Origin of the sequence: Rhizobium sp. RU36D (assembly GCF_900176345.1) — a bacterium.
Taxonomy (GTDB): domain Bacteria; phylum Pseudomonadota; class Alphaproteobacteria; order Rhizobiales; family Rhizobiaceae; genus Allorhizobium.
Genome location: NZ_FWXU01000029.1, coordinates 1 through 51,636, shown reverse-complemented (window position 1 = coordinate 51,636; position 51,636 = coordinate 1). Strand labels below are relative to the sequence as shown.

At 58.6% G+C, this 51,636-nt stretch carries 77 protein-coding genes (1 of these 77 only partly in view); 14 read left to right on the top strand and 63 right to left on the bottom strand.

All coding sequences use genetic code 11. The annotated features are described in order from the left end of the window. From B9A97_RS25275 to B9A97_RS25100, 37 genes are all read right to left on the bottom strand, one after another. Positions 1-234: the 5' portion of a helix-turn-helix domain-containing protein gene (locus B9A97_RS25275; protein ID WP_143530710.1), read on the bottom strand. It extends 114 nt beyond the left edge of the window; 234 of the gene's 348 nt are visible here — the first part of the coding sequence; the start codon lies at positions 232-234; its stop codon lies beyond the left edge, outside the window. A gap of 78 nt (positions 235-312) precedes the next feature. Next, positions 313-1,251, bottom strand: coding sequence for a hypothetical protein (locus B9A97_RS25270; protein ID WP_143530709.1), 939 nt, complete (start codon positions 1,249-1,251; stop codon positions 313-315). A gap of 221 nt (positions 1,252-1,472) precedes the next feature. Further along, complete coding sequence (locus B9A97_RS25265) at positions 1,473-3,950, bottom strand: DEAD/DEAH box helicase family protein (RefSeq protein WP_179145397.1); 2,478 nt, start codon at positions 3,948-3,950, stop codon at positions 1,473-1,475. A gap of 404 nt (positions 3,951-4,354) precedes the next feature. Continuing rightward, on the bottom strand, positions 4,355-5,251 hold the full coding sequence (locus B9A97_RS25260; RefSeq protein ID WP_084368599.1) for a recombinase family protein: 897 nt from the start codon (positions 5,249-5,251) through the stop codon (positions 4,355-4,357). Between the two features lie 67 nt (positions 5,252-5,318). Further along, entirely contained in the window at positions 5,319-5,864 is a 546-nt protein-coding gene (locus tag B9A97_RS25255) for a recombinase family protein (RefSeq protein WP_084368598.1), read from the bottom strand. A 129-nt stretch (positions 5,865-5,993) separates the two neighbouring features. Next, a complete protein-coding gene (locus tag B9A97_RS25250) occupies positions 5,994-6,968 on the bottom strand; it encodes a hypothetical protein (RefSeq protein ID WP_084368597.1) in 975 nt (324 codons plus the stop codon). Positions 6,969-7,044: 76 nt separating this feature from the next. Then, the gene (locus B9A97_RS25245) at positions 7,045-7,254 is read right to left on the bottom strand and encodes a hypothetical protein (RefSeq protein WP_084368596.1); all 210 of its coding nucleotides are present in this window, start codon (positions 7,252-7,254) and stop codon (positions 7,045-7,047) included. A gap of 277 nt (positions 7,255-7,531) precedes the next feature. Continuing rightward, entirely contained in the window at positions 7,532-7,909 is a 378-nt protein-coding gene (locus B9A97_RS25240; RefSeq protein WP_084368595.1) for a hypothetical protein, read from the bottom strand. Beyond that, positions 7,906-8,355: a hypothetical protein gene (locus B9A97_RS25235; protein ID WP_084368594.1), complete on the bottom strand. Its 450-nt coding sequence runs from the start codon at positions 8,353-8,355 to the stop codon at positions 7,906-7,908. Before B9A97_RS25235 ends, B9A97_RS25240 begins: the two co-directional genes overlap by 4 nt. Before the next feature lie 11 nt (positions 8,356-8,366). Further along, a complete protein-coding gene (locus B9A97_RS25230; RefSeq protein WP_084368593.1) occupies positions 8,367-9,092 on the bottom strand; it encodes a hypothetical protein in 726 nt (241 codons plus the stop codon). 60 nt (positions 9,093-9,152) lie between these two features. Then, complete coding sequence (locus tag B9A97_RS25225; RefSeq protein ID WP_084368592.1) at positions 9,153-9,419, bottom strand: hypothetical protein; 267 nt, start codon at positions 9,417-9,419, stop codon at positions 9,153-9,155. A gap of 222 nt (positions 9,420-9,641) precedes the next feature. Then, on the bottom strand, positions 9,642-9,782 hold the full coding sequence (locus tag B9A97_RS29945) for a hypothetical protein (RefSeq protein ID WP_179145396.1): 141 nt from the start codon (positions 9,780-9,782) through the stop codon (positions 9,642-9,644). Beyond that, positions 9,779-10,027, bottom strand: a complete 249-nt coding sequence (locus B9A97_RS25220) for a hypothetical protein (protein WP_084368591.1) — start codon at positions 10,025-10,027, stop codon at positions 9,779-9,781. The genes B9A97_RS29945 and B9A97_RS25220 overlap by 4 nt, the downstream gene beginning before the upstream one ends. Beyond that, entirely contained in the window at positions 10,014-10,421 is a 408-nt protein-coding gene (locus B9A97_RS25215) for a hypothetical protein (RefSeq protein WP_084368590.1), read from the bottom strand. Before B9A97_RS25215 ends, B9A97_RS25220 begins: the two co-directional genes overlap by 14 nt. 11 nt (positions 10,422-10,432) lie before the next feature. Continuing rightward, positions 10,433-11,401: a hypothetical protein gene (locus B9A97_RS25210; protein ID WP_084368589.1), complete on the bottom strand. Its 969-nt coding sequence runs from the start codon at positions 11,399-11,401 to the stop codon at positions 10,433-10,435. A 239-nt stretch (positions 11,402-11,640) separates the two neighbouring features. Continuing rightward, positions 11,641-12,165, bottom strand: coding sequence for a hypothetical protein (locus tag B9A97_RS25205; RefSeq protein WP_084368588.1), 525 nt, complete (start codon positions 12,163-12,165; stop codon positions 11,641-11,643). Positions 12,166-12,195: 30 nt separating this feature from the next. Next, on the bottom strand, positions 12,196-12,618 hold the full coding sequence (locus B9A97_RS25200; protein ID WP_084368587.1) for a hypothetical protein: 423 nt from the start codon (positions 12,616-12,618) through the stop codon (positions 12,196-12,198). 117 nt (positions 12,619-12,735) lie between these two features. Next, a complete protein-coding gene (locus B9A97_RS25195; protein WP_084368586.1) occupies positions 12,736-13,197 on the bottom strand; it encodes a hypothetical protein in 462 nt (153 codons plus the stop codon). Next, a complete protein-coding gene (locus B9A97_RS25190) occupies positions 13,194-13,445 on the bottom strand; it encodes a hypothetical protein (protein ID WP_084368585.1) in 252 nt (83 codons plus the stop codon). Before B9A97_RS25190 ends, B9A97_RS25195 begins: the two co-directional genes overlap by 4 nt. 12 nt (positions 13,446-13,457) lie before the next feature. After that, positions 13,458-13,907, bottom strand: coding sequence for a hypothetical protein (locus B9A97_RS25185; RefSeq protein ID WP_084368584.1), 450 nt, complete (start codon positions 13,905-13,907; stop codon positions 13,458-13,460). Between the two features lies 1 nt (position 13,908). Continuing rightward, on the bottom strand, positions 13,909-14,310 hold the full coding sequence (locus B9A97_RS25180; RefSeq protein ID WP_084368583.1) for a hypothetical protein: 402 nt from the start codon (positions 14,308-14,310) through the stop codon (positions 13,909-13,911). Positions 14,311-14,363: 53 nt separating this feature from the next. Continuing rightward, positions 14,364-14,774: a hypothetical protein gene (locus tag B9A97_RS25175; RefSeq protein WP_084368582.1), complete on the bottom strand. Its 411-nt coding sequence runs from the start codon at positions 14,772-14,774 to the stop codon at positions 14,364-14,366. A gap of 256 nt (positions 14,775-15,030) precedes the next feature. Continuing rightward, the gene (locus B9A97_RS25170; RefSeq protein WP_084368581.1) at positions 15,031-15,948 is read right to left on the bottom strand and encodes a hypothetical protein; all 918 of its coding nucleotides are present in this window, start codon (positions 15,946-15,948) and stop codon (positions 15,031-15,033) included. A 133-nt stretch (positions 15,949-16,081) separates the two neighbouring features. Continuing rightward, positions 16,082-16,516, bottom strand: a complete 435-nt coding sequence (locus tag B9A97_RS25165; RefSeq protein ID WP_084368580.1) for a hypothetical protein — start codon at positions 16,514-16,516, stop codon at positions 16,082-16,084. Between the two features lie 78 nt (positions 16,517-16,594). After that, positions 16,595-17,032: a hypothetical protein gene (locus B9A97_RS25160; RefSeq protein ID WP_084368579.1), complete on the bottom strand. Its 438-nt coding sequence runs from the start codon at positions 17,030-17,032 to the stop codon at positions 16,595-16,597. A gap of 265 nt (positions 17,033-17,297) precedes the next feature. After that, a complete protein-coding gene (locus B9A97_RS25155; RefSeq protein WP_084368578.1) occupies positions 17,298-17,585 on the bottom strand; it encodes a hypothetical protein in 288 nt (95 codons plus the stop codon). 111 nt (positions 17,586-17,696) lie between these two features. After that, complete coding sequence (locus B9A97_RS25150; protein WP_084368577.1) at positions 17,697-17,951, bottom strand: hypothetical protein; 255 nt, start codon at positions 17,949-17,951, stop codon at positions 17,697-17,699. A gap of 55 nt (positions 17,952-18,006) precedes the next feature. After that, positions 18,007-18,330 (bottom strand): hypothetical protein, encoded by a 324-nt coding sequence (locus B9A97_RS25145; RefSeq protein WP_084368576.1) that lies wholly within the window; start codon positions 18,328-18,330, stop codon positions 18,007-18,009. A 64-nt stretch (positions 18,331-18,394) separates the two neighbouring features. Next, complete coding sequence (locus B9A97_RS25140; protein ID WP_084368575.1) at positions 18,395-18,811, bottom strand: hypothetical protein; 417 nt, start codon at positions 18,809-18,811, stop codon at positions 18,395-18,397. A 234-nt stretch (positions 18,812-19,045) separates the two neighbouring features. After that, positions 19,046-19,378: a hypothetical protein gene (locus tag B9A97_RS25135; protein ID WP_143530708.1), complete on the bottom strand. Its 333-nt coding sequence runs from the start codon at positions 19,376-19,378 to the stop codon at positions 19,046-19,048. 160 nt (positions 19,379-19,538) lie between these two features. Further along, positions 19,539-19,826, bottom strand: a complete 288-nt coding sequence (locus B9A97_RS25130; RefSeq protein ID WP_084368573.1) for a hypothetical protein — start codon at positions 19,824-19,826, stop codon at positions 19,539-19,541. Between the two features lie 70 nt (positions 19,827-19,896). Beyond that, complete coding sequence (locus tag B9A97_RS25125; protein ID WP_084368572.1) at positions 19,897-20,292, bottom strand: hypothetical protein; 396 nt, start codon at positions 20,290-20,292, stop codon at positions 19,897-19,899. A gap of 276 nt (positions 20,293-20,568) precedes the next feature. Continuing rightward, positions 20,569-20,937, bottom strand: coding sequence for a hypothetical protein (locus B9A97_RS25120; RefSeq protein WP_084368571.1), 369 nt, complete (start codon positions 20,935-20,937; stop codon positions 20,569-20,571). A gap of 66 nt (positions 20,938-21,003) precedes the next feature. Further along, a complete protein-coding gene (locus B9A97_RS25115) occupies positions 21,004-21,582 on the bottom strand; it encodes a hypothetical protein (protein WP_084368570.1) in 579 nt (192 codons plus the stop codon). 315 nt (positions 21,583-21,897) lie between these two features. Further along, positions 21,898-22,383: a hypothetical protein gene (locus B9A97_RS25110; RefSeq protein WP_084368569.1), complete on the bottom strand. Its 486-nt coding sequence runs from the start codon at positions 22,381-22,383 to the stop codon at positions 21,898-21,900. Positions 22,384-22,445: 62 nt separating this feature from the next. After that, positions 22,446-22,814, bottom strand: a complete 369-nt coding sequence (locus B9A97_RS25105) for a hypothetical protein (RefSeq protein ID WP_084368568.1) — start codon at positions 22,812-22,814, stop codon at positions 22,446-22,448. Positions 22,815-23,420: 606 nt separating this feature from the next. Beyond that, positions 23,421-24,044, bottom strand: a complete 624-nt coding sequence (locus tag B9A97_RS25100; RefSeq protein ID WP_084368567.1) for a hypothetical protein — start codon at positions 24,042-24,044, stop codon at positions 23,421-23,423. 121 nt (positions 24,045-24,165) lie between these two features. Between B9A97_RS25100 and B9A97_RS25095 the strand changes: the two genes are divergently transcribed. The 3 genes from B9A97_RS25095 (at position 24,166) to B9A97_RS25090 (ending at position 25,538) form a co-directional block, all read left to right on the top strand. Further along, the gene (locus tag B9A97_RS25095; RefSeq protein WP_084368566.1) at positions 24,166-24,558 is read left to right on the top strand and encodes a hypothetical protein; all 393 of its coding nucleotides are present in this window, start codon (positions 24,166-24,168) and stop codon (positions 24,556-24,558) included. A gap of 184 nt (positions 24,559-24,742) precedes the next feature. Then, complete coding sequence (locus B9A97_RS29940; protein ID WP_179145395.1) at positions 24,743-24,916, top strand: hypothetical protein; 174 nt, start codon at positions 24,743-24,745, stop codon at positions 24,914-24,916. Next, on the top strand, positions 24,897-25,538 hold the full coding sequence (locus B9A97_RS25090) for a zeta toxin family protein (protein ID WP_084368565.1): 642 nt from the start codon (positions 24,897-24,899) through the stop codon (positions 25,536-25,538). The genes B9A97_RS29940 and B9A97_RS25090 overlap by 20 nt, the downstream gene beginning before the upstream one ends. A 93-nt stretch (positions 25,539-25,631) precedes the next feature. Here the strand turns inward: B9A97_RS25090 and B9A97_RS25085 are convergent. Continuing rightward, positions 25,632-26,719 (bottom strand): IS3 family transposase gene (locus B9A97_RS25085; protein WP_143530707.1). Its coding sequence is split into 2 segments (ribosomal slippage): positions 25,632-26,458 and positions 26,458-26,719, totalling 1,089 coding nucleotides; the frame shifts between segments, so codons are not numbered across the junction. Between the two features lie 258 nt (positions 26,720-26,977). Between B9A97_RS25085 and B9A97_RS25080 the strand changes: the two genes are divergently transcribed. The 5 genes from B9A97_RS25080 (at position 26,978) to B9A97_RS25060 (ending at position 30,033) form a co-directional block, all read left to right on the top strand. Beyond that, positions 26,978-27,709, top strand: a complete 732-nt coding sequence (locus tag B9A97_RS25080; protein WP_084368564.1) for a hypothetical protein — start codon at positions 26,978-26,980, stop codon at positions 27,707-27,709. Between the two features lie 5 nt (positions 27,710-27,714). Further along, the gene (locus B9A97_RS25075) at positions 27,715-28,728 is read left to right on the top strand and encodes a hypothetical protein (RefSeq protein ID WP_084368563.1); all 1,014 of its coding nucleotides are present in this window, start codon (positions 27,715-27,717) and stop codon (positions 28,726-28,728) included. Positions 28,729-28,786: 58 nt separating this feature from the next. Next, positions 28,787-28,999: a DUF982 domain-containing protein gene (locus B9A97_RS25070; protein ID WP_143530706.1), complete on the top strand. Its 213-nt coding sequence runs from the start codon at positions 28,787-28,789 to the stop codon at positions 28,997-28,999. A gap of 139 nt (positions 29,000-29,138) precedes the next feature. Continuing rightward, on the top strand, positions 29,139-29,378 hold the full coding sequence (locus B9A97_RS25065; protein WP_084368562.1) for a hypothetical protein: 240 nt from the start codon (positions 29,139-29,141) through the stop codon (positions 29,376-29,378). Positions 29,379-29,409: 31 nt separating this feature from the next. Next, the gene (locus tag B9A97_RS25060) at positions 29,410-30,033 is read left to right on the top strand and encodes a hypothetical protein (RefSeq protein ID WP_084368561.1); all 624 of its coding nucleotides are present in this window, start codon (positions 29,410-29,412) and stop codon (positions 30,031-30,033) included. Between the two features lie 61 nt (positions 30,034-30,094). Here the strand turns inward: B9A97_RS25060 and B9A97_RS25055 are convergent, their stop codons facing one another. Genes B9A97_RS25055 through B9A97_RS25045 form a run of 3 tightly spaced genes read right to left on the bottom strand, consistent with a single transcriptional unit; the run spans position 30,095 to position 32,299 of the window. Then, positions 30,095-30,571, bottom strand: a complete 477-nt coding sequence (locus B9A97_RS25055) for a hypothetical protein (RefSeq protein WP_084368560.1) — start codon at positions 30,569-30,571, stop codon at positions 30,095-30,097. 8 nt (positions 30,572-30,579) lie between these two features. Beyond that, complete coding sequence (locus B9A97_RS25050; protein WP_084368559.1) at positions 30,580-31,857, bottom strand: Y-family DNA polymerase; 1,278 nt, start codon at positions 31,855-31,857, stop codon at positions 30,580-30,582. A 1-nt stretch (position 31,858) separates the two neighbouring features. Continuing rightward, a complete protein-coding gene (locus B9A97_RS25045; protein WP_084368558.1) occupies positions 31,859-32,299 on the bottom strand; it encodes a LexA family protein in 441 nt (146 codons plus the stop codon). 252 nt (positions 32,300-32,551) lie between these two features. Between B9A97_RS25045 and B9A97_RS25040 the strand changes: the two genes are divergently transcribed. Next, positions 32,552-32,764 (top strand): hypothetical protein, encoded by a 213-nt coding sequence (locus tag B9A97_RS25040; protein WP_084368557.1) that lies wholly within the window; start codon positions 32,552-32,554, stop codon positions 32,762-32,764. 4 nt (positions 32,765-32,768) lie between these two features. Here B9A97_RS25040 and B9A97_RS25035 read toward each other — a convergent pair whose 3' ends face one another. The 11 genes from B9A97_RS25035 to B9A97_RS24985 all read right to left on the bottom strand — a co-directional run bounded on the left by B9A97_RS25035 (position 32,769) and on the right by B9A97_RS24985 (position 40,307). Continuing rightward, a complete protein-coding gene (locus tag B9A97_RS25035) occupies positions 32,769-33,179 on the bottom strand; it encodes a hypothetical protein (protein ID WP_084368556.1) in 411 nt (136 codons plus the stop codon). 89 nt (positions 33,180-33,268) lie between these two features. Next, the gene (locus B9A97_RS25030) at positions 33,269-34,351 is read right to left on the bottom strand and encodes a BsuBI/PstI family type II restriction endonuclease (protein ID WP_084368555.1); all 1,083 of its coding nucleotides are present in this window, start codon (positions 34,349-34,351) and stop codon (positions 33,269-33,271) included. Further along, positions 34,348-36,126 (bottom strand): HsdM family class I SAM-dependent methyltransferase, encoded by a 1,779-nt coding sequence (locus tag B9A97_RS25025; RefSeq protein ID WP_210189731.1) that lies wholly within the window; start codon positions 36,124-36,126, stop codon positions 34,348-34,350. Before B9A97_RS25025 ends, B9A97_RS25030 begins: the two co-directional genes overlap by 4 nt. A 98-nt stretch (positions 36,127-36,224) precedes the next feature. Further along, a complete protein-coding gene (locus tag B9A97_RS25020) occupies positions 36,225-36,566 on the bottom strand; it encodes a DUF3768 domain-containing protein (RefSeq protein ID WP_084368554.1) in 342 nt (113 codons plus the stop codon). Positions 36,567-36,679: 113 nt separating this feature from the next. Beyond that, positions 36,680-36,946, bottom strand: coding sequence for a hypothetical protein (locus tag B9A97_RS25015; RefSeq protein WP_084368553.1), 267 nt, complete (start codon positions 36,944-36,946; stop codon positions 36,680-36,682). Continuing rightward, positions 36,943-37,383 carry a hypothetical protein gene (locus tag B9A97_RS25010; protein WP_084368552.1) on the bottom strand — a complete coding sequence of 147 codons (441 nt, stop codon included), beginning with the start codon at positions 37,381-37,383 and terminating at the stop codon, positions 36,943-36,945. Before B9A97_RS25010 ends, B9A97_RS25015 begins: the two co-directional genes overlap by 4 nt. Next, on the bottom strand, positions 37,380-38,393 hold the full coding sequence (locus B9A97_RS25005) for a hypothetical protein (protein ID WP_084368551.1): 1,014 nt from the start codon (positions 38,391-38,393) through the stop codon (positions 37,380-37,382). The genes B9A97_RS25010 and B9A97_RS25005 overlap by 4 nt, the downstream gene beginning before the upstream one ends. 11 nt (positions 38,394-38,404) lie before the next feature. After that, positions 38,405-39,013 carry a hypothetical protein gene (locus B9A97_RS25000; protein WP_084368550.1) on the bottom strand — a complete coding sequence of 203 codons (609 nt, stop codon included), beginning with the start codon at positions 39,011-39,013 and terminating at the stop codon, positions 38,405-38,407. Positions 39,014-39,024: 11 nt separating this feature from the next. Then, complete coding sequence (locus B9A97_RS24995) at positions 39,025-39,216, bottom strand: hypothetical protein (protein WP_084368549.1); 192 nt, start codon at positions 39,214-39,216, stop codon at positions 39,025-39,027. Between the two features lie 54 nt (positions 39,217-39,270). Beyond that, on the bottom strand, positions 39,271-39,528 hold the full coding sequence (locus B9A97_RS24990) for a hypothetical protein (protein ID WP_084368548.1): 258 nt from the start codon (positions 39,526-39,528) through the stop codon (positions 39,271-39,273). 62 nt (positions 39,529-39,590) lie between these two features. After that, a complete protein-coding gene (locus tag B9A97_RS24985; protein ID WP_084368547.1) occupies positions 39,591-40,307 on the bottom strand; it encodes an ArdC-like ssDNA-binding domain-containing protein in 717 nt (238 codons plus the stop codon). Positions 40,308-40,531: 224 nt separating this feature from the next. Between B9A97_RS24985 and B9A97_RS24980 the strand changes: the two genes are divergently transcribed. From B9A97_RS24980 to B9A97_RS24960, 5 genes are all read left to right on the top strand, one after another. Then, complete coding sequence (locus tag B9A97_RS24980) at positions 40,532-41,311, top strand: metallophosphoesterase (RefSeq protein WP_084368546.1); 780 nt, start codon at positions 40,532-40,534, stop codon at positions 41,309-41,311. Between the two features lie 11 nt (positions 41,312-41,322). Beyond that, positions 41,323-41,862: a hypothetical protein gene (locus B9A97_RS24975; protein WP_084368545.1), complete on the top strand. Its 540-nt coding sequence runs from the start codon at positions 41,323-41,325 to the stop codon at positions 41,860-41,862. After that, positions 41,862-42,260, top strand: a complete 399-nt coding sequence (locus tag B9A97_RS24970) for a thermonuclease family protein (protein WP_084368544.1) — start codon at positions 41,862-41,864, stop codon at positions 42,258-42,260. The genes B9A97_RS24975 and B9A97_RS24970 overlap by 1 nt, the downstream gene beginning before the upstream one ends. Before the next feature lie 12 nt (positions 42,261-42,272). Next, the gene (locus tag B9A97_RS24965; RefSeq protein WP_084368543.1) at positions 42,273-43,316 is read left to right on the top strand and encodes a hypothetical protein; all 1,044 of its coding nucleotides are present in this window, start codon (positions 42,273-42,275) and stop codon (positions 43,314-43,316) included. An 88-nt stretch (positions 43,317-43,404) separates the two neighbouring features. Continuing rightward, positions 43,405-43,692, top strand: coding sequence for a hypothetical protein (locus B9A97_RS24960; RefSeq protein ID WP_084368542.1), 288 nt, complete (start codon positions 43,405-43,407; stop codon positions 43,690-43,692). Here the strand turns inward: B9A97_RS24960 and B9A97_RS24955 are convergent. The 11 genes from B9A97_RS24955 to B9A97_RS29565 form a co-directional block, all read right to left on the bottom strand. After that, complete coding sequence (locus B9A97_RS24955) at positions 43,689-43,919, bottom strand: hypothetical protein (RefSeq protein ID WP_084368541.1); 231 nt, start codon at positions 43,917-43,919, stop codon at positions 43,689-43,691. The genes B9A97_RS24960 and B9A97_RS24955 overlap by 4 nt on opposite strands. Further along, positions 43,916-44,413, bottom strand: coding sequence for a hypothetical protein (locus tag B9A97_RS24950; RefSeq protein WP_084368540.1), 498 nt, complete (start codon positions 44,411-44,413; stop codon positions 43,916-43,918). Before B9A97_RS24950 ends, B9A97_RS24955 begins: the two co-directional genes overlap by 4 nt. Further along, complete coding sequence (locus B9A97_RS24945; protein ID WP_348532425.1) at positions 44,410-44,883, bottom strand: DUF6634 family protein; 474 nt, start codon at positions 44,881-44,883, stop codon at positions 44,410-44,412. The genes B9A97_RS24950 and B9A97_RS24945 overlap by 4 nt, the downstream gene beginning before the upstream one ends. Before the next feature lie 2 nt (positions 44,884-44,885). After that, positions 44,886-45,365: a DUF6634 family protein gene (locus B9A97_RS24940; RefSeq protein ID WP_084368538.1), complete on the bottom strand. Its 480-nt coding sequence runs from the start codon at positions 45,363-45,365 to the stop codon at positions 44,886-44,888. Then, complete coding sequence (locus tag B9A97_RS24935) at positions 45,365-45,559, bottom strand: hypothetical protein (RefSeq protein WP_084368537.1); 195 nt, start codon at positions 45,557-45,559, stop codon at positions 45,365-45,367. The genes B9A97_RS24940 and B9A97_RS24935 overlap by 1 nt, the downstream gene beginning before the upstream one ends. Beyond that, positions 45,559-45,921, bottom strand: coding sequence for a hypothetical protein (locus tag B9A97_RS24930; RefSeq protein ID WP_084368536.1), 363 nt, complete (start codon positions 45,919-45,921; stop codon positions 45,559-45,561). The genes B9A97_RS24935 and B9A97_RS24930 overlap by 1 nt, the downstream gene beginning before the upstream one ends. 12 nt (positions 45,922-45,933) lie before the next feature. Continuing rightward, positions 45,934-46,305, bottom strand: a complete 372-nt coding sequence (locus tag B9A97_RS24925) for a hypothetical protein (RefSeq protein ID WP_084368535.1) — start codon at positions 46,303-46,305, stop codon at positions 45,934-45,936. A gap of 125 nt (positions 46,306-46,430) precedes the next feature. After that, the gene (locus B9A97_RS24920) at positions 46,431-47,342 is read right to left on the bottom strand and encodes a hypothetical protein (protein ID WP_084368534.1); all 912 of its coding nucleotides are present in this window, start codon (positions 47,340-47,342) and stop codon (positions 46,431-46,433) included. An 11-nt stretch (positions 47,343-47,353) separates the two neighbouring features. Beyond that, entirely contained in the window at positions 47,354-47,548 is a 195-nt protein-coding gene (locus B9A97_RS24915; RefSeq protein ID WP_084368533.1) for a hypothetical protein, read from the bottom strand. Next, positions 47,548-50,655, bottom strand: a complete 3,108-nt coding sequence (locus B9A97_RS24910) for a hypothetical protein (protein WP_084368532.1) — start codon at positions 50,653-50,655, stop codon at positions 47,548-47,550. The genes B9A97_RS24915 and B9A97_RS24910 overlap by 1 nt, the downstream gene beginning before the upstream one ends. A gap of 12 nt (positions 50,656-50,667) precedes the next feature. Then, complete coding sequence (locus B9A97_RS29565; RefSeq protein ID WP_143530704.1) at positions 50,668-51,261, bottom strand: hypothetical protein; 594 nt, start codon at positions 51,259-51,261, stop codon at positions 50,668-50,670. Positions 51,262-51,636: the final 375 nt, after the last annotated feature.

The window sequence follows — 51,636 nt, the reverse complement described above, 5'->3', positions numbered from 1 at the left end:
ATATTCTCGAGGATTCCCTGCAAACTCGATCATGGCCTCTTTCCCGACAGGCTCGAGGCCATGTTCTATCGCTGCCATGATCCAGCCGATATGCGGCGGCAACTTCCGGGCTCCGGTTTCCCACCTCTTCACCGTCACCAGGTGATCGCCTGACTTGGCCGCAAACTGGGCCTGCGTCAGCCCCATGCGCTTGCGCCACGCCACGAAGAAGGCGGGATCCATTGTTTTAGCCATCGCAGTCCTCATGACGCAGAAAAGGGCGGTTTCCCGCCCTCATCTAACTCAATGTCGCTGAATCGACAAATGGCTACCTTATGCCTTCCGCTGCATCGGGACCGGGGGCCTGTACGCCGGAAGCTGCGACTGCGAGTATTCGCTGACCTCTTCCGGCTTGGCCACCCTCGGCCCGAAGAAGTTCATGACCTCCTGCTGGGCAGTCGATGCCACCTCCGGAGACTGTCCGGGGACAGTACCTGCGACATCAGGAGTGACAACGTTTGCTGCACCAGGGCGCTTCGCCAGTTTGGCGGCTGTGCGTTCGGCACGACGCTCGGAAACCGTCTTGTCCTTCGGAGCTTCCGGCTTCGGCACGGGAGCTGCCTCGGATGTCTTGGCGAGGTGATAGTAATCCGTCACCTTCTCCACTCCGACGATTGCCTTGTCTCCAGCCATGTGCGCCGCGATCTCGATGGCCGACTTACCCTTCAGGGACCAGAGATCCGTCGGCTGAAGGTTCTCGACCCATGCCTGCGCCTTGGGAGACATCGCCTGGAAGGCCGCCTCCTTCTGCGCCTTGTTCTCAGCGCCGACATACCGCTCGATCTGCTCTGGATCGTTCTTGATGTAAGCTGCCTTCAGCTTCGCCAGCTCAGCCGGGTTAGCGCTCTTCGCGGCATCAACCGCGCTTTTCGCATCCTTCTTCGTCACGTCGTTGGGTTGGATCGAACGACGATGGTCTCCCACCATGTGCTGATAGAGGTTTCGGGCCATCAGGGACACAGGGTTGTTCATAGCCATCCTGCCCATATCACGCCCGGCCAGCGCGAAATCCTGACCGATGTGGATAGCGGCCTGCGCCGTGTATCCAACCGCCTTGTCGACATCCTGCGCAACATGGATAGCTGCATCGCGGGTATAGTCCCACGCCGCGTCAGCCTGCTGCATCGTCCACTCCCAGCCGTCCAGGATGCCACCGTAGAACCCGTTCCAACCGTCCATCAATTTGCCCATGCCGGGGATACCCTGCAGCATCGACCCCATCTTCGCTCCGAAATTTGCAACTCCGGCCCTCAGCGCACTCAGCAATCTTCCCATGACTTGTTCCTCCTCTGTCGTCGGGTAGGGAGTATTCTTCTCCCTCTGATGACAAGAATCGCCGTCGGCGCAGCGTGGAACAAGCGAAAAATCGCCCTAAAAACGATAATTTTCAGACGGTTAGAAAGTCGAATTAATGTCACCTGCAATATCAGGTGTTATGCGGCAAGTCGAAACTGCATGCGTCGGCCCTTGTCCGGAACAATGCACTGCCAAGGCTGCTCTTCGGCCATGGACTGCGCCAGCGCCAGCGTCGCCGGGGACATGATCAGGACACCATTGAGGGCATCCCGACCATTTCTGACGATAGGAGTAGAAGGACGGAGGGCAGGGGTGTTGTCATTGGCCGCCTCGACCACCTCCGGCGCGGCTGGGGCGAGCATGGCAACAGAGAAATTGGCGGCATCAGGGTAGATCTTCGACACTTCAGCGATGATTTCGTCCGATTTGGCAGTACGACCCACCAGCAACCAGCCACTTCTCGTTCTACTCCTCGTATTGAGCTTACGGCTGTAGGTGACCCTCACCCAAACTCTTTCATTTCCCATATAGTCATAAATGGGTTGTGAAAGACTTTTCCCCGCGGCCTTGGCCAGCGCCGGAAGCGCGCGGCCCTCGAACGCCGGGAAGGCGCGCTCGTCGCGCTGGAAGGCAGCCAGCGTCACCGCGTTCGCGGTCGGGAACAGGCTCGGATAAGCGTCTGCCATGTCCTGAGCGTTCTCAGGGATCCAGCCGTTCATGCGGACCATCGTGAACCTGTCCGGCACGATGCTCTCCACACCCCAGAACCGGGCTGGCTGGATTGGCAGCGGTATCTTCGTCAAGATGATGACCTCGCACGGCGTATCGCGGTGGATCGGCCGGATTCGAGCGATGGCCTGCATGACCTCGGCTTCCCGGATCTGCTTCAGGACGCGGTGGCAGCGGTCGTCTGGATGATACGAGACATCGATCGTGCGTTCGTTGCCCAGCTTGTCGGAGACGATGGTCGCCCTGGTTGGGAACACGCGGTTGTCGCCCTTGATGAAGCGCGGCGGCTTCGGCGTGGCGAACCAGATGCCTTCGACGATCGCTTCAACGGCATCCACGGTCGGCTCGATGCGTCCGACGACGACGATGCCGACAGCCTTGTTCCAGCAGTCCTTGCCGCGGAGGTTTCCGAACCAAGCCATATCCATCGGCTGGCTGTCGAAGCTCTGGCGTTCGTGTTCGGGGAGATCCTTCTGATCGTTCTCGAAGTCCTCGCGGTAGCCATCGATGACGGACTTGTGGGAGACAAGGAGCGGCCTCTTCTTGGGATCTCCCTTGACGAGATGCGACAGGCGGTCGGCCATCTCGAGGGCGGTGTTGTAGGCATCGTCCTGGCGGCGTGTCGTCTTCATGGAAGCTGCCGAACCGACCCAGTTGGGGCACTGCACTGGCTCGATGTCGTCCCGCCACTCGGCTTCAATCTCAACGAAGTCGGCGCCTGGATAGAAGCGTTCGATGATGAGCTGATCGGCATCCGCGTCGATGATGACGGTCGCCACGTCTATGAAGCGAGGATCCTTGGACCAGCGCAGGCTGATGTAGTCGCGGATCTCGTCGCCCTTGGTCATGTGATTGAACAGCAGCCGGAGACCCATGATCAGGCCTTCGCGCTCTGCCACGACTTCGGGCGAGAGCTGGACCTGCAGGATTGACCAGAACCGGGCAAAGCCATAGGCCTCCTGAGCCTTGGCCTTCTGAATCCGCTCGGCCTTGATGTCGTCGTCCATGTCGGGGAAGACTGCCAACTTCTCGATGCGGCTGTATTCGAGCTTCTTCATGAAGCCGCAGAAATCGGACGTGATGCCCTCGTTGAGGAACTCTTCAATTGTCCATTGACGCTTCTCGACCTCGCACCTGGTCAGGATCCTCATGACCGTATCGATCCCGTTGTCGAGCTCGTATTGATCCATCTCACGGCGCAGTTCGAAATCGGCGTGGCTTTCGCCCTTCTTGCCCTTGTAGCTGTCTCCGAGGGCGCGCAGCTTCCTGAAGCGCTCGATCGGAACCAGTTTCTCGAATGTCATGGTCTGGTGGAAGCTCTCGTCGATGATGACGAGATCGATGCCCTTGAGGGCGTCCAGTTCGACGGACAGATACTGGTGGCTGGCGATGATGAGACCGGGCTGCTTCATCTCCCGGATCTGCTTCATGTAAGGGCAGGTGTCGAAGAATTTGCAGCGGACTTCCGTGCCGTCTTCCTTCGTATTCGAGCAGAGTGATTTGCTGACGCTCATCTGCAGCGCGGCAAGGCTCTCGGCCCAGTCGGAGAACGCGCACATCTTCTGCGACTTGTCATCCGGCCGGGGCTGGGAACGACCGCGAGCGACACGCGCATTCGCGATCCCGAACTCCTCGATAGCCTTCTTCTCTACTTCTTCGCACAGCTCCACCGACGGCGCGGAGAACAGGATCCGGAGATCTGGGTACTTCTTCAGCAGCTTCGCTGAAGCGGCAAGCATGGCAACCGTCTTCCCGGTTCCAGCGCCAGCCTTCAGTACGAGTCGGGGGATGTGTCCCTCTTTGCCTCGGGCGATCCACTTATGAACCTTGTCGAGCCATTCTCTGATGGTTTTGTTGAGCAGCGCCTTGGCCTGATGAACTGTCATCGGCTTTGCGTACTCGTGCCTCACTGGCACCGGGTAGGAATAGACTGCTCCTTCGAGCAGATGGTTCGCATACATCGTCGTCCTGTCTGACGACGGTAAAACCCTTTAAATCCCGCCACATTGACAAAAAATTTGTAATGTGTTGCAGCCTCGCCCTTGCTTATAAAAGGGCGGTCCGCTATATTCGAAATTGAGCGTGGGCAAGAGGTCCGTTGCAAGCGGATCCCATGTCAACAACTCTGGGTCTTACCGATCGGTCGCTAAATCTAGTCGGTAGGTGCTCTTTGCCTTCGCATCTAAATTTGAAGGGCCTCAACTGACCGTGAATCAGTTGAGGCCTTTTCAGTATGTGCGTCGGCGGCGCGTCACGCAACCCCCATTTCCGCAAATGCAAGAATACAAGCTCACATCGAGCCTAAGGCGGTCTGTGGCTGCGTTTCCGGGTTTCCGGCGTTCCTGCTGTTCTGATAGCGCTTGAGCTTCACGCTGCCTCCTATGACCCGCTGAACACGATATATGGAGTCGACGTTCACGCCGTATGCCCTTGCGATTTCCGATGGCTTCTCGCCCTGACCGAGGCGCTTCGCGATGGCCTTCTGATCCTCAGCTCCAAGGAGGCGTCCCTGGATGCCATTCTTGAAGCGGCGGTCGATCTTGAGACCATGGTGGCGAGCGATGCTCCGGATGCGGGCGTGTTCAAGCCCCAGCTCCTTGCCGATGTCGAGAGGGCCGAGGCCTTCCTTCAGCATTTCAAGGACTCGTGCTTCGTGCTGCGCGACGATCTCCTGTCGGACCTTCCGGCGCTGGCTGTGTGATGCGCCTTCGGAAACGACCGTTGCAAGGACTGCCACTGCTTCAGGCTGCAGTGAGACCTTGCGTGTGCCAGCGCCACGCTTGCGAGCTTCGTCGAGGATCTTCGTCGCCTTCGCCTTCGAGATCTTGAGAGCTGCCATCTTCAACTTGATGGCGTCGAAGAAAGACGAATCCTTGCGGGTGTCGATCTTGTCGTCGATCGCGACCAGGTGAACGCCATCTTCGAGCAGCGCGAAACAGATCGCGGTCGTCTCAGCCTCGTCGGCTCCCAGCCGCTCGAGCTTATCGGTTGCGAGGGTGGTGCCGGACTTGGCAGCGATCAGCGCATGACCTCGGGTCTGACGTGTCGGCTTTCCAGCCCCGCGGCCGTTCCGGCTGCAGGATTCCGAATAGATCTTCACCGCCTCCGGGAACCGCGCTTGCAGCTCGGCCTTCTGAGCGATCTGATCTTCTTTCGTGACTCCGAGCGTGTATCCGAACAGCTTCATCGTCTCTTCCCTCTATTCCTCGAATCCTTTGCATCAGATTCGTGTGTCTCGATTATGCCCGTAGGATTCAGTCCTTCAAGGCTCTGTAGATGGTGGCCCGGTGTACTCCCAGCAATCTGGCCACTTCTGACACTGACTTCGTCTCGCGCAACTCCCTCGCGTGAGCGATCTGCTCCGGGGTCAGCGCAGGCGGAGGTCCGAACTTCACCCCTCTGGCCTTCGCTGCAGCCCTCCCGGAGGATGTCCGGTCGAGGATCAGCGACCTCTCGAAATCGGCCAGCGCCGCGAAGACGGTCAGGATCATCTTTCCTGCTGGGGTCGTGGTGTCGGCCCATGGTTCTGCCATCGACTTCAGACCAGCTCCGGCATCTGCGATCCGTTCCCCGATATTCAGGAGATCGATCGTCGATCGTGCGAGGCGATCCAGCCGGGTGACGATGATGATGTCTCCGGCCCGGATGTGGTCGAGCATCTTCTGCAGCTCCGGGCGCTCGCGACTTGCTCCGGAGATGTTCTCCGAGAAGATCCGCGAGCAACCTGCGGCGGCCAGCTCTGCTCGCTGCTGCGCTGTGTTCTGTCCCGATGTCGATACTCGTGCGTAGCCGATCAGCATTCGCATCCTCTATGTCGCATAACTCGTCGCAAGTATCTATAACCTGCGACGGACATCTGCGACAAGCCTTGGGACCGGAAATCATGGCGGCCATGATGCGTCGCACATCTTCCAACTTATGCGACGAGCTCAATGAACCGTCCTCCGTGTTCTCTTCTCCCTCTGGATCGCCTCGTCGACAGGATCGAGACCGATGCTTTCCATAATGTTCCTGATGATTGCCGGGTCGAGCTTGCTCGCGCTTTCTTTCTGAGGCGAGCCATAGATCTCTTCGAAGACGCTATCGGGGATGACCTGTTGAGTGCCTTCCTCCTGGAGCGGTCCGTACTCGTCTCTGATCAGCTTTCCGAGAGTTCCCCGGATAGCCCAGCGCATCATCATGTCGTGCATCTTGCGGTTCAAGTCGGCGGAAGGGCTGCTATCGTCATCCCAGCATCCGGCCTTGGCCGACATCGCCATGTTCTGAAAGACGAGGGCGCGGCGCTCCTTGGCAGTCCTGATGTCGAAGTCGGCAATGCTCTCGCCTGGCAGTTTCGGAAACTTCGAAAGCCAGTCGTAGACGATAGGGTCGGTGCGCTCATAGGACAGCTTCTCGATCTCCTCCATGGCGTTCGACGGAACACCGTGTAGGAAAGGGATCTCTTCTTCGATAAGCATCCAGAGGAAACGATAGGCTTCGCGGAAGGCATCCTCGACGGACTGGTTCGACGACAGCAGAAGGGTAGGGACCGCAAACCAGCCGTGGCGCTCTGGCCTCGTGTCGAACTCGGTCACGGCGCTGGACTTGGCAGGCTGCATCACGCCCTCGGCATCCGGCAGAGAGAGCCGGGGGGCAATCTTGATTCGTGCCGTCGGCAGGATCCTGCGGACCTCGAGAGCGAGATCGAACAGGGCCTTGTGCATCACCGGATTACCTGGACCGACATCTAGGCGATAATTCCCATCGGGATCGACGATCGGCAAATCGGCCGGGCTCACCATCGACCAGTGCGGCACGGTCGGAGAATGGATGTTGTCGAAGATGTAGACGGCGCTCGGATCAGGGAACACGCGCTCCCATGGCTGCTGTGGAAAGTCCTCGACTGCGAGTGCTGTGTTCTTCATGGTCCGCGGCCTCCTCTCCGCTGGATGGGTGATTTCTGGAGTAGAAGGAAGAGGGCCGAAACCCTCCTCCTAGAACTCAATACCAATGGGGATCTGGAGCAGGCTGCTCTCCGGCGACGAACTCGCCGTCCCACGTCTGCACTCGGAAGGAACCTGGTTCGCCAACCTTCCACTCATTCATGATTTCCATTGCTTCTTCGATCGTGTCAGCTCCACGGCTGTAGCAACGGCCGTAACCGCAATCCTGAACAACCGAGAAGTCCCTTTGATAGCTGTACCGCTCCATATCCCGTCTCCCTCTATTCCTTGGAGAGCGTTCATCGCTCCCTTCTGAGTTCAAGGATGCTTGTCGGCGAAGCGTAACGCAAACGAAAAAATCCGAATTTCTGGCGCCGAAGGATGGGTGTTTGGGATCTTGCAGAATGATCAGCCGGGGTAGCGAACACGGTCAACAAAATGGCCTCGAAAATAATCGCGTCCGGACGCGCGAAACCCGCCGATAGCAGGGAAACCATCGGCGGATCGGGGGCTTCGTCGTGTATTGTTGACAACGCGGACAGGGGTTAGCCGTCGTTGGCGTGCTTGTCCTGGCTGTCGACCAGGTACTCGTATTCGGTCCCGAACAGGTTCCGGTGTTCGGCCTCGAACTTGGTGATCTGAGCTATCACCTCCTGAATGAGCGGGAACTTGACGAAGCCGCGCTTGTCGGCCGGGATGTGGGCCGCGTTCGGCAGCTTGGTCAGCCGGATCCCGCGAGGGGTTTTCCCGACGAGGAACCGCAGCTTGCAAGGGATGCCGTGGGCCTGAAGCATGGCGACTGCATCAGCGGCATGGATCGCCTCCGGGTCGAGGTGCTCGACTTCGATGACCTGGATGGATTCCTCTTTCGGCTGGACCTTGCCGCCGACGATCTCGAAGGGGGCGAAGAAGGCGTCTGTCATGGCTTCAGCCTCCCCAGCTTCTTCAGACAACGCGGACAGGAGATGGCATCACCCTCGGAGGTGCTGGCCCACATGATCGAAGGGTAGGTGCCACAGATTGCCTGTTTCTGATCCCAGACATGGCTCGCGGTCTGACCGTCATCGATCGCGACTGCATGGAACACGCCGCCCTTGCCGAGTTCGTTACCGTTCCGCAACGCCCCGGCCTTCTGCAATGGGATGAAGCGGTCGCCGTTCTGGGCAACGAACACGATGCTGGCGAGGAGGCGCTTCGCTTCAGCCTCGGCGGCAACCCTATCTGCCTCGATTTGGCGAACGCGCTCGTCCCAGATTGCGTCCTGCTCCTCTTGACTGACTTTGACACCATTGCGCATGCCGGGGACTGAGATCAGGCCGGAATCCTTCTTCAAGCCCTCGGCCATTTTCTGCAGGAAGTCGTTCAACACGGCGGCTCTCCTCACTTGATCCGGCGATAGCGGCGTGGATCGAATACGGTCCCGGCTAGGGGTAGTCCGGCGGATCCGCGATAGATGTCGGCAAGTCTCCCTGCCATCACGCTCTTGCCCTTTGTTCGCGGCTGAACGGTGTGGACTATCCTCACCTCGGCTCCTGCTGGCGGGATGTCGTGGCTGACGATGTTCGGGATGACGTTGTGGAGATGCGGCTTCAGCTCGCCGTCATCGATCGTCGAGAAGTGCATCCGGCGTGCGGCATTCTCCAAGGCTTCGACCTTACGAGGATCGATCCGCATGTCGTAGCCGAGTTTCCGGGTCCGAACGTAGCCGATCTCTCGACTTTCTCTGACGGACGCCTTCTCATCCTGCATCGCATCGAAGTGGTCGACGGCTTCCTTGCCGAAGAATACGAAAGTTGGCGGCCTGAAGTAGACCTCCTCGCCGCGCTGCTGCGCCTGTTCACAGCGGTCGATGGCATCCAGAGGTGTCTCGCAGATGTAGACGGTGCCCTTCTTGACCTCGGCAGTGATCCGGGGCGCTTCCTGATTGGTCCGGGTTTCGATCAGCCTGCTGTCGCCCTCAAGATCTGCCTTCATCAACGCGATCAGCTCTTCCATGAACGCCTTCGTCGGCTCGTTGCCCTTGCCGCCCTTGTCGCTGACCGGGATCCGGAACATGGTCTTGCCCAAGCTGGCTGGGTGCCTGATTTTCTTCGTCGTCGTTTCCATCTAATTGTCCTCCTCGTGATGGTGGTGGGCGGCTCCTCCTGCCGCCCTGGATGATGTCGATTAGAAAGAGCCGCCGTAGACGGCGCGCTGGTCGGCAGCCTGCTCGGCCCGGAACTCGCGGTTCGCTGCAGCCCATTCCGCCTGCACTTCGCGCGGCACCTTTACGATCGGCAGCAGGCGCTCGGCCTCGGCGCAGACGGCATCCCATTCCGCGTCCGTCAGGCTCCAGCCCTGCGCCCTGAAGCAGCCGAGATCGTCGATCCCGGACGCCTTGCTGTCGATTGCGACGATCACGGCGATCTCCTGCAGGGGGCCAAATAACGACATTCGATTTCTCCTCTAATCCCGAGAGCGTCCATCGCTCTCTTCTGCATTCATGATTGCCGTCGGCGGCGCTTAACGCAAACGAAAAAATCAGAAAGATCGGCGGCGTTAAATCCGGCTTTCGGTATTGCGAGCGGGGTCAACAAACTTTCTTCAGCGGGCACGAAAAAACCGCCCCGGAAGGCGGTTCTGTCGGCGGAAATCATGGAGATCCGGCTTCCTGCATCATCGACTGGACCCCTTCCTTGGCAGCGCGGCATTGACCAGGGCGGCGGCTGCGAACATCGGAACGACGGCGGCTATCCGGCTGGCTGCGAAAGCGATCTTCATGATCGGCGGCAGTTCGGGGGTGGTGTTCGGGTTCATGGCTTCATCCCTTCAGTGTTCTCGTCCCGCTTTTCGCAGCGGCCGACGATGGAGTGGACGACGTCCGGGAGGCGATTGTCATGGATGTCGTGGAGCAATTCCTCGAAAAACAGGGCAGCTTGCTTCAGGTGCCTCTTATCCGCCTCCGAGGCCGCCTTTCTGGCCTGCGGCAGCAGCTTCTCGATCTTGGCGGCCAGCTCCTTGAGCTCTCCGGTGGCCTTGTACAGTTCTTCAATTTTCGACATGTGGGTTTCTCCTGTTCTCTATTTCTCTCTGAAGGACGGCTTCCAGCTCGTCCAAGGTGTCGTCGGTAAATGCCAGCGGGATGGCCGCCGGAGGTCTCTTGACCGGGAACGGCAGCACATTGTTCGGCCGCTCGATCCGTTCCGGTTCCGGGCTGCGCAGCGGGGTGGCCGACTGGTCATGGATCCGGAGTTCGTAGCTGATGCTGCCATCGGTCCCGGTGAAGACGACGGTGCTGCCGTCTTCCACGAAGTAGCCATGGACTTCATCGTCGGATCGGCCTTTCAGGCTTCGGGCGATGTTGGCGAGCGCCCCGATGTCTCCCGGGGCGTAGGTGCCGGACATCTCGCGGATGAAGTCGGCAAGGCAGCGCTTGGCGTGGTGGGGTGAGGTCATCGATCGGCTCCTCACAGTACACGGCGGTTGGTGAAGATGCCGCCAAATGCACCTGCAGGAAGGTTTGCCGGATGGATCGGGCCGAACTCCGTGAAGACGATTGGCTGCAGGTCATCGGGGTTGCCGACAATCCGGATCCGCCTCCCTGCTTCTTCGGCCTCGGCCAGGCGCTGTTCCCAGACAGCCTCGTTGTCATGACGAAGGTCAGCGGCGTGGGCATATGCCTCCTGCTCCCAGTGGGCTTTGAGACCTTGGATACAGGGAAGCTCGCCAGCCCGAGCAGACATCGACTCCGTTCCGAAATAAAGTCTGACATTCGTCAGTGCCTCGAAGGTGGGGATCTTCTTCGCAGCAGCTTCCAGATGCCAGATGCTACCGCCAGCAAGGCTGTTTCTGCCGCGCCACTTCCACACTCCGTCCGGAAGTTTGGAGACCACGATGCTCTTTCCATTGAGATCGAAATCGCACTCGACGACCTCGTCGACGACCCTGAAAGGACCCTTTGGCGGAAGGCCGAGAAAGATTCCGGCATATGCGGACAGATCCTCTCTGATGAGGCACTCCATCTCCTCATGCGTCATGGGCCGGATATTGTCCCGACGACGCTGAAGAATGATGCGTTCGATTTCGGCTTGCTTGGCTTCGTTTGCCTTGAAATCCTCGTAAGTCAGAGCTTCGGTAGCAACCTCATCGATATTCCAGCGGATCTGAGGAAGTCGATGCTCGATCTCTGCAGAAAGTCGCCGCCAGTCATCGTGTGCGGTTTCAAGCAGCATGATCTCCTCCTGGATGATCCCTCGGTCGTATTCGAGGCGATCCCGCGTTCCGCAATCGGTGATGCGGTCGATGCTCCTGTTGAGGCAGTTGAGCTCTATATCGGCCTCCTCAACTAACCACTGCAGGCAGTTACTGGTGTCGATGCGTGCTTCCTCGAACTGTGCGACGGCAGCCTTCAGCCTGTCGGTGTATCGTGATTTCATGGTGAGTTCCCTCTCTCTTCTAATCCTCCGAAGGCGTTGATCGCCCTCGTCTGAATACAAGGATTGCCGTCGGCGGAGCCTACCGCAAGCGGAAAAATCAGGCTCGGGAGAGGGTGGTTTGAAACTGGAATGAAAAGGTTCGGCGGCTGCTTCGATGGTCAACAAACTTGCATCGAAAATAATTCTGCGGCGGCCATGAAAAATCCGCCGACGGAAGATCTTGTCGGCGGATTAGGTGGCTATTTGGATCTGCTTGCTTTCGGGGGAGACCAGTCAAGGAAATGGCTGATATTGCCTTCGTGATCTGTCATCCGGATGCGCTGCTCCCGCGCGAAGTGGTGCGTTGGCAGCCCGGCGCGTTCGAGAGCATGTATGCGGTTGTCGGTGAGCTGCAGGATGAAGCCGCGGAACTTTGGCTTGCCGCCTCCACCTACAGCGATGCGATCGAGCCGCCATCCGTCTTCGGAGTAGAGCAGCGAGAGAAACCAGCCGTGGTAAGGGCCGGGGTTGGGCGTCGGAAAGTAGTATGATCCGGTGACACCGGGCCAGAGTTCATTCGGAAGCCCTGAATCCTGAATCGAGATCAGGGCATCTTCTGCGAGTAGCCGAAGTTGATCATCGGTCGGCACCTGGAGAGCAAACTCCGCGAGATCGTTGTTCTTATCGTCGAAGAGCGATCGGACGGCATTGATGTCGGAAAAGGCTGCTCCACGCGAAGGATCCGGTCGCTCGATATCGAAGAGATTGTAGAGATCGCGGGTCATGGTGCCGTCCTCGAATTGGTCATGGCGGCCTCAGTGTTTCACCGCGAAACGGGATGCGAAAGTGGCTTCGAAGGGCTCGAAGTCATACGAAAGCTGACCGTCGCTATCGAGCGGCATGTCGAGCGGGACCGGGATGATCTGAACGAGGTGATGACCGCGGAGGTTCATGGCTCGCAATCCGGCGACTAGCTTCATCTCCCGGATGCCCTCTTCATGAGGAGCGAAGTGGATGATCTGCATTCTGCCTCCTGCCTTCAGGGCTGCCTCCATGATGGGCGCGACGAACGCCCGGAGGCTAGGGATGTCGTCGATACCGAACTCCTCGGCGGCGCTGCTGCCATTGCGGCCGAAGAGACGCACAGGCTCCTTGGGGTCGGTGCTGACAAGCATATAGCCGTAGTCGAGTGTCAAAATCGTTTCCGGTTCTCCGGAAGGGGTTAGCAGTGTGGTCATGTGTGGGGATCCTCCTCTGGAATTGTTAGAGCAATCGGGCTCGAAGCGGCCGAAGGCCGCCTGGTCGATGTCGCTCCGTACGGGCCGCCGGGCGAGGCGGCCGATACGACCCGGCATCTAGTGAATTGCGTGTGACGACATCTCAGGCCATGGATGCTCGATCTCGATAAGATCCATAGGCCGCTCGTCGATCGGCGGGGCATCGTTCGGCAGCTTGAACCCGAGATCAGTGGCCCATCTCTTCGCCAGCCGATACATCAGCAAGACATTCTCATCGTCCTGCTCCTCGAGCGTCGACAAGAAGTCAGCGGCCATCGTCTTCTGGTCGCCCCCGGCAAAGGGGAGTAGAACAGGAAGCACGACACCGAGCTCGCCACGCTGATACCTGCCAGCGATCCTCCTGAGCTGCTGCGATGTCTCATAGGTCGGCTCCCCAGCATGACGGCGAAGGATGTCGTTCTCGATGACGGTCGTGACTTTGCCGAAGACATACTCCTCAAGCTCACGCAGTTCGTCGTCGAGGTGCTGTTCCCACTCGAACTCGAATATTCCGATTTCCTCTTCCTCCATGTCGGTCACCAGCCCAGTCCGTCGAACTCGGTCAGATCGATCCGCTTCCGGGGATCGATGGGGATCCCCTTCGGCAGAACGACGGCTTTCGGGACAGGGTTACGGAAGTCCGGCGCGTCTGGGTTCATCTTCCTCGCGCGGGCACCTGCTTTTTCGAGCGTGGCAAAGCTGTCGAGACTGACGTTCCTCGGCTTCGCTGGACTGACATCCGCGAACTCCGCGATGAACTCGTTGATGTGTGCAGATACGGTGGTCATGGTCTCTCTCCTCTATTTCGTGAATCTGATGTTGACCCGGCGATATGGGTTGTCGTCTGGCTCCGGGATTTGCTCCCACTGTTCCGCCGTGAAGGGCAGAAAGCGCGGCTCGCCGTCTTCGGTCTTCGAGATCGCGCACTTCTCGGCATCAACCAGATGCCACTTCCCTTCGATCCGGCGCACTCTCGCCCAGACACCGACGACAGTGTCGAAAGGGTAGCGTCGGCCGGGGCCGTCGCTGTAAGTGCTGAACTCAACGCCATCCCAGTAGAACTCCGGGAACCCGAGCTTGCGGAGCGTGCTCTCGACAACACCGCATCTGGCCTTGAGGCCATCAAAGTGCAGGAGGTAGCTGGCACCCTTGTTCTTCGTTGAATGCAGGACCGCGTTCACCCCGGCCTTGTTGTCGTCGGTGATCGGCTGTGTTCCGCCGAGCTGAATGAGCGTGTGGGCGCGGTTCATCTCAGTATCCCTCCGATCGACGATCGAGGATGACATCGCGGCCGACATCAATTCCGAGATGCTCGAGGTCATAGACGACTTTTGGAGCGCGGACGCTTTCCTTCCAGAATTCGCCCTCGTGATACTGGTCTTCACGAGACCGCAGCACGGGCTCCGATCGTTCGACTGGCCATTCGAACCGGGTCTTCTTGAGCGGCAGGAACAGAGGCGTGCGGCCGCCAACAGGGACTCTGGTTAGCCCGAACTCCGGCATCAGGTACTCGTCGATCTGTCCGCTCTCGTTGTAGACCGTGTTGTATTTATACAGTCCGTGGTCAGCTTCGCCGTCCGTGAAGTCGAATCCATGGGTCTCAAGGATCCTGATGTTCGGACGGCTGTCGATCTCTTCGCTTGGGTATTTCATGTTGCTTCCTCCGGGAGATGGGGAGGGTTGACCCCTCCCTCTGGTTGTCGGCTTCAGGCGGCCTGTTTGATGATCATGCCTGCGATCGAGCGCTGCTGGATCTCAGCGGCCTGCTCAGCAGTGACGACGAGGGCGACCTTCTCGCGCTGTCCCGGATAGCGGGTCTCGCGAGCGACGGAAGCGACGCGCCATCCGGACTTGGTGTAGCGGTAGGTGACCTTCGAGCCGATGACCTGGTGCCCGGTGTATGCTTGGCTTGGGCCAGCCGTGAGCAGGACGGCTTCCATGCCGATGGACATGGATTTCGGCAGCTTACTGGCGACACGGAGATCTTCGATTTCGTCGGCGGCCTCAATGATCTGGCGAGGGCTCGTCGTCCAGCGCAGAGCGTTGCCCTGATGCTCGGCAACAGGCTGCTTCAGGGCTTCGACGGTCAGCGGCAGGAGTGCGATTTTCTTAGACATGATGGTGATCCTCTCTGGAGTCGGAAGTGATTGATTTTCCTTCCGTTATTTAAAGGATCACCCATCGGCGGAACTGGCACAAGAGGGCGAAAACTATTATTTTTCAGATACTTAGAAAGCTGAAGCAATAGCCTTCGGAAACGCTGAGCTTGTCAACAAAATGGGGTGCGAAAAAAGATTTGCGGGCACAGAAAAACCCGCCGACAGGGTGTTTCTGTCGGCGGGTTTGTCGGCGGAGTAGCTGATCGACGATCGCTTATCGGCCGTATCCGCGTCCTGCGTCCGGCTCCTGGTCACGACTATAATTCCGGCCGTCTTCCTGAGCCCGAAGGCGAGCTTGGTGAGCGCGGAAAGCGTCGCGGTCGGCTTGCGATCCGAACTGAGCGGTCACCGGGGCCGGGGCAGCGGCACTTGCGGTTGCTCTTTGACGTGCGGCGGCTTCGTTTCTGGCTTGGATGATGGCTATGTTGTTGCAACCGATCTCGATAATTTTCTTCTGTATGACACTGAGATCGCGGGTCATGATGGCCTTGCCGTCCTCGGTCGTATAGCGAGGATCGACTTCACCGAGGGATCCATCCGGGTTGAGCTTCCTCCCGACCATAAAGGTCACCGTCTTGTTCTGCACGCCGTCGTACTGCGGCGGGATTTGCTCAAGGGCCATGCTTCGAGGGTCGACGTTTCCCGGTGTGAAGTTCGCGATATAAAAGTTGATCTGAGACTTCGAACCGTCTGGCGCGATGTGAAGCATCTTGCCGAGAATGGTCGTAGCGAGGTGCCGAAGTTTCACCTCGCGGCTTTCCTTCGTCGCCTCATCGACAACGCGGACTTTGACGATGGTAGGGGTGTCCTCACCGATCCTGAATTGCGACCCGAGCTCTTTTGGAACCGATCGCTGAAGAGTGGCAAAAGCAGACTCCCGGTCGCTCGACAGCTTGCGGATCGTTGCGCGTTCGACGATCTGGTGGTCGAGATATTCCTTGTGCGGTGTCGTCGGCTTCTGAGCTTCCGCGTTTTTGGCAAACTCGGCTTCCGACTCCTGTCGGAACCATCGCGCCGTGCTCGTGTATTGAGCTTTGCGCTCCGCTTCGGCTCGGGCGGATTCCTGAGCTGCCTTGTATGCGGGGCTGTTGTAATAATCCGGCTCGATGGGTGGTCTAGTGCCAGTACTCATTGCTGTTCCTCCTGTTGTCGCGCACTTCATGAACGCGTTGTCGAAATCGTCGGCGGCCAGCTCGCAAGGAACAACGGCGGCCGACAGGAGCAGCAGCGAGATCCTCCTTCTCTCTACTGCCCCCTTGGTTTGGTCATCCGGGGAAATCGGTGAGGTCGAAATTGAGCCCGATCGTCTCGGCGGCGATCGTTTTTCTGGTCGGCTTCTCTTTCGGCCGAGCGAGATCGCGGGGATACACAGAGCCGTGCAGCAGCCCGTTAGCGGCATGCTCAACGGCTCGACTGATAGCGATCAGCGTTGCCCAGTTCGATGCCTGGGCAAGCTCAATCTGGCGCTCCATCAAGCTGCGATCCCCTTTCGGGAAGTCGCTGAGGTCGATCGACTTGAACTTGGTCTCGATGTCTCGGGTCAAGATTTCGAGCTTGTCGATCATCGTGATCGTTTCCCGGAGCTGCTGTAGCGCGATGTCGTTCTTCGCTGCCTTCGCGTTGGCGATGGACTTTTGTGGGCCGCCGACAGGACGGGAGACAGGCTTCGCAGTGGGGCGTGGGGATTTCGTCGTGGTCATGGTCTGGATCCTTTCCGGATGCTTGTGATGTCATGGGGAGTAGAAGGGGAGAGAGCCGAAGCCCTCTCCGTTTCGGGGTCAGCGGCGCGGATACCAGACGGCGTTGCCGCGTAAGACGAGGCAGCGATACTCATCCTCAAGAATAGTCTCTGCGATCTCGGTCAGTTGTTCTGGTGTGAGTTTATTAGCAGCGGCTTCTATGGCGCTGTCGTCCATGCCATTGCGATCGATCCCAGCGCGATCCAGAAGCTCCTCGGCCGAGCATGCTTCAAGAATTGCGCTGTCGATAGTTCCGGTATCTTCGTCGATGTTCTCACGCATGACGAGGAAGTGGATGTTGCCAGCGTCGAAGCCTTCGCCGTGTTCCTTCGCGACCATGTTGTCGAGAAGTTTGAGGGCTTTCAGCTCGGCACGATGGTTGTATTCGCCAGCCTCGATTGCGACGGCGAGGGTTGCGATCCGAGCGGTCAATTCGGTGTAGTCGAAGCTCGTCGTGGACAGTGGAGCCGTGTTCATTTTGATTTCCTCTCTCTATTCCGAAAGCGTTGATCGCTTCCTCTGACTTCAAGGATGCTTGTCGGTGGAGCTTAACGCAATCGAAAAAATCGAAGAAAATCGCAAGGAAAGACAATCACTTGGATACCGGAAGCGATACGTTTCGGAACACCGATTACGGTCAACAAAATGGCCTCGAAAATAATTACAGGCCGGACACGAAAAATCCGCCGACAGGGATTTCCATCGGCGGATTCTGAGGTCGAGGATCGATCGACGATCGGGATCAGGCGGCGTTACGGATCTGGCTCGCCCACGCGATTAGGGCGGCTTGCTCGCCGTCCAGTCGGGCGAAGTCGGCAGCTTGTGAAATGACGGCTGCAGCGAGCTCGACCGTGGAGGATGTTAGTCCGTCCTTCCGGATCTCGCCAATTGCGTCGGCGCAATCCTGTTGTGCCTGGATGGCATCCCCATCCGGGGCGTAGAAGCCGCCTCCGGTGTCAATGAGTGCCTTCGCGTCATTCAGGCGGCGGATGACATATGCCGCGTCGATGAGGGGTGCTGTGATGGTCATATCTGGTCTCCTGATGATGAGTTGATGGAGACCCGCGTGGGGAGCGATAACGAGCCCGGCGATCTGCTGCTGCGCAGCCGGGAGTCGGGGGCGGCCGAAGGCCGCCTGGTGTCAGGCGGCAGCCTTTGTGGCCTCTGTGATGTCGAAGGCGATGTCGAGAATGGCCTCCTCGATCGCTGTGGCCTCGTAGGCATACGCGCTGAGGTTCTGGCCGATCTTGAACAGATCTTCGAACTCCTTGGATCCGACAGGGAAACAGCCGATATCGTCGACGAGGTCGCTCATTCTGGCGAGAGCGTTCTGGTACTGCGCGATGACGGCTTCTGCACGCCTAGCGGCGGCGATTGAGCGGGTGCTGGGGTTCATTTGGGGGTTCCTCCTCTGGAATGGGTGGGCGGCTCCTCCTGCCGCCCTATTGGGGTCACATGCTGAAGATCGAACGGAACATGCTGTTCGCCGGGATTTCGAGGTCGACCGGACCTCCGAATGGAACGTCCGGGAGATCTTCGAGGAAGCTGCGAGCGCGATCTGCAAGCTTCGGAGAGACTTTCGGATCGTAGGCCTTGTTGAGATGCTCCGCGAACTCAACCGCGCTCCTCAGATCCCTCGCGGTGGTCAGGTTCTTCCGGGCATCCCGGAGACGCTGAAGGATGCTGCGGTGATGGCGATCGAACACGGTCACGGTGTCGAAGATGGCGAGGTAGCTGTCGATGGCCGACTGCTGCTGTTCAAGAGTGGTGGTCATGTCTGGGTTTCCTGTGATCTCGGGAAAGGGGTGGGCGGCTCCTTTGGCCGCCCTGTTGGTGTCGTCAGGCTGCTTTCAGAGCCAACTCGGTTGCAATGCTCACGCTGCCTTCGTCTTCGTAGTTGATGACGAGATCGAATAGACCCAACCCCTCCGCGTCCGGCTCGTAGGCGACAAGGTAATCTCCGAACATCTTCGGCGGCTGACCCTTCATGCGCTTGCAGATCCGATCGAATGCATTGCTGTCGGTCGGGTGGTTGCCGTAGTGGTACATCTCTTCAACGGCTTCGATGTCGAGATCGATCTGTTCGACGGCGTCTGCCGCTTGTTCCATCGCCCACTTAAAGAGGCGATATCCTGCGTCCGACATGCGATCGACGCCAACGGCATCCAGTTCCCAAGCGCGGTTGAGGGCGCGGATGAAGGCCTTGTCGGTTTCCTCGGAAAGTGTGGTCCGGACGTCTTCAATTTTCTTGGTCATTTCATTTTCCCTGTTCTCTGAAGGTCAGGAAGTCGTTGTCTCGCTTCCCTTATGATTATGATGCTTGTCGGCGGCACGTACCGCAAGCGCAATAATCCAATAAAATGAGCTGCCGAAAAACAGCCCGCGGAATTGCTCGCACGGTCAACAAACTTTTTTCTTGCAGCCATGGAAAAAGACGCCGACGGCGGGTTTTCTATCGGCGGATCCGGCAAGGGCAGGGGGCGACAGTCCCTACGACTGTCCCGGTCCCATGAACTCAACGAACGCGCTCCGACGGAGGCTGACCAGACGGCGGCTCGCATCCAGGATGCGGCGGCGCTGCTTGTCTTCATGGAAGCCGAACTCGCGGATCAGCGGTCGGATGAAAGGGCTGTCGATCCGGAGCTGGGACATCCGCTCCGATCTCGATGTCAACAATTGCCGGAGCTCGCTGACAGGCAGCTTCAGGATGTCGTCCCACTCCACGAACTGGCCGTGGTCGCCGTACTGCTCCCGAAGGCTGTCGTTCTCCTGCTGCGCGACCTGGACTAGCTCCGGCCGATCCCGCAGGGCGCGTGCGATCATTCGATGCCTGAACAAGCTCTCGAGAAGGCGGCGGTAATCTGTGGGGAGGTGTCTGGACATGGGCAGTGCTGGCTTCCGATAAGTTGCCGGGGTGAAGTCCGGGAGTAGAAGGAGACAGGATAGCCGTTCTCCCTGTATTCCGGAATCCCCAGGAGATCGATCAGGCGGCCTCGGCTTCGGTGTTCTCGTCGGTGATGAGATCTTCGATCCTGCAGGCGATGTCTTCCATGATCCCGCCGAGCTTGTCCATCATGTCGAGGATCTCGGTGGCTGCTTCCCTCTGCTCGTCGGTGAACTCGCCTTCGATGATCTGCTCGAGTGCGATCAATGCTTTCCCGCCGTCGAAGACGGTGACGCTGTGACCGTGGCTCCAAACCTCGTCACTGTTCAGGATGCCGACGAGGCGGTGGCGGTAGACGTTCAGGGTCTCGAATACTGGATTGGACATGGGTTCCTCCTGTGATGTCCGGATTTCTGAGGCGAGCCTGGGGCGGCTCCTCAACCGCCCCGATCGTCGATCACATGTTGCTCTGAGAAAGGATGGCCTGCAGCTCTGGGTTCGTTACGCGGATCCTGATGCGGTCGAAGATCTCGGACGAGGCCATGCACTTCTCGATTTCGGTGAGCTTCCAGCCGTCGGCATCAAGACGGTAGTGGAAGTTGACAGACCGGGACTGCCGGGGTTTGCCCGTCCAGATGGCTCTCCTGAAGAACAGGGTCGCTCCCTCGAACTCGGCGGCAGGAAAGCCGGATTCAGCCAGTCGCTTGTCAGCGTGGGCGGGAGCGCCAGCGATCGTGTGAACTCCCGGCATGCTCTGTGTCGGCTTCGGAATGACGGAGAGGTAGAATGCCTTGACGGCATTCAGGTCAGTGATGGCGACACCGCCGTTTGGTGCTGTGAACTTCTTGGACATCTCAATTTCCCTATCTCTGAAGATCTCAGGAAGTCGTTGTTTTCGCTTCCCTTATGAATAGATTGCCTGTCGGCGGAGCCTACCGCAAGCGAAATAATCAGGAAAAATGACGATGCTAGGAAACCGGAAGGAATAGCCCGTGCAAATGCTCAACACGTCCACGAATTTTTTCTGAAACTGATGCTTGGGGCCATGAAAAAACCGCCGACAGGACATCCTATCGGCGGCTGCGGGTGGTCGGCTTAATTGTTGACAATGCGACCGATCGTCGATCGATCAGGCGGCGGTCATCCGGGCGGCCAGCTTGTCAGCGAAATGCCTCCCCTTGACGGCGGGGATCGGGGCGGGCGCCTGGACTTCGGCGTCGTTCTCATCGATCGCTGTGATGAGCATGGGTATGATCTCGCGGGACAAGTGAACATCGAGCACGTTGAGGTGTCCTTGCCGGACATACAAGCTGACAGCGCGATCCCAAGCCTTGTAATCGGCGGCAAGTGCGACAATCTCGGCTTCGCTGTGCGTCTGCTGCAGAACGCGGACGGCACGCATCATGGCCTGAGCTGCAGAACCCGGATCCCGGTCGGCGCGACTGTGGCAGCGGACGGCATCCACGACGGCATCGTAAGTGGTGTATTCCTCGGTCATGGTCTCTCTCTTTCTACTCCGAAGGGCAGGGGGCGGCTCCTCCAGCCGCTCCCTCTCTCGTTGCTGTCAGGCCGCGATCTTTGCTGCTGCTCTCCGGTTCATGACATCCGCGATGTCGTCTTCGATCTGGTCGTCAGTCAGGCCGCTGGCCTTTCCGGCGGTGATGACCGCGCCCCGGAGGGCAACGAGACCAGTCGGGTTGCCCTGCCATTCTTCCATGGCGACGCGGGCTTCGAAATACTGCATGAGGGCGAGATCACGCCTCGCTTCTTCGACCTCTTCGAGAGCTTGGAGGAGGCGGCCGGAACGCGCTGCCAGTTCGTAGCGACCGCTGACCAGAGCGCCGACGGCAGCAGCGCGAAGGGTGAAGGCTTCGGAGGTAAGGCCATCGAAGGAAACCGCGGACACGATGGTCAGACTGCGGGTCTTCGCGAACTTGGCGAGTTCGACGAATTCTTCACCGCTGAGGCTGCGCGTCATGATGGTGATGACGGATCCCTTCGGGCAAGACACGATGCGTTGCATCAGGCCATAGGCGCTTGCGAAAACGCCGCCTTGAGCGAGTTCCTCGCGGCGCGCGACCGGAGTCGACATGAAGTCTGAGGAGGAGAAGAGGGATATGTTCTGAGCGAGTTTCTTAGCCATTTGGTGTGTTCCGATCTCTCTGGATGTCTCAGGAAGTCATTGTTTTCGCTTCCCTTACATTCATATTGCTTGTCGGCGTGGCCTACCGCAAGCGATAAAATACAAGAAAATAGCGATGCTTAGAAACCGGAAATAATGCGTTCGGAATAGCGAAGCATGTCCACGAATGTTTATTCAAAATAGTTCTTGGCGGCATGAAAAAACCGCCGATGGTCGGCGGTTCTATCGGCGGTTCTATCGGCGGCTAGCGATCGTCGATCGGGGTATCTCCTCCCGGTGTGGATGGGGAAGCCCTCCCGGCCTCCCCAGTTGATGTCAGGCGGCGGTGAGGAAAGTGTCGATGGCGGCCTCGTTGCCGTCATGGGCGGCAACACACCGGGCAGCATCACCGTCTCCTGCTGCGGCTCTCCTCCTGGCATCGGCCAGCGCCTCGTCATCGGTTGCGAAGGTTTCCATCTCGTCCATCTTCTGGATCGCTAGACAGTCTCTGGCGGTGTCGTAGACAACAGCCCAACCCCTCTGACGATCCCTCGCGGCTTGTGCTGCCTCCGCTTTCTGGTCTTCGGTCAGGCAAGCAAGCAAGGCGTTTAACTGCGCCTGTGCTGCCTCCTGCCTGGAGCAGCCCTGATCGACCATTGCGCCCCATGTGCCATCGGTCAGGTCGTGGCTAAGTTGCCACTCGACAGGCTCGCCCTCCGTCTGCTGGATCCAGTGATAATCGACATAGTTTTCGTCGTTGTCCTTGAACTGGAAACGCATCGCGGCCGGATCGGGCATATGGCGTTCAAGTGCTGCGGTCATGGTTTCTCTCCCTCTAATTCTGGAATGGTGGGGAAGCCCTCCCGGCCTCCCCAGTTGATTGATCAGGCGGCCATCGCGGTGTCTACATTGGTGACGATACTGTCGGCCAAGGCGCGTCCGAGATCCTCAAGGTGTCCGGTATCTCTTTCGCGGATGCGGATCATCTGCCGTTCAAGGCGGTCAAAGATGTCGGCAAGGGAGGTGCGGTTGTAGCGGCGGAACGCGGTGTCTGCACGCCGGAAGAACTTCTCTGCAATGATGAGGTTAGCGTAAGCGCCGTAGTGCTCAGCACCCTCAAAATCGAACGAAGAGTAACGCAGGCTGTAGCTGAGATCCAACAGGGTCGCCTCGTCCTCCTTGCTGATCGAAGCGTCGAAAGATGCATCATCAAGGTAGCTGCGGATCGTATCGATGATTTCTTGCTCGTTCATGGGATTTCCTTATCTCTGGTGGTTTCTTGTTTTCGTAAGCATTTCAGTTGCTTACCTATTAAGTTTGCCTGTCGGCGGAACATACCGCAAGCGCAAAAATCGAAAAAAACGCAAATAAATCAATTATTTAAGTCAACAGAATTGGCCGAAATAGGCGCCAACGGTGGCAAGCCGAAACCGATCCTCGCGGTCGCTGATGGAGATCGGCGCGCGGCTGGAACCGGACACCCGGCAGGATCGCAGGGATGCCGTGCTGGGCACCTAAAGGTCAGGAATCGACTACGCGAAGCGGCCTGAAGGGCTATCCTTTAGCCATTGTTTGCCCCGATCTTCTCTTTTCACGAACCTGATGCCCCTCAAGGGCATAGGGAGCGGCTTCGTCTTTGAAAGCCATCCTCGCACCACCGTCTCGCCCGTGAATAGACCAATGGCGGGTCAGATTGGCAGGGGCAAGGGGGTCTATGTGCGGGCAGCCGCGCAGCGGCAACTCGGCCCCCTTGAGGGGCTTTAGCCCCGACCCTGCCGGGCTGATCTGCCAGCAGTGTTCAAGGGCCTGATGGGGGTGCGAGGATGGCAGAGACCGATAACGAGAAAATCGAAATCGACTTACGCTGCAAAGGCAGCTCTCTGCTCGTCCTCCGGCATCTCAAGTCCAGTTTCCCGCTCCCTGATCCGAGACTGATATTCGCGGAAGGCATTGCGATCGGCTTGCGATCCGAACTGCGCGGTCAGTGATGCCTCTTCAGCGAGCGCAGCGGTCTTGAGACGGAGAACGGCGGCTGCATCACGTCCAGCGCGCTCGGCGGCCCTGCCAGCGGCATATGCAGCCTCTTCGCGGGTGGCTCGGTCGTGATCCTGTCGGGACATGCTGCAGAGTTGATCCAACGTCAGGATCTCGCCGTTCATGTAGCCGCCCCTGACGGCGACATGGTAGCCCTGATCGCGGAAGGCATCGACGATCGGTCGGGGATCGGCTGCAGCGTGTGGGTATGCTGAGATGAAGCGCTGGATCGGCATCATCTCGCCATCGACGCCTTTCCGGCCATGGATAAACTCGTAGCCCTCACGCTCGGCGGTCTTCTCGATGTCCGCGGAGATCTTCATACGCTCGGCCGTGCCAGCGTTCGCATGGTCGATGTACCGGGCATTCCGGAAGCTGACATCGAATGCGATCTGGCCGGGGAAGCGGTCGGCTGTCTCGAATATGATTTCCATGCGTTCTGCTGGCATCGGGGAGTTCCTCTCTCTTTCTATTTCCCGGATGGTTCAGCCTGCTCACGCAAGGAACAAAAGTAGCCAACGGTTACAGGTCCGGATAGAAAGTGGGGAGTAGAAAGAGAAGGTTTTGGGCATGGTGAGCGATAACGACGTGGTCCGCGCCGGAAGGTTGCCTGAGGTGAAGGCATCGACGATCCGCCGGATGCTGACCGAACACGGCTTTCGTATCCAGTGGATCGCAGAGCAACTCGATGTGCCTGTCGAGACCATCGAACAGTTCGCAGCCGAGCTTCGATCCGTGGTGAAATCTGAGCAGATTGTCGAGCTGCTACCGTACCCAGTCGTCGAGCTGATCTCCGAGCTGTCAGGCTCGGACGATCCGGGAGACCAAGAACTGGTAGCCGAGTTTCTTCGACAGATGGCGCAGAAGGCAAATGCGATCCTCTACAGCCGCAGGCGATCTGAGATCGTCGCGCATATGCCATCCGGTGCACTGGATGAATACCGTGAGGACGATCCTGAATAAAAGAACCCCGCAGGGTGAGCCGCGGGGTCAAGTTTCAGAGATAGAGGAACGGAAGATGCCCGAGGGCTTGAAGGCCGTCTCCCGCGACCTGTTGGATCCAGTGTTGCCGTCGGCGGAACCTGAAACAAGCGATATTTGCCGTCCGGCGCGGGAAGCGCTATATTGAGGCCATAGGAGATCGACGATGCTTTTGAAGAAGTACGACGAAAACAAGGAAGCCCTGATGCAGATCGGCCGGGAAGCAATTGCCGAGCGCCGCCGTCTGGGCTTGCCGATCTCCGACCGTGATCTCGCCAACGAGGCAAAGGATCGCGCCGAACACGAGGAAGTCCGTGTTCATGCTGCCATGGGGCAGTAACCAATTGCAGCCATCCTGTATCATTCTCGGCGGTCCTAACGGATCCGGCAAGTCGTCGGCATATGCGAAGCTGCAGCTCGACGGCGTGTGGATCAATGCCGACGAGATCGCAAAGGAGCTGACCAGAACAAGTGACGGCCGAGCTGCGGCCATGGCAGCGGGTAGGGCGGCCATCCGCAAGCTCGCGGAGATGATCGAAACCAAGACATCTTTCATCTACGAAACGACCCTGAGCAGCCATCAGTCCGTCAATCTGATGCGCGACGCTAAGGCGGCCGGGTTCTCGGTCGCGCTCTATTATGTCGCCCTGGATTCGGTTGAGAGGAACATTGAGCGCGTCAGGCAGCGTGTCGAAGCTGGCGGCCACGATATCCCCGAAGACGACATCCGCAGACGATACGAAGGATCCCTGGATAAACTGGCTGCGGCACTGGGCCATGCGGACGAGGCGCTGCTGATCGATAACAGCGGTCTGGAACCTCACGAGGTCTTCCGGATCGAAGCTGGCGCAGTCGTATCGTCTGACTTCGACGATCGGCTCTATCTGCATCATAAGATGGTCCAGAGCGTCTGCATTGCCTATGACTTGTACCGGGTCGGCAATGTCTTCAGGAAGCGGTAGAATAGGAAAAGGCTGCCTCCGGTAGACAGCCCTTTCGATGTCGCGCCATATTTCGGTAATCCCCCCGTTTTTAGCGGGGCTCGATCGTAGAATTCACGCGGCCATTTTCAGTTTCTGTGCGGGTGTAATGCCGCCGATGCCCATGTTGGGCCGTTCATTGTTGTAGGTCCATAGCCACTGCGTGGCAAACTCTTGTGCCTCCTCAATGCTTTCGATGATGTGCTGGTCTAGCCATTCGTGCCGAACCGTGCGGTTATAGCGTTCGACGTAGGCATTCTGTTGCGGCTTGCCTGGCTGAATGTGGCTCAAGGCTATTCCCCGCTTCTCTGCCCATTCCATCAGCTTGCCACTGATATATTCCGGGCCGTTATCCACCCGTATGGCCATGGGCTTGCCGCGCCATTCGATGATCTGGTTCAGGCTCCGGATGACGCGCTCGGCAGGTAACGAGAAATCCACCTCAATGCCCAATCCCTCGCGATTGAAGTCGTCCAGAACATTCAGCAGCCGAAACTGCCTGCCGTCCTCAAGGCGATCCGCCATGAAATCCATGGACCAGACCATGTTTGGTGCTTCCGGCACGGTCAAGGCATCGGGTTTGTCACGCTTCAGGCGCTTGCGCGGCTTGATCCTCAGGTTCAATTCCAGCTCGCGATAGATGCGATAGACCCGCTTGTGGTTCCAGCGATGCCCACGGACATTGCGCAGGTAGAGAAAGCACAGGCCGAAACCCCAGCTCTTCTTGGCCCGCGTTAATCCGATGAGCAGATCGGCAATCTCCTCGTTATCGTCGTTCAGCTTGGCGCTATAACGATAGCAGGTCTCGCTGACACCAAAGGTGCGGCAGGCGAGCGCGATGCTCACCCCACGCAACGCCACTGCTTTCCCGGCCATCTCCCGGCGTTGAGATGGCCGTGTCACTTTTTTCCCAAAGCCTCTTTGAGCAATTCGGCCTGCATGCTCATCTCGGCATACATCTTCTTCAACCGTCTGTTCTCGTCTTCCAGAGACTTCATCTGACTGATCATGGACGCGTCCATACCGCCATATTTGGCTCGCCATTTGTAAAAGGACGCTGTGCTCATCCCGTGTTCCCGGCATAGCTCGGGCACAGGGACCCCACCTTCTGCCTGGCGAAGGATGGCTAGGATTTGCGGTTCGCTGAATCTGCTCGTCTTCATCAAAATCTCCTCGATCATAAAGCCCGAGAAAATTCTACTTTTGAAGCCCGTTAATTGGCGGGGGGATTACCTTTCGACCTCGCACCCGCGAAATCATGAACTGCCTCCGTGAAGGCTTGCCGTCAGGGAAATCTATCGGGCGTGGGGTTCGTCTCCACAGTCAACATGATGGCCGCCGGCGGCCATCAGCGCAAGAGCAGCCATCTCTCTTCCTAATCCGAAAACGGTGCTATCTTCGCGGGAAACGAGGGGGTTTGCATGTTCTGGAAGAAGAAGCAGGAGCAGGATCTGACGGCTGCTGAGCCAGTCGTGGCAGCAGAGCCGACTGAGCCAACGCCGAAGTCAACGCAGGCCGAGCTTGAGAAGGCTGCGGAGAAGCTGGCCGCCTCGCTCCGGTCGTACGCGGAAGCCTCGTATGCTGCGAAGAAGGCGGTCCCTGACGAAGAGCTGACCGCTGCACATTACAAGGTTCAGATCGCTCGGAAGATCGCGACAGAAGGCCGGATCGCATATGCGCTCGGCAGATGTCTCCCGGAGCATATGGCCCACTGGCACGCATGGAGCCAGCGCGACGACTTCATGGACTGGGTGGGTTTCGATGCCGCCGACATCAGAGCCTCGCGAACGACGGAAGAGGACGGCATGCGGAGGGTTGTCGTGTCCACGAACGATTTCACCTTCCGGGATCGGCAATATCGTCTCGTCTTCAGGGACAGCGGCCTGTCGTCAGCGCCGGACGATCATGTCTATATCGGTGAGGTCCATTTCTACGCCGGAGACAACCGGGTCGCTAAGTTCGATGTCACCAAGGATCTGATGAAAGAATATTCTGAGTGGCAGTTCGCGGACCTGACCGGATTCAGGGTTGGCACCTGGATGCAAGAGGTCCTCGACATGGCGGCACAGATCGAAGCCAGCCGGGAGCAGAAGATGAACCGCTTCTCTGACGATCGCGCTCGACAGGCGGCGGCTGAGATCGATTTGGGTTGAACTCGATGTTGAAATTCCTTGCGAGCGTACTCGACCAAATGGATCTCGCGCTTGAACATATCGAGAGAGGCAGCGTCCATGACGCGCGGTTCGGCCTCATGCTGACGGACAATGCGCTTGAGCTGGCTATGCACGAGCTCGCCAAGAGCAAAAGCGCTGAGCTGGAGTCCTGGTACGGCCGGGAGCAGGGATATCCGCACAAGAAGGAGCTGGAGGAGGCGAGGGGTCGCGTCTTCGAGGCGAAGCTCAAGTTCGCAAAGCTCGAAGGCCTCGTGACAGAAGAGCAGGCGAGGACCATCGCCCTTATGCACGACTTCAGGAACGAGCTGTACCACGTCGGCCTGCAGCACGAGGCGATCCTACCTGCGATCTCGTCCTTCTACTTCGCCGTCGCGTGCGAGATTCTCGCAAACTATCCCATGAATGGGTTCTTCTACCCGTTCAACATTCAGCTCCCTGAGCGGTCCAAGAAGTATTTCAACAGCCGGAAGTACTCACCCGGCGAGATTGGGGACTTCGCGAGGGCTTGCCAGACGATGCTCACCAGGTGCGGCCACAAGAAGGGCGAGACGATCCGGGCGTTGGTCGATCACATGGATCAGATAATCGATGATGCTGACACGTATTTGGACATCGTTGCTCGCGGTGTCTACGCGGGGCAGGAGAAAACGAGGGACGAAGCAATCGTCTACTATCAGGTGTGGCCGCTCTCGTTCTCACGCGAAGGGCTGACGTTTGCGAAGGAGAACGGCTTCTCAGGGGCGACGCGGATCGAGCTCATCGAGTGGCTGGGGAAGAAGTACCCGCTGGCCTTCAAGAAGGATCCCATCAAAGGGTGGCGACAACAGGTCATCCGCTTGCGTTCAAAGGGCAACGCACATGCCGCCTTGGAGACCTACGTGTCGTTCATGGAAAAGACGGCCTCAGTCCGAGAGATGCTGTATGAGATTGCTGCGGCTGCTGAGGCGGAAATCGATCGGCAAGTTGATGAATACCGGGATCGGCAGAGAGGTGACTGAATCCACGCTCGAATTTGGAATCATCCCCCTGCAGATCGAATGAGGCTGCTTCCTCAAGCTGACATCGGCAGCCGAGCTGGCCGACTGCCTGATCCGGGATTGGCCTGTATCGACGGAGGGCGAAGCCTACCTGACGGCGCTGATGATGTGCGATGCTGTCTTGAGTGGCGGCGAGGACGATACCCCGGAACACGCTCGGGAAGCCTTTATTGAGGCTGCCTATGAAGCCGGATCGTCCGTTCTCGACGACAGCAACGGCCCCGATTTCTAGGTTCCGATAATGATGCTTATTGGAAATCAGGCGGTCGGAATTGTCGTACGAGGCATTGGTAGATAGGGTGGATTAGGTTCAATACAGACCCGATATGCCCTGCATTTTCAGGGCTTTTCGCGCACACGCAGGATGTCGAATGAAGCCATCAGAACAGATCAGGAAGCTCGCCGCTGAGCATGGCATCACTGCTGACCGTGAGTTCATCGACGACTGGGCCGATAAGGTTTCGGAGCTGTCCGGCGATACTGGGGAGCCGTCTGACGAGATCGAGCAGCTCCTCATCAATCTGAGACGCGCGGAGAAGATCGATCCCGCCTTCTCTCGACAGCTCTTCCACCTCTACATGACTACGGAGAAGCACCCCGGAATCCAGTGACGAGAAGACAGCAAAAGGCCCGGATATCAACATGAGCGACACGACACAGAGCCGGAGCCTTCAGATCAGTCCGAAATACACGGTCGCCTTCTGGCGCGGCCTCGAACTGGATCCCGACAATCCGAAGCAGGAGGACTGGGTGAAGGCCGTCGATGTTCTGAGGGATCGCATCCATGGCCGCTTCATCACGCCAGCGCAGACCCTGATCGATGTCGATAAGGCCAACAAACCGCAGACATTCGGCTTCGCGATCCTCGCCCTGGATTGCCTAGTTCTGGAAACCATTCAGGGTTTCAAGGAGGGCGTTCCCAACCACACAGGTCACAGCACTCGGCTGTTCAAGGCATTCCTGAGCAACTGGCAGCCGTTCCTCGACTGCCTCAATGCTGGAATGGTTGCCGCGACGAAGGCTGGGGAGTTCTACAAGCAAGGGCGCTGCGCCCTCCATCACAGCGGCGCGACCGACAAGATGACGGTCGGGATTAGCGGCCCGATGATGCGCTTCAATAGCGGCGAGATCACCGTCAATCGAACGCTATTTCACACTGAGCTGGTGGCGGAGTTCGATCGGTATTTGGAAGCCTTGACGGATCCCGCTTCCGTGGATCTCCGGAAGAAGTTTCTATTGAAAATGAATCCTATATGTGGCTTATAGGTGTGATAGAGATTGCGTAAAACCTAACGTTGCATAAGATAGTTTATGGAACTTCTGGCGGTTATCGCGGCATCATTCCCATGCGCCATTCGCTGTTTCCCTTCACGCCGCACTCGCATCGGAGCTTCGGCAGCAAGCTGGTTATCACCGTCTGCTTTCCATGCTGACGCGCCATCTCCCATCGATCGACAGGCGCAACCCGATCGCAGCTCTTGCAGCGGATCGCGAGCGTCTTCCACTCCGGCAATGATGCGAACGTGTACTGGGGATCGTTCAGAACCTCGGGATACGGATCCGGCCCGGTCCTGACCTTCGGCGGCTTCAGCGGCTCCGGAGGATCGGGCGCGAGCTCGCATGTCATCCGGTTCCGGCCGTTCATGTGAACGATGTACTTGCCGGGGCGCTCTCGGATCGCGGCCTTCAGTGCGGCGCTGGACACCGTGAAGCTCGATGAGGATGCGATCACTTCGATGATCGAGCCTCCTCCATCCGGGGGATCGTCCCAGACCTCTACGCGGAATGTGTGGTTTGTCTCCATGGACGTGACTATGCGCGGACAACCGGGAGATCTGCAAGCCGGGTCGTGTACCTGGGCGATCTCATGTTGGCCTTTGTCGCGAACGGCTGTTTGAAGCCCTCGCTGGCTAGGACGATGGTCTTCTTCCCCCACTTGTCGTTGACCGCATCCAGCGCCACCGACAGCTTTGCTGACTTCGCCTGCTCATGAGCGAATAGATCGACCGGGGCCAGCTCCTCCGGCACCAGGTCATCGAGCATGACGCCAGCTTTCGTGTAAGCATACCCATTCGCCTCTCTATTCCCCTTCCAGCCGCGCTCTGCGCAGCGCAGCGCTGTTTGCACCAGTGCCATGGTGGTATTCGACGGCGGTGATAGCTTGGCGGTCCTTGAGGAGCTGTCGCGAGCGGATCCGTTGTGCGGGTTCGTGTGGAAGAAGACGGTCATGTGAGCGGCTACCAGGCCGTGACGGCGCAGCTTCTCCGCTGCCCTCGTCGCATGGGCGGTGATCGCCTGCTGCAGGACGGCGAGCGATGTCATGGGCGTTCCGGCCGACCGGGTGACAGCCATCCCCTTTCGAGTGGGTTCGACGTCCTGGATCTCGATGCAAGGGATCCCGCGCAGCTCGGCCACCGTCCGCTCAAGTACGACGGTTCCGACGGACCGGGCGAGTGGTAGCGGCATGTCGCGGAGCTGGGCGACGGTATTGATCCCGAGGCCGCGGAGTTTCTCCGTAGTCCGGGATCCTACGCCCCAGACCTCCGAGACATCGGTGCGGGCCATGCAGTAGGCCGCAATGTTATCGTCGGTGAGGTCCGCGACGCCGTTGAAGACCGGATTCTTTTTCGCAATGAAATTGGCGAACTTCGCCATGGTCTTGCTCGGGCCGATCCCGACGCATGTGGGGATTCCGGTGTTCTGCCGGACGGTCGCCCTCATCTCGGCCGCGTGGTCGAGCATCCGGCCACCGAAGCCGCTCATGTCTACGAAGGTCTCGTCGATCGAATAGATTTCCGTCCTCGGGGAGAAGTCCGAGATCGTGGCTGCCACGCGCCGGGAGATGTCGCCGTAGAGGGTGTAGTTCGACGAGAACAACCGGATGCCATGCTCCTTCGTCTTCTGTTTGAAGAGGTGAGCGGGCTCGCCCATCTTGATCCCGAGAGCCTTCGCCTCGTCGGATCTGGCGACCGCACAGCCGTCATTGTTACTCAGAACAACGACAGGGACGCCGCGGAGACGAGGATCGAACAGGCGCTCGCAACTGACGTAGAAATTGTTGCAGTCGATCAGGGCAATGGGATCGGCCATCTCATTCGACCGGGTAGCGACGAGCGATGCCAGCCACAACACCCCAGATCTCGGTCGTCTCGAGGACTGGGAGTGGAGGGTAATGGTCGTCCGATCTCGCCTCGAGCCACAGTCGGCCGTCGCGCCTGGTCAGCACCTTCAGGAGCATGTCGCCGTTATGGAGGGCGAGGACAGTCCGGCCGGGTTGGACCTTCCCTGCCCTGTCTATTGCCACAAAGTCGCCGTCCAGGATCCCGGCGCGTGACAAGGAGTTGCCGGACACACGATACCAGAATGTCGATGTCTCCCTGCGCACGATCCAGGCGACGAGATCGATGGGATCTTCGAGGTCGTCGCCTGCAGGAGAGGGAAATCCTGCAGAGACCAGCAGGCCAGCGGTCCTGACCTCACGCAGCAGGTAATCAACGGTGACTGGCTCGACGATCGATAGGGCGGCTCTCATGAGGTTGGCATTCCATTCTCGTTTTTGAGAGAACGAAACCAGAACATTAGAGCGCGGTCAACAAATAAGAACAATCCAGGAACATTTTCTCCGGGGATTAAGAGCGCCCTTCGCAGACTTAACGGTTATCCCTTGGCCCAGCATCAGTCCGCTTGATTTCCAGCTTCCTCGATCGGAGAGTGGGAGTAGAGGGACAGGATGAGGGAACGGCTACCCCTGCCCCGCGTTGATGTCGGCAACAGGAGGGCTGCTATGGAGATCTCATCACCCCGGCACGAGCCGGATCATCCGGACTATGGTCTCGAATGTCAGGAGGCCATCGATCTCCCGGTCAGGGATCTCGTCGACAAGGCAATTCAGGCAGGATGGCCACCTCGGGTGATCTACAAGGCGCTCGAAGAGGTAGCTCGCAACCAGGCGCTCTCTTACGAGGAAGATCCGGATCCGGAAGACGATCCGGCCTGACAGCTCACATAGCTTTGCAGTTGCTGTCGTAGATCGAGATCGCGGCCACATGATCCTTCGTCAGCTTCTCGTCGTGCGAGATCAAGATGCTGAACACCGTTCTCGCCGGGCTATCGGTGTAGTTGGGAATTGACCACGTTTGCCGGACGATGGAACCATCCGAAGCGTCAGTGCGACTATGGCATACGATCGCAAAGGCCGATGAATCGGTTCCGGTCGCGCACTCAAGCGGCACGCTGAAGCTGCCGTCCGCATCCTTGATGTCGTAGCTTCCTTTGCCCTCGAGCGGTTGGATCGAGACCTGACGGCCCGCGTCATCCTTGTCGAGGCCTTGGCAGACGATCAGCTTCGGATCCTGGGCGAGTACGATCGACGGCATGAGAGCGGCTACCGCCACGATTGAAATGAGCTTCATTGAAATCCCCGGCTGTTATCGCCGTCTCGATACATCAATAGTCGGTCGCGTACATCAGGGTCATCACGCGGATCGTGGTGTTCTGATCCTCAGGATTCTCGGAGCCTGGATAGCTTCGTGGGCTGGTCGCCTCTTAGCTGAATTATATGCTCCGGTTCCGACACCAGCCAGACATACGAGCCCCACGCGATTTCAACGATAGCTTTCTTGAATTGGGATGTGGCTCTGTCGAGGAATGCGGTCATGAATGCCAGATGCTCTTCTTCGAACCCGGCTTCTTTCGCCAGTTCGGTGAGAGCTTCCTTCCTCTGACGGTTCACCGGGCCATCTGTCGCGACAACTTCGGTGAAGACGACGATCAGATCGCTCCCATCAGGATTGTCGCCCAGGTCAACAAGGATGATGTCAGGTAGTGCCTTCGAAGGATCGATGACGATCCCGAGGCTGGCTGCCAGCTTCTCGTCTCTCGCAACGACCTTGTTCCCGGATTCTGAAAGCCAGAGAACATGCGGCTGCTTCAGGAAGCGGCTGGCAAATTGCTCGATTACTGCCTTCGCAATGATGCTGGACGGCCCTGCGGATAGCTGCCTTGTCTCGCCGTTCGGGAACTTGACTGAAACGCTATCCTCGGCGGCGACAGCTCCGCTCGCAACCAGAGCCTGCCTCGCCAGCGCGGTCTTTGAGAGATGCCTTGCACGCCAGATCGTTGCCTTTGTCAGAAATTCATCGTGCGACAGCTCGGGGTCGAAGAGTTCGGCAAATTCACCTTCGAGCGCATACCTTCCTTTGCTCGATGTTGTCGCAAGGCCCTTGCGCTCGACGATCGCTCTGACGGTCAAGTAGCCCTCTCCAATGGTCTCGTCTCGAATAGGCTCTCGGGTGGTATCAGCAAACCATGGGGTGCCAACCGGAGGACTGAACCCGTTTTTTCCGGAAGCCTGATACCACTTTTCACGCTCGACGGGGTCAAGAAACGCAGTTTGGGCTTCCGTCATACGGCACACTTGGTTCGGTCTGATCCACCGATCCTTGCCTTCGATCGCGTCGGCATAGAGAGCCGTGAAAACCGTTCGTGCGGCCATCTCTCTAACCATGTAGGTTCGATTTTCCGTTCCTTCCGGGAAAATGAAAGCAAGGCGCTCTTGGATAGCTGCTACAGGCAAGACGCTCATCGGGCCTCTCTCTCGTAGAAAGAGCTGATCTTCTTCTCTATTTCCATCGCGCTTGCCTCACGTTTCAAAAGGGCCTCCACTTCGACGACTTCCTCTAGCGTGGGCATGGGAAGAGCTTCCAGTTCGTAGGCCGATACCGCCACGCTTCCGTTGATGCACCTGAATGCCCGATCAACAGCTTTAGAGTTCAGGATTGCCGAGACCGCTTCCGGCGACACCTTCGCCTCCTTTGGCGCATAGATGATGTTCAGATGGTTCTCGACGACCACGCCGCCTGTCCTGTCAATGAACGCCTGCGGAATGACAGCGGACAGCAGCCGCCGCTCCTGTTCTTTGGCGGTGGTCCTTTGAAGGAGAATGCAGGACTTCTTCGTGATCAGATGAGGTTGTCCTTGAAGCTCAATGAACGGCGCATGGTTTCTCCGTACAGCGCTGAAACTGAATCCGGCTGCTGTCACGGATTCAGCCCATATGATCGGGAGAAGCCCCTCTTTCGGGGTGTTTCGAAGCTGGGGTTTATGGCGGTTCCAGACAAGCTGCCCTGTCGAGATCTGATAGCCGAAGTCGGCCAGCCGTACAGGCATCTTCGAAAGCACCCCGATGCGGGAAGTGTCTGCGGCCGATCTGGGAATGATCCACGGACTTCCATCTGTAGGAATTGAAGCCGTGCCGATACTCTCGATCTGAGCCTGTTCGATCCCCTGCGGAACGATCATTGACACGGCTGCCTTCTTTCTCGACTTGCCGACCTTGTATGCGACAAGGATGGTCTCCTGCAGCACGTCGTCGAAAACGCCGTTCCGGTCGGAGATGAAGTCGAAGGCGTAGGGAGTTGTCTCCTGGGCGAGGATCTTCCGAAGAGCCTTGTAATATTGCCCGCCAAGGAACGAGGTCGGAGTGAGATACGCGATGGCTCCCTTGGGTTTCACTAGCCGGAGCGCGAGGTCGGTGAAGAGGCCATAGAGGTTCGAATGCCCATAAAGCGACCGGGCGTATTTCGCCCTCATTTCACCATCGAGCTTTACCCTTCCATACGGCGGATTGCCGATCACGAGGTCATAGGTGCCGATTTCGTCATGCGTTAGGGCATCGCCAATAGTAACGACCTGCGGGAACCGCCTGTTCGCGCTCGCACAGAGCGGCAGAAGTGCAGCCTCAATGAGGACCTGGGTCATCCAGGCTGCGAACGGATCGAGTTCGATCCCGCGCAGTCGGCCGACGATGTCTTCCAGGATGTCGCTTGGCTCCTTTCGAGTAGTCTCGCGGAGCATCCTAAGTCCGACGGGAGCCAGGAATGCCCCTCCCCCGCAGGCAGGATCGACTGCGGTACATGTCCGAAAATCGATTCCGGCTTTCCCTGCGAGATCAAGAAGTCGGCTGACCATCGGAGGCGGCGTGTAGTACGCGCCCATTTCCGAGCGCATGGCATCGGGCAACATCACCGTATAGATCGATCCGATCAGGTATCCTGCATCCTCTACCGGAAAGGAAGCTACCAGCAGCCCCAGTTCGTGTGCTGTGGCTGAGGCATCTCCCGTCAGAGCTGGGAGCGACAGCCCCAATGCTTGGATGTCCCACGTTACACCCGCCTTTTTGCCGACTGCTTTCCAGTATGAGGTGATGACCGCCGAGCTGAATGACCTGGCAAGCGAAAGTCGGGCCACATCAAGAACAGGGAGGGAGGCATGGCGGCGCGCTCTCACCTTCAGCATGTGATACTGCTGAATCGGAGACGAAAACTCCCCTTCAGCGTATTTTTGTTTCTGAAAACCCACGCTTTCCCCTCACTTCTCAAATCAGCTATCGCACACAATCCCGAAAGTTTCGAGAATCCATCAACAGGGACCGACGGCGAGTTCAACGTAGCCCGCAATCAGTAGTCCTCGGCATACATCAACGTCATCACCCTGATCGTGGTGTTCTGATCCTCAGGATGCTCGGAGCCGTGCATCTCGTCGAGCGAGTAGTAGTCGATCTTGAAGATGAAGCTCTCGCCGTCGACGTCGAACTTGCCGAAGTCATGTTCCCGGTAGGGGTCGTCTCCCTCCGGCCATTCGTCGAAAGCTGCTGCAGCCCGGTAGACGCGGATAATCTTTTCCCTGTCCTCCTGCCCGAGCTGGCCCATGGCGACCATGCTGCCATTCAGTGAGCGGCCGTTGATGCGCAGCTCGTCGTTGAGATCCCGGATGCGCCGGGTTCGCTCTTCGTCGATCACGGATGCGACCTCTTTCCTCTATTCCATATGAGACGAATACGGACATTCCGCCCTGTTGCGAGACCGATACGGACATCCTGAAGACAATTGGCGGCGCTCCGAGACGACTACGGTCATTCGGGCAAGATCCCCGGAGGGATCGCACCACGATGTTCGATGTCGTATCCAAGCTCCCGCAGGGCGGCGACCAGTGCGGTCGGAGACGACTGCTCGTCGATCTGGATCTCACCATAGCCCTCCCATTGGCGGCGCTCCCATGACCGAAAGACGGCCTCGAATGCTTCGTATTCGGAATCCGGCATGGGGAAAGGCTCTGGGAAGTGCGCGAAGGCGATCTCGCCGCCATTCAACGGCTCCCACTGGATCACGAGCCTCTTCATAGAGTGCCCTCCAAATCGATAGGGACACGGAAGCAGGAAGGAATATGGCCGTAGTGGACGGTCGCAATCCCGGCATCCGTAAAGATCGCCTTGAGCTTCTCGGGGGTCGCCTCACCCGGCTCTAAGGCTCGCCAGTCTCGATCTCGACTGACGACGCGGTGGAAACCTGAGCTATTGATCAGGGCGCGGAGCGCGTCACGGTCCTTGGTCGTGCCTGCGGGAACGCGATAGGCGTAGAAGCCGAAGGTCGGCTCTCCACCATAGTCGGCGGCGAGATCGTCCATGGTCGGTTCACGACCTTCTACGACTGCGGCGACTTGAGCCTTGTTGCTGTAATGCTCTTCCCACTGGCATACGACCTGAAACGCATCCGCGTTCCGACCGTGGAGCGTCTGCTTGATGCGCCGTCTTCCGGAGCTCGGCACGAAAACTTTCATTCCACGCCTCCATCGAGCGGCTTTTCAGAGTGGCCGCCAAGGTAGTGCTGGACAGCAAGGCCGATGAGCTGCTCGGCCTGCCAGAACTCCATGCTCGCGGCCGAGATCCGCGTGTCGCCGTGTCGGCCGCCGTAGCGCCAGCGCGGAAACAGTTCGGGATCGGAGCCGCCGATGCGAACCTCCCAGAAGTCCCCTTTGGTGACGAAGATCCAGTCTTCGTGGCCGAGCGCCCCCGACACCCAGATCGGAGCGTTCTCCGAGATCTCGACGAAGTGCGGCTCTTCTCGAGGGAACGTCTGCCCGACCTGGAAGCCAGCCATCTTGAAGCTATCTATGATCTCGCCGGAATGGATCTGCGGGAACGTCAGCGACGTTCCATTGAGGAAGCCATCGTGGTCTTCGACAGTAGTCATGAACTGCTGGCGCTTCTCAGGTGTGAGCTTGTCGAGACCACTGACGCTGCAATTGATAGAGTTCGAATCCGCGTCTCGAAGGCTCCACCGGAGCATGACGTAACCAGAAATCATTTCGGGAACATCGCCGCGATGGAAGATCTTGGCGACCTCCATCTTCAGCATCGTTTCGAGAACGCCATAGGCATCCTCGTCGGAGGCATCGCCCATATAGGTCCATGCCTGCCAGCGCTCTTCCCAGCCCATGGCCGACAGCGCGATCCGAATGCGCTCCTTGGCCTCATCGGAAAGGCCGACCGGATAGGCGATCTTGAAGGAATGATACGACATCAAACCGGGGTTGCTGCGGAACCAGGTCAACACCGCGGACTTCGGCAGTCCGGTACGGTCATCGGCAACATCATCAGGATGCGAAACGCCATCAACCGGGATCGCGTCGTAGTCGATCTCCGGCTCCATGTCGGTGCCTTCGGGATGACCGCCCCCGCCGTTTTCGGCTCGCCATTTCTGCAACGTGTCCCAGCTCGTATCCATAAGGCGGCCATTCTCGCGCATACGACGGCGGCGTTCGAGAACCTTGGCATCGATAACGGTCATGGGCAGGCTCCTTAGTGAATGGTGGGTGCGACTGCAGCCGAGGCCTTGGGCCACTGTCCGCTGTCTTCGGAATGGCGGGGCGCTTTCGCCGAGCAAAAGAAGCGCTGGCCGGAATCATTGTGAAAGATCGTGAAGGTCCACCCTTTGGCCAACGCCAACCTCAAGGCCTCATTGGCATCAAGCATCTTGTCAGCCTCCTCGGCACCTGGACGCTCTTTGAGCCAAGAGTCCAATTCGACGAAGGCTGTGCAGATGCCTGTCAGATACACCTCTGCGGCCCTGCAATTATGCTTGCTGGAGACGGCGGCAATCTCATCAAAAAGTTCGAGATATCGTTGCTTTCGTGCAGAAACATAGACGAATGTGATCTTGCCTTGTGCCCAGACCACCTCCCAGCCCGACTCGGACAACTTGGAATTAATGCAGGGCAGAAGAGGCAAGGCATCCTCACCCAAAGCTGCCGCGGCCAGCTCCGACATCTTCCGCTCCTCTTCGATGTCGCCTGGAACCCGCAGATATTCAGAGATCAGATCAACGATCCGTGCAGACGTGCCAGAAATCACCGGAGCATCCTGAGGGATAGTCTTTCGAGATAGGAGGCCGATCAGCTTCTTGAGCAAGGCAGGCTCCCTCAGATTTCGTCGTGCTTACGCGCAAGGAACTCGTCAGCCGGGACGCAGGAAACGACATCGGCCTCATCAATCGCCGCGGCGATACGAGCTGCACGAGCTTCGCGCACCAGCTCGTCATTGCGATCCATGCGTTCGAGGGTCTGCTGACGGCGGGCTTCGATGATGGCGGCGGCTTCTGCGGACATCGGCATGTTGGTCTCTCCTCGTTTCGACGATCGGTGGTCAGGATGCAGGGGACAAGCGGCCTAGACCGCCTCCCCCTCCTCGATCGGTGCCTTCGTGGTCTTCATCGTCGACAGCAATTGGATGCGGCCTTTGGCGATGTCCCGGAGCTGATCGATGGCCTCGGCCGCCTGCAGCGCCAGCTCCTTCATCTCCGGCGTTTCCCCGACCATGGACACAAGCCCATAGAGGCTGACCTGCAGGTCGGAAGCGCGGTTGATGGTCTGATTGCACTCCGAGATCTGCTCTGCGATGTGCTGGCGGGGGAGGGTCTGGTTCATTCTTGTGTCCTTTCAACGCGATACTATTCAGGAGTAGAAAAAGAGAATGTTGAGAGGCGTGGTTAAGCAGCCCTTGCCCCCTCTCCTTCCTCGTCGCCGGGATCGTCTTCATCCTTCGTGCCGAACAGCTTGTCGGTGATGCGCTGCGCCTTCGTGGCGGCCCGGTAGAACGCCCGGTCGTCCTTCTGGACGGTATCGATCCATGCGGACATCCTGCCCTGATGACGGAACTGGGCAGCCGTGCCGCTGCGCCACGAAACCATCGCCATTGCGAGGTCGGCCGCCAGGTGATCCTTGGTGCCATCCTCGATCTTGTCGAAGATGCCCTCGGGCAATTCCGGGAGCTGCGCCGCTTCGAGGTTGAGGTCGTATTCGGTCACCTGGTCGATGTTGAAAACGGCAAAGCCCTTGAGGAACATCTGCTCGACCTTCCCGGCATCATTCGTGCGGCGAGCTTCGCCAGCGCGGGGATCCCGTTCGTAGGTGCTGGAATAGTAGACGTGAGACGCTTTCGCGCCCTTCACAATCTTGCCCTGAACAGCCTTCCCACGGATCTGATTGAACGTGGCGAACGCCGGAACAGAGAAGCTGCTCTCGATAGTCGAGATCATCGTCATCACGGCGTTGATGCCGCGAAAGCTGACACCAGTCGCGAAGTTGATCGGAGGGATTACGGAGGTCATTGCCCCCTGCCCTGTCCACGGCGCATGGCCGGATTCGAGATGCTGAATAACCTTCTCGGTCATCAGCGCGTACGGGGTTTTGAAGCCCTCGGTCATGTCGGTTTCCTTCTTTGATCGGGAACGCTCCTGCGCTCCACCCCTTCAGATGTGCCCCTATAAAATAGTAGCCAATGGCTACCATTGTCAATATTATTGTGCTACCAGTGAGGAATAAGTTCGCGGGAGCTGATGATCCTTGACCGTCTGAATCGGTCCTGATCTTCCTGTTCCTCTAATCCCGGTACCGCCTGAAAGGGCGGCACAAGAAGGAAGACGGCCTGATGGCGAAACTCTGGATCGCGTCCGACCAGCACTATGAGATCTATGGGGCTCCGAAGGAGTTCCCCATGCCGGAAGCGGACATCTTCGTCTGCGCTGGCGATCTCATGCGCGAGCCTGCCAAGGCCATTCAGTGGCTCGACACCATGCTGCCGATCCCCTCCGTGTATGTCGCCGGGAACCATGAATACTATAAGGGCACCTACACGAGCTGGCGCGACGACGCGGCGGCCGAGAATGAGCTGCGGCCCAAGGTCAGCTACTTGGAGAACGCTGTCGATGAAGTCGGTGGAATCCGCTTCATCGGCTGCACGCTCTGGACGGACTACGGCCTCTTCGGCCCGGAGACAGTCGAGACCTCCAAGTGGTTCGCTGAGAAGAAGATGAATGACTTCGGGATGATCCGCTATGCGCCCCCTCGTCAAGGCGACTGGCGGGAGGTCCGCCTCAACCCCGGCCATGTCTCCGGGATCCACAACGCCTCGCGGGAGTTCCTCGATCGGGAGCTTTCGAAGAAGGTCGCCTGCCCTACGGTCGTCGTCACTCATCATGCGCCGCATCCGCAGTCGATCCATCCGAAGTATGTGGGGAGCGACATCAACCCGGCGTTCGCGTCCGACCTGTCGGAGCTGATCGAGAAGCACCAGCCGGATCTCTGGATCCACGGCCACGTCCACTCGAGCTTCGATTACATGGTCGGCAAGACACGGATCATCGCCAACCCCAAGGGTTACGACGGCGAAAACCCGGATTTTGATCCGGCCCTCATCATTGAGTTGTAAGGAGTACAGCGATGGGTTTCACAACGAAATGGTACATGGCGGATCCGCACTTCGGGCATGATCGCATTCGCGAGATGGTCCCGGCGCGCTCCGGTTTCTCGAGCTACGAGGCCATGGATCGCACGATCATTGATGCTGTGAACGATCGGCTGCGCGACGACGATATCCTGTTCATCGTCGGGGACTTCGCCCTGTCGAGCAACGCGGAGTACGTCGCTCATTGCTTCCACGCCATGCGCGGCCGGAAGATCCTCCTGCTCGGCAATCACGACCTGGATAAAAAGGGGCGCGTGCTGCCTGAGCTGGAAGCCCTTCCGTGGGATGTCCCGCCGACGCACGCCATGGAGACGAAGGACGGGGGGAAACGCCTCTGGCTGTCGCACTACGCGCACCGGGTCTGGCCTGCCGGACATCACGGCAGTTATCACTTCTACGGACATTCCCACGGATCCCTGCCCGGTATCGGCCGCTCGCGGGATGTCGGCGTGGACCTCCCCGACATGGCTTTCGGCCCTCGTCGCTTCGAAGAACTCATCAAGGGTATGGAATAATGCCAGTCGTCTCCGCCATTGTCTGTTTCTCTACTGCCTGCGCTCCGCAGCAAGTCGTCGTCATCGACGGCGACACCATCGTCGTCCGTGGCGAGAAGATCCGGCTCCTCGGCATCAACGCGCCCGAACTCAAAGGCAAGTGCCGCGAGGAGAATGTCCGCGCGCTGCGGGCCAGATCTCGTCTGATGAAACTGCTCGAGGCAGCGAAAGTGGAGATCGATAGGGACGGCTTCGACCGATATCGCCGGACCCTCGCAAGGGTGTCTGTCGCAGGGACTGACTTAGGACATGTCCTCATGCGCGAAGGCCTCGCCCGGAAGTGGGTGCAGCACTATGACGGACAGCAGGAGCCGTGGTGCCAGCCGAACGTCGACGCCGCCCTGAAGGCTTGGAAATAGAGGGACAAGGACATGAGACCGCAATTCGAACTGCTGTTCCGAAATCACTCATACAACGTCCGTCCGGGATCGTTTTTCAATGTGGGCTCCGGCTGGGAGCATATGATCCGGCAGGCCTCGGCTGCGCTGTCCGGCGATGAAGATCGTGTATGGATCACTGGCGGCCGGAAGGAGAACGGTGCGCTTGCTCTCGACTACGAGGTTCCTGCCGACGCTCGGCCGGAGACACTTGAAGGCCTCGAAAAGTTGAAGCGGATCATCCACGACAAGTCGCTGACCGTCTGCGAGGCCTGCGGCAAGCCGGGATCCCTGCGCGGACATGGTGCTGTCCGCTGCGATGAACATGCGGACCTGATCTCGCTGGAAGAGGCCGCAAAGCTCCTCGGCATGTATCAGACGACGCTCTGGCACATCATCGACGTGGGCGATGTCGTTCCGGCGCTGACGATCCTGCATGACGGAACCGTCTGGCACGAGAAGGCCGAGTTCGGCTTCACGGCGGCCGACATCGTGAGTTTTCAGGAAGAGCGGGACCGTCGCCAGTTCAAGCATGTCCACGAACAGTTCGGATATGTGGTCCCGGAGACGGCAAAGTTTTCGTGCGGCCCCGGCTGGGAGACCGTCATCAGACGGCTGGCCGAGAAGCTCGGCAGGCTCCCCGGCCCTCCTAAGCTGGTCGACGGCAAAGAAAAGTTCGGCAGCTTCCAGTCCAGGATCGTGACGCACTCATCTGAACATGATGACCGGATCGACGAGCTCGTACGCGAAACCCGGAAGCTGTCCCTCACGATCTGCGAGGAGTGCGGCGCACCTGGTCGGCTCCGCATGGGGCAGAACATTGCCAAGACCACTTGCGACCGCCATGCTCACCTGGCTGAGCCGCTGCGCGAGGACGACGGCTGGATCCTGGATCTGCCACCGACAGGAGGGCCGATCTATGCAGACGGCCAGCAGGGGCGGTATGGAGTCGATAGGCCCCACCCCGAGGTCGAACGAAATGAACGAAGGAAGGCGGCTTTGGCAAGGTCGGAAATAGCCGACACTGAAGGCGATTAGGGCGGGAATAACCGACAGGACGGCAGCAAGTCAAATATACCACCGAAGGCATAATCGACGTGGAATATATCACTGAAAGGATATCGTTATGAGTGACGAAATCGAAAACATCGATGACCTGTTCGTGTCGGTGGACATCATGGAGCGGCATCCACCGGAGCTGCGAGCCGAGATCAAGGCAAAGTTCATCTTCACAAATGAGCTGGCCCTGCAGATGGAGGACAAGGGCATCGAGGTGGCCGACCTCACGGATGACACCGAAGAGCAGCAGAAAATCGAGGAGACCCTGAATGGTCACATTCTCGATGTCACCTTCAGCAGGCTGCAGGAGCTGGCCGCGATGATCCATGCAGCTCCGTCGAAGGCAGCAGTTTAGTCCCGCTTCAGCAGCAGGGCGAGCCGGACCGTTTCCTCGTCATCGATCGCACCGATCTCCGCCAGCCTTCCCAGCAGGCGGAGGTCACCCTGGATCTCGGCCGTGACATCGGATTCGAGGTTGCTGATGGCTCGCGCAAACTTGTCAGCCTCGTCCTCTACTTCCGAAATGCCGTGTTCGGCGGCGAGCTGACGAATATGGGCGGAAGTAGAAAGAGAAGCGGTCATTTCCATCCCTCAGGCGGATCAGTTGCGACGAAGGCATCGAGATCGAAGTCGTATCGCTGCCAGCCCTTGTCGTCGCGCTGACGGATGTAATCCGATTCCGGCTCGCGGGGAACGGCACGATCCCCGAAGTCATCGACCTGGTGTTCTTCGCAGACGACAGTCAGCAGGCCATGACGGTTGCTGAAGCGGCCGCGTGCGCCACAGATTTCGCAGATCTTGTAGCTGCGAGCGGAAGCTCGGTCATAGGCATCATCAATAGCAGTTTGAGCCTCGGCCGGGGTGTCAGGACTGACATCGAAATAGATCCTGAGGCCGCCGAGCTTTTCCTTCACCTGTCGAAGGTGGAAGGTGCCGGAGGCAGGCAGCTCGCGATCAACGATGGCAAGGAAGTCGTCGATGATGCTAAGCCAGCCGTCGGCGCACTCGAACCCGAAGCGGGCGGGGATCAGTCGCGGATATTTTTCCCGGAGGGCAGCGGTCAGTGAAGTGGTCATCGGCTGATCTCCACGAGCAGGATCTTATGCAGCTTGATGGCTCGCTCCCGGTCGATCCGGTTCGTGCGGACCAGCAGGAGCAGGATGCGCTCGGCCTCGTCCAGGTTCTTCCGGCGCTGGCGGAAAACTTCGAAGAACTCCTTCTGTTCGCCGGGAGTTGCCTGATCGCGGGTGAGCGCGAAGCCAGAGGCCTCCAGTTCCTTTCGGATGTGGATCTCCGTGCGCCCCATGCGCTTGCCCAGATGGTACAGGCGGCTCTCCGTTCGCAGCCACAGGGGCTTCGAGGAGGGATCGATCTGAACGATCTCTGATGTCCGGATCCACTCGCCGTCCGGCAGATGAGGGTGTCCCTGGACAATCCCATGGACTTCGACCCCATTCCGGGTGTCCTTGAGCTGCCAGCGATAGAGAACAGGCGCATCTCGGATTTCATCGTTCGTCGGGCCAGCGCCGTTGAAATGCTCGATCATGGTCAGCACGCAGCGCGCTCCTTGCGATAAGTGGTCAGCAGAATACTTGCGGCCGCGGTCTTGATATGGCCGTGGCGATAAAGGACGGCGATAAGCTGCTCGATGACATCGAGTTCGCCTTCACGGCGGCCTGACAGAATTTCGACGGCGGCCACATAGGCGAGAATGTCCCACGCCTGCGGACGAACGCCTACATCACGCGCAATTTCGCGTACTTGGCTCTCGACAGCGCCTGCAGGGCTGCCGAGACGGTAGACGCTGTTCTTGGTTCGAGCCCAAGTCGGAGGAGTGGTCGGGTCGATCTGTGCGAGTGCGGAGGTCGTGATAAACTCCCCCTCACGGATGCGAGTATGCCTCGAGACGAAGCCCGAGACATCATTCGTGCCGTTATCGTTCGGGAGGAGCTGCCAGCGGTCGATGATCGGCGCAGCCGACAGCTCGACCTCTGCAGGAGCTGCTCCGTTGAACTTTTCCATCATCATCACTCGTCTCCGGTTGCCCAGTCCTCACACCAGTCTGGCATCTTCTTCCGTTCTTCAGGGGTGGCGTCGAGCCAGCCTTGGCAAAAACGCCACCCCTCTCGATTCCGGTGTTCCGGATCATTCCACTCCGAGGCCGTCTGAACGACGTAGACCGTGCCGATGATCCCGGCGACGACGAGGATGAAGGACTTCATCAGGTCGCGTCCGGATAAGCCTCGCACCACGACAGTTCGCGGGTTTGCGAGCGAACAGTCTGCTCTACCCACGTAGCCGCATGATAACGAGGGCAGACAGTGGGCGCAGCGCGCTCGCGGACTTCCGGGCGGTCATAACCGCGGATGCGTGCGATGCTTGCTTCGTGAGCGCCCCAGCTCTTCGAGATCATGGGGAATGCGGTTGCACCTGCCCCATAGAGATTGACCGCCACCACGGCTGCCAAAGAGGCGCAGATACCGAGGGAGACAGCAGCGGTGACGACGCGGGGAGCAACGACGAACGCTGCCACGCCGACAGCAGTCAATGCCTGCCAAGAGAAGTCCGGGATGTGCTCGATCATGATGGCTCTCCTTCAGAGGCGTTCGCGGTAGTCGTTGCACCAGCTCAGTGTGCTGAGCTGACGGTCGAGCCAGCCCTGCTCGAAATAGTCTGGGCAGACCACGCGAAAGGCTTGCTCCTGACCTTCTTTGCGGATGGCAGCGACACGGACCTCTTCAGCCTCGATCCGGGCCACATGCCGGGCAAATGAGCCTACGGCGGCCTGCGGCACGCCACTAGACCAGATCCCATAAAGCCCGGTTCCGATCAAACCGAATGCGACAGTGAGAATGATGGCCTTGCCAACGCGGTCGTTCTGAACGCCATAGGCGATCACGATCACGGCGATGATGGCCCATGCCCACCACGGAAGATCACTTAGATAACTCGAAACAGCAGCGAACATGCGGACCTCTTACTGGTTGCGCCTCGCCTTATAAAATAGTAGCCATTGGCTACCTTTGTCAACAATATTCGTCCCATAAAAAAAGGCGGCCCTGAAGCCGCCTCCGTGGTCGCCTGAAATGGAGATCAAAGGTCGAGCTTGGCCTTCGGCTTCTTGACCTCGACAGGCTTGGGAGCCTCAAGATCGACTTTCGGCTCGGACTTAACGCTCGCCGTCGTCGCAGCAGTGTCCACTGCCGGAGGCGTTTCACTCGTGTCGGCGGTCATCGTCTGCGACGGCAAAGCCGGAACAAGCTCGGTAGCCTCCATTTCCTTCTCAGTAACGGCGATCTCCGCCTGCTGAACAGGGTCGGTAGCAGGCAGATCGACCTTCGCCTTCTGGATCGGCTCACCGCCCTCGGCCGCAACAGCAGCATTCAGGTCAGCCTCGAAGGATGCCGCCTGCTCCGCGGTCGTTTCCGTAGAAGCGATCAAAGGCACCTGCTCCGAAGTCGGCTCGGTTTCCGGCAATTTAAGGCCAAGCATGTCCGGAATGACTGTGGACGGCTTCATGCCGAGAGCGACGGCCTGTTCGACCTTCAGGGCATCGGCCGGAGCAACAGCGCCCCAGAAGCGGCCCTGCTCGTCGTACAGGGGGATGCTCTCGTCGATCACATCCTCGGGAGTAGAAGAGGAAGCGAGGTTTGCAGCGTATTCGGCCATCTCCTGCTCTGTGGGCTTCATGACCGGGATCGGAGCCTTATCGCCCTCCGGAAGAGCGAAAGCTGCCACGGCTGCGCCTCCGGCGACGGCGGCCGGGGCAACCTTGTTCCGGTTTCGGGAACCGTTGTTTCGGGCAGGCTCCTCTCCGACGCGACCGATCATCTGATCGCCGTTGCGATGACGGCGCTGGTTGCCGCCCTTGTTTCCGGCTTTGGCAGCTTCGTTGATGACGAGGCCAAGGATTCCCACGCCGATGCGGACAGCATCGTTCGCATGAGCAGGAACAGCGATTGCCGACGACAGCAAGGCGGCGAGTGCGATGGTGGTCTTCTTCATGGCCGTACTCCTTACTGGACGGTCGGATGGGGTCGGTGTGTTGGTGGCTCGATGCCATTGATCCGGCACCAGGTGTCTGCGACCTCCCGGAAGTCCGGAAGATCATCATGGGCGAAGGCGCGGCTGCCGTAGAAGTCGTTGGCAGCCTCGCAGTTCTCTTCGTTCTCAAGCCACTCGCGGACCTGATCTTCGAGGGGCTTGGACATCAGGCAGCCATCCCCGGCCCGCGGCGGTATTCCTCTTCCTCTTCCTGCTGGACGGCCTCTTCAGGAGGGTTGGCCTGCTTTGCCTCGGCCGAAGCCTTGTCCGCTGCGAACTCATTTCGGAGGTCGTCCTGCGGGGCTTTTTCCGAAGCCTCCTGCTGGACTACATCCTGAGCCTTCTCTTCGGGCTGGGACTGCTGTTTCGCATCATGGACAGCTTTGTCCTGAGCAAAGTCAGACCGGAGATCGTCGCCGGGAGCAGCTTCCACCTTCTGCTCGACCTCAGCAGTGATCGCCTGTTCGGGATGCTTTGCCTCGTACGCAGCTTTATCCTGAGCGAACTCTGCACGGAGGTCGTCCTGCGGCGCACTTTCGATCTTCGTGCCCATCTCCTGTTCCGGCTCCTTATCGGCAACAGGGCTGTCCTGTTCAAGCTGCTTCGATGTCGTCTGAGCTTCCACCTCGCGAGTAGGCTCGGATTTGATCTCCGATGCGATCTCGGTGGTAGGCTCGGGTTCGACCGAAGATGTCGCCTTCTCCTGATCCTGCGAAACGCCCTGCGGAGCCTGCTCGACGGCCGTCATGTTTTCAGTTTCGGGTGCGATCTCCGAAACGGCGTCGGTTCTTTGCGTCTGCTGGATCTCCACCATGTCGCCACGAAGCAGAGCAGCAGTCTCCTGCTGGCTCTCGGTGAGCGGCTGGCTTGCGACCTGATTCATGTCGTTGACAGCTTCGGCTGCGAATTCCTTGGACTGGTCCGAGATCGCCTGGTTCTGCTCAATGGGCGGCATTGCTTCCATCTCGGATGCAATCGAAGCGCCATGCAGGACACCAGTCTGATGGTCCAGATCGCCCTTCCATTCGATAGACTTGGCATCGTAGACCGATGTGTATCCCAAGTCGCGATTAGCGTGGAAATCGATGTGCAGCTCGTCGCCCTTGAGGGTGTACGTGTCGAAGCTATCGGACTTGTGCACATGACCTTCTGGCATCTCCGAAAGGTAGGCAGATACAGCCTGCCGAGCCTCGACAAACTCCTCCTTGGTTACGCCCCGCCCCTCCTCGCGCTGTAAGAGAACGGCCATCTCGTCGTGAAGACCGACGCGATGATCGACACCTCGTTCGATTGCATCAACATTAACGCCAGCATTGTCGAGCTGATACTTTGCATCGGCCGACATTCGATAAATGTCGTACTCCCGGTCCTGATAGATCCGATCCTGACCGTACCCAGCGTTTTCACCGATAAGGTTCGCCCGAGCATGGAGATCGACATACGTGTCCATCTCATTGCCATCCCAGGCCGTGAGATTAGATCGAGCGTCATCGTAGGACCGTTCGATCTGCCAAGCTGACATGCCGCTGGTCATCTCTCCAACCTCAGACCGGATTTCATCCATCCGGACGGCAACAGGCCACTCACCGATCTCTGACCCAGCTTCACGGTCATTCATCGCCTCCTGAACCTCTTTAGGATCCTCGCTCTGGTAGGCAACGATCTTTCGATCTGAAGCAACCTGATCTTCGACCCGCTGCTCGGCCAACTCGGCGGCGTGCATTTCCTTCGCCTCCTGCTTCTGGTCGAACTCGACGCCGCGTTTCTCCTGGAGGAAGGCCTGCACGTCTTCGACAGGCTTCTGACCAGCCGGGTTGCCGTCCGCGTCGAAGCGCATCAGCTCCTTGCCGTCGTCTGACAGGGCATACGTGTATCCGGTCGGGCTGACAGCGAACGCGCCAGTCCCGAGTTCCTGCAGGCGGTCAAGAGCCGTCGGCTGGCCGTAGACGTATTCGGTCTTCTCCCATGCCGTCTGATCGGCACCCTGCGGCTTCACGCCAGTATCAGCGTAGATGTCGCGAAGGTCGCGGCCTTCATCGTGCATCTTGTTAGCGTGCCACTGATACTGCTCCTTCAGCCCCTCGGCCGTCAGTGCGCGGCCTTCATGCGGCAAGGCGTCACGAACAGTTTCAGCGCCCTGCTGGACCGCCAACGTAGGCGCCTGCTCAAACCCATTCTCAACCGCCTTCATGTCCTCGGCGGTCACAGCGAAAGGCCTCTCGACAGCGGGATTAGAGAGAGAAGCGTAGTCCCGGCCAGTGATTTCGGCAAAAACGCGTTCGTGGCGCTGGCCTTCCTGTGGCTCGCGCTGCTCAACCTGTTCCAAGGCCCGTTCGTATGGAGTGAGGACACCGACATAGAGGCGCTCAGCAAGCGCCTCTTCCCCGTTGGCTACAAGAACCCCACGAATATCATCACGATCGTAGCCAGCCTCTTCCCGCCAAGGCATGCTATCCGTGAACTGAGTCCGATCACTGCCATAGCCGAAGAAGACAGCAAAACGATTCCCTGCAGGAATGGTGGCAGCCATGTCTCTCTGCGATTCCGGCTTTTCGGCCACAACACTAAAAACGCCGCGGAACTCGTGTCGGGTATCGAGTTCACGATCTCCGGAAACATGATTGCCAACGAGCCAGTCACCTTCCTTGCGGTAGGTCATGTTGCTGGTGGTGACCGTCGCGTTCTCATCGCCTTCGGCCGTCATCCGGCTCATTTGGGTGAGCGAGAGGTCCTTGCCTACTTTCTGCCACCCAGCCAGATCCTTGTCGAAAACGCGCTGCTGCGCCGGAACAGCGTCCTCAATTGCCCGGAAGTCGTCGGGATGGATATGGGTGAGGTCGGCCGCCTCCCGGCCTGCCCACTCATCACGAATAGACTGATAAGCGAGCCTGTTGATCTCGAACTCATCAAGACGGACGAACTCGGCCTGCTCCACCTCTGGCTCCGGCTCATAGGAGGAACCCATACCCATTCCTCGCGGCGCAGGGCTATTCGGCTGCGGAACCGGACCCTTCATCTTCTCGATCTCGGCGCGTTCCTTGCGGCTCATCTGAGGGGTCGTATGGTTTGCGATCTCCTGCGCGAGGCGGAAGCCCTGCGCTGCGTTCAGATCGGTACGACCATTCCTCGGCGGCTGCGGAGGCTTGGGAGCGGGAAGCGTATATTTCTCATCGGAGCGACCGGACTTGCCATCGCTGGCGCTGACGCTGTTCCTGATCTTGCCTTCGTCGGTAGTCTTGCCGGAGCCTTTGCCGCGACGTGGTGATTTTGCCATGGTAGTATCTCCTTAAAGGCTCATGCCGCTCGAGCGGCGACGTTCTTCGGTTTCCTGCTGGCGCTCGCCTGCTGTCTCGGTGCGGTCGTATTCAGCCCATCCGCGCTGTTCCTCCGCGTGATGTTGTCCAAACCCCGCGACAATTTGAGCGGATGCGGCGGCAGATTGTCCGGCTGCTTGTGCGGCAGCAGCAGCATCAGCGGCGCGTTCTCCATGAATGCGCCTAGCGTCCGCCTCAACCCCTCTTTTCTCTCCCTCAATCTTCTGACGGATAGCTTCTTCTTCCTGTCGGACTTGCTTCACCTCATCGAAGTGCTTAACGAGATCGCTGAAGTCAGGTGCCTTGGGGCCGTCGTCCTTGGGGGATCCGGACTGAGGCTCGGGTGCAAGAGATCCATGAGAATGCTCATGCCCGGTCACCCGCCCTTCCTCCTCCTGCTTCCGGCGATACTCCTCCACCTCCTGCAGGAATGACGCACGCAGATCGTCACGATCGCTGATCGACGGCTTGACTGAAGAAACTTTCGATTGATCAGAAGGGAGAGCGACACTGGGCTCAGAGGGTGCTGCCGGAGGAGAAGACCACGGCATATCGGCATCAGACATCAGAGATTCCTTTCACTCGATACATACAATCCCGAGGTTGAGAACCGACTTCGAAGGGTGGTGAAAATAACCCTAAAAGCGCATCTGCCTCGCCTTTAATAATAGGCAACCATTGGCTACCTTGTCCAGTCAAAAATATTGAAAACCTATTGAAATCGCTAGGTTTTTTCCTCACAAAACTTTAACGGAATTGCTCAAATTGTATGGAAATCCGATAGGTCTCCTTCACCTTGCCAAATGCACCTGCCCTCTATTGCTGATTGTCTGGGAGACATGAAAAGGGGGCCGCAGCCCCCTTGCCGATTCATGAACCCCACGCTCACTGCGGCGTCGAATTGATGCGCAGATCGATCATGTCGACGCGGGTCGAATTGG

Coding starts and splice junctions, on each gene's coding strand:
- B9A97_RS25035 (WP_084368556.1), bottom strand. CDS start 33,179: ATGAAGCTCATTTCAATCGTGGCGGTAGCCGCTCTCATGCCGTCGATC.
- B9A97_RS25190 (WP_084368585.1), bottom strand. CDS start 13,445: ATGACCACCGTATCTGCACACATCAACGAGTTCATCGCGGAGTTCGCG.
- B9A97_RS25105 (WP_084368568.1), bottom strand. CDS start 22,814: ATGAACGAGCAAGAAATCATCGATACGATCCGCAGCTACCTTGATGAT.
- B9A97_RS24965 (WP_084368543.1), top strand. CDS start 42,273: ATGAGACCGCAATTCGAACTGCTGTTCCGAAATCACTCATACAACGTC.
- B9A97_RS25160 (WP_084368579.1), bottom strand. CDS start 17,032: ATGAACACGGCTCCACTGTCCACGACGAGCTTCGACTACACCGAATTG.
- B9A97_RS25240 (WP_084368595.1), bottom strand. CDS start 7,909: ATGACAGACGCCTTCTTCGCCCCCTTCGAGATCGTCGGCGGCAAGGTC.
- B9A97_RS24945 (WP_348532425.1), bottom strand. CDS start 44,883: ATGATCGAGCATTTCAACGGCGCTGGCCCGACGAACGATGAAATCCGA.
- B9A97_RS25260 (WP_084368599.1), bottom strand. CDS start 5,251: ATGAAGCTGTTCGGATACACGCTCGGAGTCACGAAAGAAGATCAGATC.
- B9A97_RS24940 (WP_084368538.1), bottom strand. CDS start 45,365: ATGATGATGGAAAAGTTCAACGGAGCAGCTCCTGCAGAGGTCGAGCTG.
- B9A97_RS25230 (WP_084368593.1), bottom strand. CDS start 9,092: ATGGAAACGACGACGAAGAAAATCAGGCACCCAGCCAGCTTGGGCAAG.
- B9A97_RS24955 (WP_084368541.1), bottom strand. CDS start 43,919: ATGACCGCTTCTCTTTCTACTTCCGCCCATATTCGTCAGCTCGCCGCC.
- B9A97_RS25140 (WP_084368575.1), bottom strand. CDS start 18,811: ATGACCAAGAAAATTGAAGACGTCCGGACCACACTTTCCGAGGAAACC.
- B9A97_RS25095 (WP_084368566.1), top strand. CDS start 24,166: ATGGTGAGCGATAACGACGTGGTCCGCGCCGGAAGGTTGCCTGAGGTG.
- B9A97_RS25005 (WP_084368551.1), bottom strand. CDS start 38,393: ATGACCGTTATCGATGCCAAGGTTCTCGAACGCCGCCGTCGTATGCGC.
- B9A97_RS25030 (WP_084368555.1), bottom strand. CDS start 34,351: ATGAGCGTCTTGCCTGTAGCAGCTATCCAAGAGCGCCTTGCTTTCATT.
- B9A97_RS25175 (WP_084368582.1), bottom strand. CDS start 14,774: ATGTCTAAGAAAATCGCACTCCTGCCGCTGACCGTCGAAGCCCTGAAG.
- B9A97_RS25040 (WP_084368557.1), top strand. CDS start 32,552: ATGGAGATCTCATCACCCCGGCACGAGCCGGATCATCCGGACTATGGT.
- B9A97_RS24925 (WP_084368535.1), bottom strand. CDS start 46,305: ATGTTCGCTGCTGTTTCGAGTTATCTAAGTGATCTTCCGTGGTGGGCA.
- B9A97_RS25050 (WP_084368559.1), bottom strand. CDS start 31,857: ATGGCCGATCCCATTGCCCTGATCGACTGCAACAATTTCTACGTCAGT.
- B9A97_RS24970 (WP_084368544.1), top strand. CDS start 41,862: ATGCCAGTCGTCTCCGCCATTGTCTGTTTCTCTACTGCCTGCGCTCCG.
- B9A97_RS25255 (WP_084368598.1), bottom strand. CDS start 5,864: ATGCTGATCGGCTACGCACGAGTATCGACATCGGGACAGAACACAGCG.
- B9A97_RS25210 (WP_084368589.1), bottom strand. CDS start 11,401: ATGAAATCACGATACACCGACAGGCTGAAGGCTGCCGTCGCACAGTTC.
- B9A97_RS25055 (WP_084368560.1), bottom strand. CDS start 30,571: ATGGAGACAAACCACACATTCCGCGTAGAGGTCTGGGACGATCCCCCG.
- B9A97_RS25115 (WP_084368570.1), bottom strand. CDS start 21,582: ATGGCTAAGAAACTCGCTCAGAACATATCCCTCTTCTCCTCCTCAGAC.
- B9A97_RS25015 (WP_084368553.1), bottom strand. CDS start 36,946: ATGAAGAGGCTCGTGATCCAGTGGGAGCCGTTGAATGGCGGCGAGATC.
- B9A97_RS25165 (WP_084368580.1), bottom strand. CDS start 16,516: ATGACCACGACGAAATCCCCACGCCCCACTGCGAAGCCTGTCTCCCGT.
- B9A97_RS25090 (WP_084368565.1), top strand. CDS start 24,897: ATGCTGCCATGGGGCAGTAACCAATTGCAGCCATCCTGTATCATTCTC.
- B9A97_RS25220 (WP_084368591.1), bottom strand. CDS start 10,027: ATGTCGAAAATTGAAGAACTGTACAAGGCCACCGGAGAGCTCAAGGAG.
- B9A97_RS25180 (WP_084368583.1), bottom strand. CDS start 14,310: ATGAAATACCCAAGCGAAGAGATCGACAGCCGTCCGAACATCAGGATC.
- B9A97_RS25155 (WP_084368578.1), bottom strand. CDS start 17,585: ATGACCATCACAGCACCCCTCATCGACGCGGCATATGTCATCCGCCGC.
- B9A97_RS25135 (WP_143530708.1), bottom strand. CDS start 19,378: ATGATCGCACGCGCCCTGCGGGATCGGCCGGAGCTAGTCCAGGTCGCG.
- B9A97_RS24915 (WP_084368533.1), bottom strand. CDS start 47,548: ATGTCCAAGCCCCTCGAAGATCAGGTCCGCGAGTGGCTTGAGAACGAA.
- B9A97_RS25130 (WP_084368573.1), bottom strand. CDS start 19,826: ATGTCCAATCCAGTATTCGAGACCCTGAACGTCTACCGCCACCGCCTC.
- B9A97_RS25150 (WP_084368577.1), bottom strand. CDS start 17,951: ATGAACCCCAGCACCCGCTCAATCGCCGCCGCTAGGCGTGCAGAAGCC.
- B9A97_RS25065 (WP_084368562.1), top strand. CDS start 29,139: ATGAAGCCATCAGAACAGATCAGGAAGCTCGCCGCTGAGCATGGCATC.
- B9A97_RS29945 (WP_179145396.1), bottom strand. CDS start 9,782: ATGAACCCGAACACCACCCCCGAACTGCCGCCGATCATGAAGATCGCT.
- B9A97_RS24930 (WP_084368536.1), bottom strand. CDS start 45,921: ATGATCGAGCACATCCCGGACTTCTCTTGGCAGGCATTGACTGCTGTC.
- B9A97_RS24920 (WP_084368534.1), bottom strand. CDS start 47,342: ATGAAGAAGACCACCATCGCACTCGCCGCCTTGCTGTCGTCGGCAATC.
- B9A97_RS25075 (WP_084368563.1), top strand. CDS start 27,715: ATGTTGAAATTCCTTGCGAGCGTACTCGACCAAATGGATCTCGCGCTT.
- B9A97_RS25205 (WP_084368588.1), bottom strand. CDS start 12,165: ATGACCCGCGATCTCTACAATCTCTTCGATATCGAGCGACCGGATCCT.
- B9A97_RS24990 (WP_084368548.1), bottom strand. CDS start 39,528: ATGAACCAGACCCTCCCCCGCCAGCACATCGCAGAGCAGATCTCGGAG.
- B9A97_RS25010 (WP_084368552.1), bottom strand. CDS start 37,383: ATGAAAGTTTTCGTGCCGAGCTCCGGAAGACGGCGCATCAAGCAGACG.
- B9A97_RS25060 (WP_084368561.1), top strand. CDS start 29,410: ATGAGCGACACGACACAGAGCCGGAGCCTTCAGATCAGTCCGAAATAC.
- B9A97_RS25080 (WP_084368564.1), top strand. CDS start 26,978: ATGTTCTGGAAGAAGAAGCAGGAGCAGGATCTGACGGCTGCTGAGCCA.
- B9A97_RS24950 (WP_084368540.1), bottom strand. CDS start 44,413: ATGACCACTTCACTGACCGCTGCCCTCCGGGAAAAATATCCGCGACTG.
- B9A97_RS25045 (WP_084368558.1), bottom strand. CDS start 32,299: ATGAGAGCCGCCCTATCGATCGTCGAGCCAGTCACCGTTGATTACCTG.
- B9A97_RS24980 (WP_084368546.1), top strand. CDS start 40,532: ATGGCGAAACTCTGGATCGCGTCCGACCAGCACTATGAGATCTATGGG.
- B9A97_RS25145 (WP_084368576.1), bottom strand. CDS start 18,330: ATGACCACCACTCTTGAACAGCAGCAGTCGGCCATCGACAGCTACCTC.
- B9A97_RS25200 (WP_084368587.1), bottom strand. CDS start 12,618: ATGACCACACTGCTAACCCCTTCCGGAGAACCGGAAACGATTTTGACA.
- B9A97_RS24995 (WP_084368549.1), bottom strand. CDS start 39,216: ATGCCGATGTCCGCAGAAGCCGCCGCCATCATCGAAGCCCGCCGTCAG.
- B9A97_RS24910 (WP_084368532.1), bottom strand. CDS start 50,655: ATGGCAAAATCACCACGTCGCGGCAAAGGCTCCGGCAAGACTACCGAC.
- B9A97_RS25225 (WP_084368592.1), bottom strand. CDS start 9,419: ATGTCGTTATTTGGCCCCCTGCAGGAGATCGCCGTGATCGTCGCAATC.
- B9A97_RS29565 (WP_143530704.1), bottom strand. CDS start 51,261: ATGTCTGATGCCGATATGCCGTGGTCTTCTCCTCCGGCAGCACCCTCT.
- B9A97_RS25185 (WP_084368584.1), bottom strand. CDS start 13,907: ATGAACCGCGCCCACACGCTCATTCAGCTCGGCGGAACACAGCCGATC.
- B9A97_RS25170 (WP_084368581.1), bottom strand. CDS start 15,948: ATGAGTACTGGCACTAGACCACCCATCGAGCCGGATTATTACAACAGC.
- B9A97_RS25110 (WP_084368569.1), bottom strand. CDS start 22,383: ATGACCGCAGCACTTGAACGCCATATGCCCGATCCGGCCGCGATGCGT.
- B9A97_RS25125 (WP_084368572.1), bottom strand. CDS start 20,292: ATGTCCAAGAAGTTCACAGCACCAAACGGCGGTGTCGCCATCACTGAC.
- B9A97_RS24935 (WP_084368537.1), bottom strand. CDS start 45,559: ATGAAGTCCTTCATCCTCGTCGTCGCCGGGATCATCGGCACGGTCTAC.
- B9A97_RS25265 (WP_179145397.1), bottom strand. CDS start 3,950: ATGACAGTTCATCAGGCCAAGGCGCTGCTCAACAAAACCATCAGAGAA.
- B9A97_RS25215 (WP_084368590.1), bottom strand. CDS start 10,421: ATGACCTCACCCCACCACGCCAAGCGCTGCCTTGCCGACTTCATCCGC.
- B9A97_RS25270 (WP_143530709.1), bottom strand. CDS start 1,251: ATGCTGCAGGGTATCCCCGGCATGGGCAAATTGATGGACGGTTGGAAC.
- B9A97_RS24985 (WP_084368547.1), bottom strand. CDS start 40,307: ATGACCGAGGGCTTCAAAACCCCGTACGCGCTGATGACCGAGAAGGTT.
- B9A97_RS24975 (WP_084368545.1), top strand. CDS start 41,323: ATGGGTTTCACAACGAAATGGTACATGGCGGATCCGCACTTCGGGCAT.
- B9A97_RS25120 (WP_084368571.1), bottom strand. CDS start 20,937: ATGACCGAGGAATACACCACTTACGATGCCGTCGTGGATGCCGTCCGC.
- B9A97_RS25250 (WP_084368597.1), bottom strand. CDS start 6,968: ATGAAGAACACAGCACTCGCAGTCGAGGACTTTCCACAGCAGCCATGG.
- B9A97_RS29940 (WP_179145395.1), top strand. CDS start 24,743: ATGCTTTTGAAGAAGTACGACGAAAACAAGGAAGCCCTGATGCAGATC.
- B9A97_RS24960 (WP_084368542.1), top strand. CDS start 43,405: ATGAGTGACGAAATCGAAAACATCGATGACCTGTTCGTGTCGGTGGAC.
- B9A97_RS25245 (WP_084368596.1), bottom strand. CDS start 7,254: ATGGAGCGGTACAGCTATCAAAGGGACTTCTCGGTTGTTCAGGATTGC.
- B9A97_RS25100 (WP_084368567.1), bottom strand. CDS start 24,044: ATGCCAGCAGAACGCATGGAAATCATATTCGAGACAGCCGACCGCTTC.